This is a genomic window from Planctopirus sp. SH287, from assembly GCF_056500625.1.
Genome location: NZ_CM151403.1, coordinates 3,557,574 through 3,615,244, shown reverse-complemented (window position 1 = coordinate 3,615,244; position 57,671 = coordinate 3,557,574). Strand labels below are relative to the sequence as shown.

Here is a 57,671-nt window from a genome sequence, read left to right as displayed (position 1 = left end):
TTGAGATCCGTGCAGAATGGCTGACAGCTTTGCAGCGGGCCTTGTCTCTGTGGATTTGGTCGTAGCAAAAAGTTCTTACAATAAGGGTAGAGGTTATTAAATCATGAGCAATGTCTTGAGCGATGAGGGCCTGAATCTGGTCTTTCGTGATGCGAGAACACATTCAAATTGGCTGGATAAGCCAGTGGAAGACGCTTTGCTGAAAGAGGTCTATGATCTGGCTCGTCTGGGGCCGACTTCGGCCAACATGTGCCCGCTTCGCGTGGTGTTTGTGAAGTCAAAAGAGGCCAAGGAGAAGTTGAAGCCTGCTTTGGATGCGGGCAACGTGGAGAAAACCCTGGCGGCACCGGTTACTGCCATCATCGGTATGGATCTTCGCTTCTACGAATATCTGCCGAGGCTGTTCCCTCACACAGATGCCAAGGCCTGGTTCAAAGATCTGCCGGAAACTGTCCTGGAATACCTCGCCTTGCGGAATTCCTCATTGCAGGGTGCTTATTTCATGCTGGCGGCCCGTTCTCTCGGGTTGGATTGCGGCCCCATGTCGGGTTTCAACAATGGCAAAGTGGATGCCGCTTTCTTTGCAGGAACAGCGGTTAAGTCGAACTTCCTTTGCAATCTCGGTTATGGCGATGCCAGCCAACTGCGACCCCGTAATTCCCGGCTTAAATTTCACGAAGCCTGCCAAGTGGTTTAAAGGTTGTGTTGCGGCTTGATCTTGAAGGAGCATTCACCGTAAATCGTCGGCAGGCGTGGGCGCCCCTATTCATGCGGCGAAGAAAATCGGTTGCTTGCAGAACGGTGTTTTGGCAATGTTTTCTGTGACCGTGCCACCGAGATGTGCCAAGCCATGTCTCGGTCATCGTGCGAAGATGGGTTTACTGCGCTGCTCTGTTTTGCCATTGAGAATGAAAGTTGATTGAGATGAACACCTCTGCCGCCGAAGTCTTGCAGCTCAAATCGTTGTCACGTAAACAACGCCGCGTGCTGGGAACATTGGTGGAAAAAGGGATCACCACTCCCGATCAATACCCGCTGACGCTCAAGGGGACGACGACAGGGTGTAATCAGAAGAATAACCGGGAGCCGCTGGCGAATTACGACGAAGATGCCGTCTACCAGACGCTCGATGAATTGCGCGAAATGGGGCTTGTGGCCTTCGTGCAGACCGAGACGGGCCGGACAGAACGCTATCGCCATTACTGCCGTCAGAAGTTGGCCATGACGGAAGCACAATTGGCGATTCTCACCGAGTTGCTGCTGCGTGGCCGCCAGCAACTCGGTGAACTTCGCACACGAGCCGGGCGGATGTGCCCGATTGAATCGCAAGAAGAGTTGCGGCTGCAACTTCAGGGACTGATCGAACGGAATCTGGTTCGAGTCAATGGCGCGCTGGAACGTCGCGGTGTTGAAGTGGATCACAACCTCTATGCACCGGGCGAAAATCACGAATCGATGTCTCGTCTGCCCGACGAAGAGGCCGCACCACCTGTCACAGCTGCCTCTGTCACACCTGCAACAGTCCGCGATCATCGCCCCATGGCCTCACCGGCGATCACGAGTGGAACGATCACCCAAGCTTTTTCCCCGACCCAGGTGGAGCGGTTGGAGCAATCTCACGCAGAATTGCGAAACAGGATTGGTGAGCTGGAACAGCAGCTTTCTTCTTTGAAAGACCTCGTTGATGACCTGCGCCGGCAACTGGGCGTGTGAAGCTCGTTGAGTCGTTGAACATTCTCGGAGGCTATCCGAAATCGCTCAAATCCTTCTTCGGTTGAGGGATCGCTATATGTCCTTCTCCCTGAGGGATCTCTATAAATCCTTCTCCCTTGGGGAGAAGGTGGCCGCAGGCCGGATGAGGGGATTGGTATTGGCTTTGGAAACACGGATGGTTCATCGGCCCTCACCCCGGCCCTCTCCCGCAGGCGGGAGAGGGAGCCTTCACGGAGAGACAACTCAGCGTGAACGAGGTATTTCGGTCATCACCACAGGCTTGTGAACGGGGGGACGCTGGAATATCCACCATTCCCATAACAGGAAGGCCAAAGCGGCCCAGACAAACCATCGCCAGAGAGGCTGCTCCACAGGCAGTCTCTCCTCGGATGCTGAGACCTTGGCTTCGGCAAACTGCAAATCCTCCTGAACACCCAGTGAGGTTTCCAGCGGGCTTTGCATCGCCACACCCACCTGTTTGACCAGCGTGTTTTCTTCAAAGATCTGATAAATACCAGCGACAGGAACAGCGATACCAGAAAGCATCCCCAGGCTATCAGTCACAGCGTCCACTGTGCGGGTTGACAGAGAGCGACCTGCCCGAGGCTGAGCAATTGCCAGATCATTTCCAGCAGACGCCCGGAGATCTTTCGTCACCGGGCCGACCACGCGGTAAGAGGCCATGGGCTTCAGAGCGATAGGCGATAAAACCCCTGTCGGAAACGCTTGAGTTTCGTTGATTCCCGCCTGGGCCATCGCAATTTCAATGGCATTGGCCACCAAAATGGGAAAGCCGACCCGGTAAGGAAGCGTTGAGCGATCAGTGGAGAAAAGGATGTGGTATCGGATCTGACCGCCAGCCGCGCGGGAGAGAATCAATGGCCCATTGATCGCTGTGGCAATGACCTGGTAACCAATGGCCTCAAGACTCTGATCCGACTGACCTTCTGCCAATGTGGGGGCACCACCGATCTGGACATCCTGAAGCTGAACATGCCTCAGTAAGAGATCATTGCGTGACCAATCGGTCACTTCCGCCAGTTTGGCACCTTCCGCCTGACTGCCTTCCTGCAAAAGCGGTTGAAGATCCTCAGGGATCAACCCCACGGTGATCAGAACGCGTGCTTCTTTTTCCATATCAGACTGCTGGTCGGTAATCACCAGATCGATCAAAGGCGGTGTGGGAGTTCCTTCTGTGGGAAAGACAGCCACATGATTCATCGCTGAGAGAGCATGCCGGAACGTGGTCATGGCCAAAGGACAATACACAACCAGCGGGCGAACCTGCGGCGTTACCAGATAAGCGTCATTGTCACTGGAGAGAGCGTCGGTGCCATCCGGTGTCAGTCGCAACGTCACTTCACTGACTTCGGTTGAGGTCGTATGGAAAATCAGCCGCTCAGTAGTTCCTGGAGCAAGTGACAGCGATTCTGAACTGCGCAGTTCACCATTTTCAAAGAACTCGACCTGAGTTAAACCGGAAAAACCACGGGAGGCTTCGACACGGGCAAACACATCCCAGGCGGTGGAAGATCGGCGGGCGTTGAACTCGGTAATGCCGATATTGGCTGGGGCAATGGGAAGCTTCTGAAAGCTGACCCGAAAGGGAAGTTCAAGATCCAGACGTGGCGGAACATTGCCATCACTGAGCAGCACCGCGGTTTCTACGGGCAGAGTTCGCGCTAAGGCCATGGCCATGCGAAACGCGTCTTCCAGTTGACTGGTGGTCTCGGTCGCGGTCAGTTGATCGACTGCCGCACGCAGGACTCGCTGATCATTGGTGAAGTCGGTCAGCCTGCGAGCCGTGTCTGAGGCCGAGATCAGGCTGATCCGTTGATCGGGCATCAGGTTGTCGATCAGTTGCCGGGCTTCCCGCTTCGCCAGTTCAAGCCGCGTGACACCACCGGCCTGTTCAGTCCCTTCCATACTGGCAGAGACATCAATAATCACGGGAAGGTAACGGGCTGCTTGGGTCGATGACGGCAAGAACGGCTGCATTGCCGCAATAATCAGAGCGGCCAGCAACAGCATTTGTGCCAGCAGCAGCAGGTTTCTTTGAAACTTCTGGAAAGGGGAATTCACCCGCGAGTCTTTAATCACCTGTTGCCAAAGTGCCAATGACGACACTTCGACACGCGGCCGCTTCAACTTAAGAAAGTAGAAGATAATCAGAGGGATCAGCAACAGAAAGAACCATGCTGCCGAGATGGCGGCAAACCCTGGCCAGCTCATTGAATCCACCCTTTGCGCCGGAGGGATTCAAACATGATCTGTGAGGCTGAGAGGGCACAATTAAAGGAAAGTGCCCGCCCACCACGCTGCCGGCAAGCGGTTTCCAGATCGCGTTCAAGAGCAACGCGATATTGCTGATAGATCCCCAGCAGATCCCCGCCGGCTGTCACATCGAGTGTGTCGCCAGTTTCTGAATCCACGAAACGGGCATCCTGCTCGAGTGTTGGATCACATTCTTCCGCGGAAAGTAACTGGAGCGCCCAAGGCTCCAAGCCTGCACCATACAGGCGGCTCATCGCACGGTCGATCCGGCCCAAGGTGAGAAAATCAGACAGGCAGATCACCACGCCACGACCTGCATGCTGGCGAAGTGCCGCATCGATTGTGTAATCAATTTCGGCGTCGCCACCGGGAGTCAGATTTTCCAGGAACTCAAACAGTTTGCGAAAGGATGTTTTCCCCTTCATTCGTTTCATCTGGTGAGTGGCTTCATTGCGGCTCCCCAAGGCAAAAATGGAAACCGGCTCCATGTTCATCAGCCCCATGACGCCAAAGAGAGCTGCCAGTTGTCTGGCTCGTTCAAACTTCTCGCCAAATTTCATGGAAGCTGAAGCATCAATGATCAGCACAATGTGCATTTCTTCTTCATGGCGGTAGAGCTTCACATAAGGCCGGTGAAGTCGGGCAAAGATATTCCAGTCGACATAGCGGGTGTCGTCGCCGGGGCTGTAATCGCGAAAGTCCTCGAACTCGGTGCTGGCTCCTCCCCGCCCTGCGAGATGCTCACCTCGCATCCGGTTGGTTTTGCGAAAGCGGGGGGCCAACCGCAGCTTTTCGGCTTTTGACAGCACACTGTTTTCCAGCAGCAATGTCAGTTGTTTCGCGGTGGTCATCGGTCGTGAATTTCCGCGAGAAGTGAGTCAAATCGTTTGAGAAACCGGAGAACTCTGTGAGCACAGCATCCTGAAAAAAACGTCACGCCCCATCAGCGGGCATCAATGGCCTGTTGAATGGGTTTCAGAATCTGTTCCACAACACATCGCTCCATGAGTTCTTCGCTGACGCTTCTCAATTGTCGGAAGGTTTGCTCATAACTGGACGAGAGATCCAGGCTGCCGTATTGACGAATGGTGAAGTAGACACTGATGTTATCATCACCAAATTCCCCACGCCGCACCTGATGAGCACTGGTGCGGGTTTCGACGCTCAATCGGGCTTGCCGACGGCACGTTTCATCAAGTACCACGGTCATGCTGGGCTGGTAGCTCAGAGGCTGCGATCCGGGGATTGCCAACATTCCTTCAAATGCCGGGCCAGGACTGAGCACTTCCGCCAACAGGGCATCATGATTGCCGCGGTAAGCAAAATCGAAGCCCAGCGTATAATCAAGTGCTTCGCAATCGAGCGGTGAAACAGACAGCATGTAAGGAGCCAGTTGTAACATCAGTTCATGCTGGCTGGCGGCTTCATCCAGACTTTCCGGATTGATAAAACCACTGGAAATGCGCTTCGCCTCGACTGCAACCCATCGCTGATGGTTGTTGTCTTTTTCTTCTTCAAGGATGAAGTCTTTCCCCTCCCGCGAATGAAAGCTGCGCATGGACGGGAAGGCTTTTTGGATCCGTTCAAAAAAGCCCAATACGGTTTCGCGACCGGAAGGCAGCGGCATTTCCGTATGCAGATTCAGATTGGCGTAGAAGTCGTCCGCCAGATTGGCATACGCGTGCATGCGAACTCCTTCGATCAGGGGTGTCTGGGCCTCAGGAACACAGTCACAAAATTGACCTGCTGCCTTGAGGCATACCGGCGTCACTCACAAATTCAGCAAAATCATTCTATCGCTGAAGGAAGTGTGGGTCAAAGAGCGACCTGTCACAGGCCCGCTATGTTTTGCGAATGTATTGTCCCTCAGAAGTGTAGCGTTCTGGCGGAGTAAAAACCCATTCCTTTCAGGACAAATGGCGTACATACGGCGCCACACCGAACCGGAAACGGGTCTAATCAGCCGAGTTCTTTTCCTCCTCGCCATCATTGATTGACGAGCTTTTCTCTGTCAGACGTTGGCGAGCCTGACGAACCTGCGCCTCCAACTCCTGATTTCCCGAATAGAGAGTCAGGATACTGTTCCACAAGGTGCGAGCCTCGATCACTTTTCCTTTAGTCGCCAGATCGTCGGCTTTGGCCAGCGATTGCTCTATCATCTGCACGCGGTCGACCGGATCACCACCAGTGGCATTGATTTCCGCCACGCGTTGACGAGCCAGCATCACATAAGGCCTGTCCTGCACCCGATCGCTCAACAGGTTGATCATGCTTTCATATTTTTCCAGAGCCGTAATTCGATCACCGAATTTCTCATAACCATCCGCTTCGATGTAGAGTCGCTCAGCTTCCGAGCCGGGATCACGCCCTCTTTGCGCGTTGGTGCGTGCCCGCCGTTCGGCTTGGTGCATCTCCACTTTATCAACATATTCCTGCACGGCCTCTGCATGTTTCCCTTCAGGGAATTTTGCCTGGAGAGGTTTCAGATAGAGATCGTAGGCATCACCCCAATCGGTTGGCTTGTCACTCTTCATCATGGCTTCTGCCTTGGCGAAAAGTTGAGCTTCCGAAGCCGGCCAGAAAGGAATGGTGGCAAGAAACAAGAGACCGACCAATGCCGCTCCGAGAAACCAGGCCTGCTCATAAAACGGAGCACTGGCGCCGGCTTTCTTTTTCTTCTTTTTTTTCTTGGGTTCTACCGGTGTGGAAGCCACAACGGGCTGACTGACCGGACGGGTCAATTGCTCCAGAATCTGTTCAATAGAAACTTGCACCGCCAGCGCATCAAAGGGCCGTTCGTCCGGCTCTTTTTCAAGCAGACGCAAGATCAGATCTTCAACAGGCTGTGGGCAATCAGGTGCCAGCGATGTCGGACGTGGGGGTTCGTCCTGCAAGTGCATGATCAACATTTCACCGGCGTTATTCCCCTGAAAGGGAGTCTCTCCAGTGATCATCTCGAACATCACGCAGCCCAGGGCATACAGATCCGTTCGCCGATCAACGGGGGGCTTTCCACGAATCTGTTCGGGAGCCATGTAAGAATACGTTCCCACAGTGCGGCCAGCGGCCGTCAATGCGGTGGCAGTCGTATCCCGGGCAATCCCAAAGTCCGTGAGCTTCAGGACTCCCTCTTTATTACGGAGCAGATTCGCTGGCTTCAGATCCCGATGAATGACCCCCGCTTCATGAGAATGCTCCAGCGCCTTGGCAATTTGTAACGCAATCTGCAGGACTTCAACGGCAGGAAGTTTCCCCTTCTCCTTGAGATAGGTCTCCATCGACCCACCCTGGACAAGTTCCATGGCATAGAATCGCTGCGTCCCAAGTTTTCCACCGCCGTAATACCGGACGATATGGGGATGTTGCAGTTTTTTGAGAATCGCGACTTCTCGCTCAAACCGCTTCTGAAGTGACTCGGCCTGACTCAAATCTGGCGAAAGAATCTTAATAGCCACGGGGGCGCCGGTCTTCGTATAGGTGGCACGATAGACAATCCCCATGCCACCAACACCCAGGCGGTCTCCCAATTCAAATGGTCCAATCATCCGCCCGGCCATGAGACGCTTTCTGTCGACAGGTTTCGCCCAGAGAATCTTCGTTCAAATCAGCCGCAGCCCGGTGCAACAAGTCTGCCCGGTACACCACATGTGCCCGGTGCCCCAAGTGTTCAATGTGCCCCAACTGTAAGTGTGTCAGTGGAGATCATCGACTGAAAAACTTAGGGCTTGTAGGGGCCAACCAGTTCAACCAGATTGCCGTCTGGATCGCGAACATTGCAAAGGGCAATCCCTTCAGGAAAGCCAGCCGGCAAATGCTTGGGTGACTTGGCAATCGGCTTCACGTTGGCTTGTTTGAGTGTTTCCAGAGCAGCATTCACGTCATTGACATGAATCGTCAGATAGCGAATCCCATACGCCGACTGGATGTAAGACTGATCGACCCGCATCCCGGGAGCTTGTGGAACATGAATCAGTTTGAGCTTGGTGGCGTTTGGCCCTTCACCCAGCGTCAGCACGCGAACCGTCAGCGGATGCTTGTCTGAAAGTCCCACGTCAGCACTGTATTTGGCATCGACTGTGAAGCCGGGCAACTCTTTGAATCCAATCGCCTTCGTATAAAAATCGACGGACGCATCGATGTTACTGACACACAATCCGACATCAATCACCGGCGATGAGAACGCTGCTGGTTGAGCCACGCTTTTTTCTCCTTCAGGTGCAGCCAGTGCCAACGTCAGGAATGACGCCGTCACACTAAAAACAACACTACAACCACACCCGATCCAGAGCGTCGATCGATTCATGAATGTAAACCTTCATTGTCTATTCAGAACGTGATTGCGGGAAAATGGCTGCCTCTCATGAATGGCGCAGCAGTCACGGGCCATGATTACCCCATTGATCTTCATGCCCATGCCCCACATGATTGTGCCTTGTCAGTGGAGATGAAGCAATTCGCAGCCTGATCACATCGCTGCAAACCCGTGTTTTCTCTGGCAGGAATTCTCTTGGAAAAGCTGATTCTGAAAAGGCGAATTGACTTCGCGATTTTCAGGAATCTGATGGCTGTCATCCTTTCGCAAAGATCATTGTGCTGCTTTCCTTCCCTTCAAAAAACGAGCAAACGCCATGTACGCCAGAGAACTCCACCTGTACGGCAATAACTGGAAGTTCTTGCAGGAATTCGTGGTCGGCATATCGACAGAGCAATCGCAGGAACAGCCTTATTCCGGGATGAATACGGCCTATTGGATTGTCGGGCATCTGGCGATCTCGACCGACTATGCCCGCAGTTTGCTGGGAACTGACATGAAATGCCCGCAATCGTGGCATCAAAGTTTTGGCCCCGGCTCGAAACCCGGAGTGATGCACGGGCCTCCCGCTCCACTGGAAGAGTTATTGGCCGCCGTGGGTGAAGGGCATCGTGACGTGTCTGCTCTGCTTCCTACAACCAACGAGCATTGGGCCGCTCAACCTCACCCGGTTGAGTTCCTGATTGAAAACTATCCCACCACGGGCGATTTGATGGCGCACCTGCTCACCACTCACGAGGCGTTCCATCTGGGGCAATTGAGCGCCTGGCGACGCATCAAAGGATTCCCGCCGATCTCCATGGGTTAAGAGCCTGTTCGAGTAAGCTCCCTTTCCCGCTTGCGGGAGAGGGCTGGGGTGAGGGCCGATGAACCATCAGTGTTCCCAAAGCCTGTAGTGCCATGCTTGCGCCTCTGAACTGTCTTTTATACACAACTTTTTCGCCACCTGAACCGCACCACGAAATTGACATGGGTGGCCCAGGTTGCTTTGCAACCTGGGCGGCAGAGTCGTAGGAGGTTGTCTCCAGGAGGCGTTAATGAAACAGAGGGGTTCTGGCTGGCCCGCGACGCACGACCGATGACCAGTTCGGTGGTCATTTCGTGCCATTTCCCTGCCTGCGGTAAGAAATGTTCATTCACCACTTCTGTCTACGCGAGGCAGATCATCTTTTGTTTGACCGGGTATGGTCTCGTCGGATTGACTCAAGCTGCGACCTCTCACCGGCTTTGCCGGCCCAGGTTGCAAAGCAACCTGGGCTACCCTCGCTTGGCGAGCCTGCCAGCAAATGCTCAAGAAAACTTGTGTATAAAAGACAGATCAGAGCCGTGAGCATGGCACGCAGAGTCTTGAATTTCCCAATCAACAACCTGTCAGAACAGAGTGGTCGTACCACTTTCAGGGATGAAAAGAAAAGCATCACCAGCGGGCGGAAATCAGCGATAGAACTGTGTCCGCATCGTTGAAGTCGATGAGCTACCCGTCCGATTGCGCGACGAACTTCCCGTTGTGGCCAGCGTGGACGCCGATTCCGCAGGACGTGGTGGAAGATGGGCCAGCCGCGGGCGGAACATCACGATCAACATGACCGGCAGATACCACAGCACATAGATCCCTCCTTCGTGAGGATACCAGAACTGCGTGGCCACAATAATCGCGGCCGAGTGTGCCATGAGGTGTTCCAGATTTTTGCGAATCGGCCAGATGGTAATGACCGTGAGCATGATGACGAAGCCAGCAAAAACGGGAATGCGGTAAGACTGGTCGTATTGTCCCCAAAAGCCTTTGCCGGCTCCTGAATCAAACTTCAGAACGGCCCAGTCGATCGAACCGACAATCTGTCGCGTCAGCGAGTGAGAATCGGCTGCCGTCATCATCAGGCAAATAAGCATCACACAGGCAACAGCCCCCAAAGCCAGCGAGAACCGGGCGGCTCCCCGCTTCCAGTAGAACGCAATCCAGACTGGCAGCAGAAAGATCGCAAAGAACAACGATCCACACGCCAGCCCCAAAAGGACACCAGCAATACTGGGTTTTTTATAACAGGCAAAAGCCCAGACAATCAGAGCCGCAGGAAGCAGATGCGTCACTTTGTTCACATCGTAGGCCGTGACCGGTAGCAACAGGTAAAGCGTTGCCATCGCCAGCCCTAAGCGGGTGTCACTGAAGTGCCAGCGACCAACTGCGATCAATCCCAGGCAAGTCGCCAGATGAGCGAGAATCGCCAGCACACGTGTTGTCCATATTGTGACGCCACCTGTGATCCGCACGATCGGTGTGGCAAGTAGCATTCCCGCAGGGCCGGATTCAATCGGCTTGCTGGACTCGTCGGCTGCTTCCAGGCGATTTTCAACCTCACGAGATTCACCAGTTGTCGCCTGTGCCACCTCTTCATCAGAGGTTTTGGCGTCACTGGAAATACGTTCTGGTAAAATCGTTAACGTTGTTCCATCTTGCCTTCTCAATAAGTCATCGGCCCTGCGAGCCGTCTCAACGACTGCCGCATGAGGCTCCTGCGTCATTACTTTGGTGACCTGAAAAGCCAAAGCGGACACGCAGAGAAAGGCCATTCCCGAAGCGTTCAGGTTCTGCTCCAGCCTCGGACGCCGCGTGAAAAAACCATCGGCCAGTAATCGGACAAGAATGGCGCCCGTGACGACAAACAGCCAGGCGTATCCAAAGGCAGACGACGTTTCCGAATATCTGACCAGCAAAAGCCCTGGCGAAAGCGCAAGGAGCAACGCCAGATCGAGATTGCGCAGTGACCAGACCCGATTAAATTTGAAAAAGACAGCAAGAATCAACAGCAACGACAGGTAAAACCATGTCGGCGCGTTGACCTCGTAGCCTTTAAGAATCGCTTCCATCCCAATTCTCCTCGTGGACTCATCGTCCGCGCGTGAGACAAGGGTTGCATAAAACATCTTGAGGGCCTATTTCCTCACCATGTTCCAATAACGGCAAGTCTGCCTGAAGGAATCGAATGATCCCCTGTCGGCAACTTGCGTGACCGAAAACATCTGGCCAAGGCCCACTCAATAATGCCTTACTCATATGGCCGCCCGAAGACGAACATGCTGACCCATTAGCCTGATGAAAATTGACTCCCCAGCCGAATTTCATCAAGCAACCTACTCAGTAGGATACGGTTTTAAAGACAAACCGCAACTCCTGTTCAAAAAACCACAGCAAACGAAATGCCAGTTTGTGTCATTTTTTGTCGTTTTTACCATTGATCCCATGCCGCGCTATGATCGGCAAATGGTGAACTCGTGTTAGCCCTTCAATGACATGGAAACAACAAGCACTGGAGATTCCTCTGGCCATCATGTCCGACACTTCCACGAAACAGTCACGTTTTCTTCCTCATTCCGCAGCATCGGCGAACTGGACGGGAAGCCGTAATTCCAGCCGGGAATTGTGGTCAGATGCTGCGATTGCCCTCTATTTCCCCGACCCCTGGCTGCAAGTCCTTGCACAATGTGGGAATTGGAAATCGACGGAATTCGGCTTTGAAGTTCCTCCTTCGGCCTGGGCAGCGGTTCATCCCGGCACAGCGTGCGCGATGGAGTATGGCGTCTCTCTGACGCCGACTTTCTCAGCCATTAACCCGAAAAACAAGGCCGCAGATTCCACAGTCTCCCCAGATTTGCCCTCTTGGGAATCCTGGAGTCGCTGGCTGCTGGAGATCATGCAATTGGCACAGATTGCCCGAAACTCGGGCGAAACCAGTCAGCCGCAGATCTTTGCCGTCCCATTACCTCTTGAAAACGACTTACAAAAAGTCGCGTCCCCAGAAGATTTCTGGGGCGTTCCCACTCTGGTCAGCCCCGCCGATTGGCCTGCTCTCTGTCACGCAGGAGTTGTGTCGCCGCAGTGTGGGGGGTCGCAAAATGTTTCAACTGATCAACAAATGGCATTCCAATCAACAAACGGAGCGATCCAGCGGATCAAAGAACACATTGACAGCACTTCCGTCAAAACAAAACAGCATTTCATAACACTGACAGCCATAAAAGCGGGCTGGCTGGAGATGCTTGGCTTTCCCGAGGAGAGTCACCAGATGAGTCAGTCAATTGAAGGGGAAGGAAACCCCAGAAGTGGAGACTACTGGCATGCGATTCATCATCGTCGAGAACCAGACGCCAGCAATGCCATGTACTGGTTTCGGCGTGTGGGGCAACATCCTGTCTTGAATCGGATGGATTTGCTTCTCAAAACGTTACGACACACCCGCTCCGCAGCCGAGATCGCTTCCTTACCAGAACAATGGACACCTCAGGAGATGATTCGCTATCTGGAACGCTGCTCTGGTTCCTCTGGTCAAATCTCCGGACATCCAGCCGGTGAGGCCATCGGAAAGTTTCTGCAATGGCAGGAAATGGCCCTGCTGCTCTCCACGTCGGCTGCCAACCCCTGATCGTGGTACGCCACCTGCCCCAAAAGTTGACTCATACGCATTTCAATTGGAAATAGCGCTCTCTGTGTCATACTTGCGGCTTTGAGGCAAGCATGCTTTTGAGATCATCAACACGCCATTTCAAGTTGCGATTCGTATTAACGCTCAGTTTCAGAGCTTCAAGGCATTCAACAAAAGAAACTCGCGTGCTCCGACAAAAGCCAGAGCACGCGAGTGAATGTCTTACATTTTTTGAGGATACAGAGAGCCTGGCACGGCGCTCGGCGGAAAAAACCTTGGAATTAAGGGCGACTATTCGTCGTCGTCCTCTTCCTCCTCTTCTTCTTCCTCGTCTTCTTCCTCTTCCTCAATCTCTTCTTCGAGTTCTTCTTCGTCCTCGAGTTCGAGTTCTTCCAGAGCAGCAGCCTGTTCGGGATCTTCCGAAACGGCCAAAGCTCCCGAAGCCACTGGGGCACCATCACCAATCAGCTCTTTAACAGGCTGAAGGAAATAGAGCTTTTTCGACTTCTGACGAAGGGCTTCCAGTCGCTCTTCGGCTTCTGTCAGTTGATCGTAAGGGAACCGGGCTTCTTCTTTCATGCTGCCATTGAAAACAACCCAGATAAGCCGCTTACGGGCCTGAACTTTTTCCTTAACCTTACGGGCACGTGGCGTAGCGGCCTTCTTTGTAGCACGCTTCTTGGGGGTGGCGGAGGTTTCATCAATACCTCGAGCTTCGGCAGCTTCCGCCATCCGACGCTGATCCAAACGACGACCGGCCATTGAGATAAACTCCAAGATTGCAAGACGTTACGTGCCGTGACCGGAAAGGATTACCCCACGATTCAGTCACTCTGAATTTGCCAGTGTAACGCGTCGCCACTTCTGATTCCATCGTTCACGAACGAACTCACAACGAAATGCTACCCGGATGACACGTCCCCGCTGGATAAATGGGTGGTTTGCGATAAATGAACCCGGGCTGACGAATGGTCACGAAATTCCAATAGGATGGCGCGCCTCTTTGACTCAACTGCTTAACCATCTCGGCTCGATTTCACGAGTGGACGAGTTACGCGAAGGAGTCGCAAGATGTATTCCACACCCCATTATCACAATGTCTCCGGGAAGTTTCCCGCACCTGCGACACAGCAGGAGAATCGCCCTTCCTGGTTTGTCAAATTTTTGGCTGGCACATTGGTGCTGACTGGCCTTTTCATGCCAGTCCCCGGTCTGTCCGTTCTCGGCATGGCAGTTCCCACTGCAGAAGCCGGGATCTGGCCGTGGGGGAAAAAGAAAGAACCGTCAGCCCTTAAAGACAAACCTCAAACGCCCCCTCCCAGCACTGATCACTTAACAAACGGCATTCGGAACCTGCTCCTCGATGCCCATGCGGCTTACCAGAAAGGGGATCTCGAAACAGCCCTGAGGTTGGCCCAAAGAGCCGAGAAACTGGCGACCGCATCATCACAAGTGAACGGCAAAGAGCTGGAAATTCAGGGCATCGCCTCTCGATTTGTGGCAGAGATCAGCCAGCAACTGGAAGCGAAACAAGCCAGCACCGCAAAGGCCGCAACATCCAAACCGGTGACGGCCAATACCGCGAATGCCAAATCCGAAGCCGACGGTTCAAAAACGGCAGCGGTAACACCAAAGCCTCCCGTCGTTGCCAAGAAAGATCCTGTAAAGCCAGAACCTCCTGAAGCCAGCCCGGCTGCTCAGTCGGCACCGGTCGTTGCCAAGGTTCAACCAGAAACTCCCGAGTGGTATCAACAGTCTCCACCGAACGAAAAGAAGTCTCTCACTCCCGCAATGGATAGCGACCAGGGACTGCGTGAAGGAAGCCTTCTCCTTCAATCAACCGACCCGATATTAACATCGCCCCAGACAAAAACGTCTCCGACAACAACCGCCTTCCAATCAACCGCCCTCCAATCAACCGGCAAGCAAACAGTCTCAGCGTCACCCTCAACCACCGAGAAAGCCGCACCGACGTCGATTGCCGCTTCTATAAGGTCACCGGCTGACATTCAAAACTCGCAGCCACCGAAAGAATTCTCCGCAGATCTTCTCCATGGGGCCACTGAAGAGGATCTGACAGATGCTCCCCTGTTTGAAGCCGCCCCTGTCGTTCAACGTTCGATGGCTTCAGCCTCTGCTGGCGTCGCTGACCGGCGTTCAAGCCAGATCAGTCCAGCGAACGATCAACAAGAACAGCACCTGGCAGAACGTCAATCAACAGCCACGACGCACCAGAAGAAAAGTCACCAGCAAAGTGACCTCTCCTCACCAGAAACCGATTGGTCAACATGGGCGAGAGAGCCTCATCCGCTCGCCGCCGTTGAATCGGCCCAGCATAAACCAGAGGGTCGCGTTCAGATTGCCGACACCTTCTCCCGGGACGAATTTGACTCAGGTAAAGCACAAAAACAGACACCAGCGTTAACCGGTGAAGCTTCAAAATTATCTGAAGCGCCTGCCAGCCAGGTTCCCACACTGGCGCAGGTCGTGGGAGAACCCCAACTTCTGGGTTGGCGGGAAATTGCTCCGGTCGACATCAATCAGCCAGCACGCATGACACCCCTGCTGCGCATGCAGGTCGAGCAGGCAGCGGCAGCCACACGGGATTTGCGTTCTCGCATTCTCTCTGAGCACAAAGAGACTCAGTCACAAGTGCCATCCGAAGGTTCTTCCCCAGAGGGAAAAATTGAACTCGCATCACGCACACTCGTAACCCTCGAAGCAACAACCGCAAACATTCCACCGGAAAATGATGCATATTCCCTGTTGCGGACACTTGAAGGAGCCTCACCAGTCCCGGCAACAGCACCTCAGATTATGCCGCCAGGATCCACTGCTCAGCAGATCACTGCCCAACAGCTTCCTGTTCCGCAACCTGCCGAGCCTCAGCAGCTGAAGGTGACATCTTCAACTTCTCTCTCTGAAACACTTCCCTCAACCGGTTGGGTTTCCGTGATTCAGACGGAAACCACCATGAAGCGCAGCCCGACTGAAAACCAGGAATTGGCGAAGGCTGAGAAAACGGCTCCCCTCAGCGACATGAGCTTCACGGAATGGTTCCGCAGCCTTGCCGTCCGGATTCGATGGGGATTGTGCGCCGCGGCGGTTTTTGTCTTCTCAAGCTTGTGGTGGTACAGCGGCACGACCGCGCGAGCGAGCCGCAAGCTGAGCCTCAGCGAAACCCGTTGAAGAGGATACTCGCCGGGCATCTTCCAGCGATCGGGCAAATCGGTCGCACCAGGGGATGCCCGAAAGCCGCAAGGTCTTTGGTTCGGTATTGGTCTCAATCACCAGATCGGCTGCACGAAAGTAAGGCGAGTAGGTCTCTGCATCAATCCGGATCTCGCGAATCTGCTCCCAACACAATTCCGTCAGGCAAGCTTGGGTTAACGCATTTTCGACCCGGATCCCCCCCGTGGTGAGGGTGTATCTCTCACCACGAACTTTCACCCAGAAATATAACCCCACAGCCAGGGGTGCTGTCGGAAGCGAAAAAATCAGGTACGACAACCTGATCCGGGGGGCAACATAAGGGAGCGATTCATACAGCGTTCCCAGAATTCGCCCCAACCCCGTGGTAGCAATGGAAGGATAAACCGTTTCCAGTGCCATGTTCTCTCCCTTGATAGAATCACTGAGGGAACCGACCTTGGGAGGGATAGTCAATGCGGCGTTCATGAGAACTCGTTTCGAGACCCGGTTAAGAGAGGCTTCAAACGCGATACTGAATCGCTCCACAGACCGGATAACAAATGGGCTGGAAAATCGATCGTTCCCAGTGTGGATCGTTTCTAGTGTCGGTCATTCCCTCAGCGCCGGCAAGGGTGAATCACTCTGAACCAATGTGATGCCCCGTCAGTTACTGTGAATCCAGGCAATTATCGCTTTCCGACAGGGGGAGGAGCCAGCCTTAAAGGGGCGGAAACGATCCTCTCCAGTCGCTGAATCAATGACTCTGGAGTCTTGGGAACGTCTGATTCAGGTGTGCTCCACCGGTCAAGTCGCCAACGTCCTGCCACCAACTGCTCCAGAATCTCATTCAGCCAGCCCTGCGTCTGCTGGAGCCATGCTTGAAGCTCAAGGGCATTGAGATCATGCCGCAGAAGCACCGTCGCCTCAGCTTCGCGCCGCCGCTGAAGTCGGGCGAGTGTCCCCCCTTGAGAGCGGTAAAGATCCGGCTCGTCATAGGCCCGGCGAACAGCATTCGTTTCATCAAACTGAACCATTCGTGACTGATCGCCATAAACGGACAACCAACCATTTGAGCGTTCACCCAGTATGATTTCCCGGCAGAAACGCTCTACATACGGCAAAGCCTTGTTTTCTGAAAAAAACTCAGGGGGTGGATCAACACGAACCCAATGCCCACGCGTGACCAGCGAGACAGCTTCGGCAAACAGATCCTCGCGATCATGTTCTTGCTTAGCCATTCTCCATCACCCACTCGATCCTTGTGTGCCGTGTCTTTTGTAAACCAGCGCCAGCCAATCCACTTGCTTACCAATAGCTGAAAACCAAACGAACGAGCAACACATCCTCGTCGCCCCAAGTCCCGATAGGGGCTTTTTAGAGACGGCCAAACAAGTACGAACGAGACTGGTGCTAGTTGAAAGCCTTCACCTCAGTTCGTTTCCGGACTCCCCATTATCTTTCCGCCCGCTTCAGCATTTCCGTTCTGGCCGGCCCTTCTTTCGCGAGGCTGGCCAGGTGAAGCAGTGCGTCTTTTTGGGAGCCTTTGGCAAGTTCCCAAAGAGGTTTCATCCGAGATTGGCTTTCATCGTCGGCATTCTCCCGAGAGAAAACATCCTTGAGCGAAGCAATGATCTCATCCGCTTTCTGATCGGCTCCATCAGCCCGATAACAGATGGCGGCGTTGAGCTTGTTCGTCAGAATATCTGCTTCTTTTTTCTCAAATGATGCGACCTTCAACAGCAGTTGCGCCCGCTGATCAAGGTTTCCTCCCGAGCGGGCAGAGGCCAGATTGCCAAAATATGCCGCCTTGTGGACAAACAAAGAATCTGGAGCCGCACTCTGGAAAACCAGTTCGGCATATTCGATGACGGCCTGATCCTGACCCGCGTAGAAAAGCTCCATCACCGCAATGGTGCGAAAATCGCTCACAGGGTCGGGCGAATTGATCTGATCCTTCACCGCTTCATAAAAAGCCTGCAAAACAGGTATCCCCTCATCGACTCGCCCCAGTCGAAAGAGTTGCTTGGCCTGGAAATCCAATGACATCGACTTCTCCAGCGAAGTGGCCCAGGGGGCATCGTGAAATTCACGGGCCACTTTAAGAGACTCTTCATATCGTCCCGCATGCGATAAATACGCGCTATACATCGGCACAAGAAACTGCAGATGCGAGGGATGAGTTTCGGCCGCCGGCAATTGGGATTCCAGATATGCCACAGCAGCCGCAGCGCCTCCCTTCTTAGCACGGAGAGCTTTGTTAAACCCCTCTTTGAGAAGATTGAGATCCCTGAGTTCAACCATATTTTTCTGTATGGCCAGCCATTTGTCATGACGCTCTTGATCGTCCTGACTGATCACCAGCAGACGATCCAGATGCGGCTGCCAGTAATCGCCCAGCAAAGAAAGTGGCAGCTTCGAGAGGAACTCTTCCAGAAGCAATGAATCCATGATCTGGTCGGTTTTTCCCAGCTTTTGAATCCTGGTATAGCACTCCCCCGCAGCAATCATCTGTTGCAAATTGCGAGTCGCTTTCGGCTTATCTCCGCCGTAACCTTCGATCTTGCCATACGGAAATTCATTCCACGAACAGGCGACTAACGTCGGATAAGACGACGCATTGAATCGATCGCAGAGCTGTTCGTTCTGTTCTATTAACTCGGCCGGCAAGCTCGTTTTTCGCGGCATATCAACAAGAATGGGGATGAAGTGCTCCTCAATGGTCTTCACCGTCTCAGGGTCATGCAGAACCTGCGCTTCAAGTTTTTTACAGTAAACGCACCAGTCTGAACCGGTAAAAAACAGCAACAGTCCCCGCCCGGATTTTTCACTTTCCACCTGGGCAGTTTTGTAATCGGTTCGCCACCGGATTGTGGCTGGATTTTCCTTTTCAACCGCAGCCTTCTCATTGGCAAAACTGAGATAGGGAAGCACGATCAAGGCGGCAAAACTGACGATCTGAACAAATCGCATCATGTTCGTGGCAAGCCTGTCATATCAGGGGAATGGAGGTGGTCGATAACCTGGGAAAAGTGATCTCGCCGATCATTCTGAGGAATGGCTGAGTTGAAATGCCGGAAACCGAATGAGTGCCTGTCCGGAAATACTCCCTCTTCCGCCTGCGGGAGAAGCCAAGGTTGAGAAAGCTGGGGTGAGGGCCGATGAACCTTCCATGTTTCCAAAGCCAATACCAATCCCCTCATCCGGCCTGCGGCCACCTTCTCCCTCAGGGAGAAGGGTTTGAGCGTTTCCGGATAGCCTCTTACTTGGGCAACTGATCCTTGGTGAGTTCAAAATGAAATTCGTTCTCACCCCGCTCCACCATCTTCACGGGATCTTTAACTCGCATGGGGGGAATGCGAGTCTCCAGCCAGTGCTGCTTCACATCGCTGGAGTCTTCAGAGTAAGTCAGCATGGCCGAGTGCTTGCCCAATTCGGCGCCTTTATAGCCATTGGTGTGATAGAGCACATAACTGCCATCACTGCTGGTGACCGCCAGTGAAGGACGACCACCGCTGGCCGGAGCGAAGACCACCATGACATCCTGGAGCGGTTCGCCATCGACAGTGACCTTGCCGAAAACGGTTCCCAACTCGGGGCCGTCATAGCGGGAACAACCCGAGAGGCTCACCATGAGCAACAGGCCCTGCATGATGGCCACTCTGCGCCAGGATCTTGTCAGGAAATTTGAAGGAAGACACATACTCTCATGTCTTTCGGGGAGTTTGGAGAAATAGAATCAACACCAATTTCTAACCAGCATTTTTTCTTGAGAGGATCAAAACTCTCCCACCGCTCGGCCATCATCAATCGACACGAGGTACTCAAAAACGCTGTCAGAGATCAGCATTTCAGCCGGTGGCTTGCTGAAGTCGTAAGGGATCCATTGAATGTTCTCGCTGAGAAACCGCACCGAGCCATCACCCATGCAGACATGGACGCCCCCCACATGCCGGCTGCTGATCGCTAATGAGCCACCAACCGGATAGTTGATTCCGCCGGCTGCGTTAAACGCGATGTCTTCCAGTTTATTCCGCGTGGCGTACATGGAAGTCGCCGTCGCCTGGCCAAACACGAGCGCCGCTTTAGACGTCTGAACCACGCTCAATCCCAGCTTTTGTTGATAAGCCCGCTCGCTCACCATGATCGTGTTCGACAGCCCATCGGTGACGTGTGAAAACTTGGCTCCCCCACCCACCATAAACATGCCATCCGCCATGAGATGAAACTGGCCTGTCCCTGTCTGCCCATTGGTGGCGACATTCCCGCGATTCTGGCTGAATTCCTGCGTCCCGTTGGCAACAACATAATTGGACAAAGACGTCTGCACGTCTGCTCCCGCTGCCGTTTTCAGCATCCGCTGATCATTGACCTTGGGCGCGGGATCGGAGGGGCAAAGGTAGACCGGATAAACCGCCGTGAGAGCCTGCAGCGCCGCCGCATTCGTGAGTTGGTTTTTCAACCGCTTGTTGCCAACTTCCAGCGCATTGAAAGTGACGGCTTGCTCCATGAAAGGCATCAGGAACGCTCCCCAACCCCATTGCGAGGTCGCAACCAGAGTCCCGCCGGGAACAACCGTCCCATTGGAAAGTTGATTCCCTTCCTCACCCGTGGTGATCATGGGAAGCTGGCGATAGGTCTCATGATAGTTGTGGATCGCCAGACCGATCTGCTTCAGGTTGTTTTTGCACTGAGAACGACGTGCCGCCTCTCGGGCCTGCTGAACAGCTGGCAACAGCAAGGCAATCAGGACCGCAATGATGGCAATGACCACCAACAGCTCAATGAGCGTAAATCCGCGCCGCGACATTCTGTGACCCCTTAAATAAATCCGGAAAAATGGTGGGAGCAACTGAACCCGCCTGCCCATTGGCAACTGACATGCCAGCACTCTTTCAGCGACATCAGGACTACGCCCCACGTATTGGCGCAAGATGTTCAAGAGAAAGAGGTTGCGTCTCCTGAACACCATTGGGGGAACCCCCCGTATTGAAGGGGCCGATTTTTCACGCTTGCATCAAAGCTGCGCAACGGCCTTCAAAGGCGATTTTCGCCAGTTTTATATGCGGCTTTTACAAGCACGAATGCTGCGCAGCCCGCCATGACGACAGATGCTCAGGTGGCATCTGCTCGGAATTGCGAAGGAGTCATCCCGAACGTCTCACTGAAACGGGTGCTGAGATGGGCGCTATGACAGAAACCACAGCGCGTGGCGATCTCTGACAATGGCAACTCCTGGGCGCGGGGATCACTCAGCAATTCCACAGCACGCTCCATACGAACTTGCATCAGGTACTGGGAAGGAGACTTCCCCACAGCGGACTTAAACATCCGGGAAAAATGTCCGCGATTGAGTTCAGCTGCCTGCGACATTTCCTCCAGTCCGATCACCTCTCCATAAGACTGATGGATAAACTCCATGGCTCGCCGAATCCCCGGCGACTTGGAATCCGCGGTGAAAAGTTCCGCCGAACTCGTATGCCCTGCCAGCGCCAGGAGGCGTCTGATCATTCCATCGAAGAGTCCATCAATCGCGGTCATTTCGCTGGCGGCATCCGGCTGGCGACATCTCATCTGCAATTGCATGAGAATCCGCTGGAGGGCCTCGTCTCTTAACACTTTGCTGTGCAAGACACTCAGATGAGGTAAGTCCTTTCCCAAAATCTGCCTTATCCGCTCATGCACGAGCGCATAAGGGAAATAGATCACAATGGAATAAAACGGCCCTTTTCCACACAACCGCTCAACGCCAAAAGGATTGCTCAACACCATGTCGCCGGGTCGGTTATGACGAAAAAAACGCCCTTCGCTGAAGTCGACTTCCAGAGGTGAACTGGCATCGCTTTGCAGCAACAAGGAAAGAAAGTACTCGTCAGTCTTTGTCGGGTTGGTGCTGACCAGGGCTTCAGAAATCAGCGAACGGCCAATCTCAAAATGATGCCGTGGCGAACTGTGGAACTCCGTGCGAATAAAACGATCGCGAATCCACCCCGGATCGGCGGCATAACGCCACCAATCATCAATATTTTGCCCAGCCAGTGAAGGGAAGGTCATCAATCATCAACCGGTGATAAAACTGACTGACAGAATCACTCACTCATTCTCACTCAACACATTTTCAAATTGCAAGAACTTTTCCCTCGTGCATTGTCAAAGTCTAGAATTCGGGTCTCTTCTGTTGTTAAGTCCGACAACGGAGGACGTTGCGGCAACATCACCCGAAGACAAAGCCGTGACACGGCACTGGGAAAATAAAGCAGCGTGCCCACACTTTCCAAGTTCGTGCGAACCCTGAAACAAGGTTGAGGGGTTCCAAGTGGGAAGCGATCGGGTATCGTGAAGGCATTAAAATTTACAGAGGGTGGCTTTTGGCTGCCAACTCTGACGGGGATTTACTGCTCACAGACGGTTACAATGGCAATGCGATCACATTTAGCGACAGCAATGAGGCCATGAAGTGACGCCACGCAAGGCATAACACCTTTTTTCTGAATTTTCAGGATGCGATGCTGCTGAATCGGCCTCGCAACAGGCAGATATCGCTGTGATGTGTCGCTGTGGTACATCCACAGTGAAGGTTTTACAGGTGAAGGTTTGATGGGGCACGATGAATCGACAGACGCGATTAACCTCTGAAGTTCGTGAAGATCTTGTCGCTTATCTTGATGGCGAACTGGAGGAAGACCGCGCACAGAATGTTGATTCGTTGCTCACCAGCAACGAAATTGCCCGGCATGAAGTCGAGGTTCTGGCCCGAACCTGGGAACTGCTGGATCTTCTCCCCGCAACCAAAGCCTCGTCCGATTTTGCTGAAAAAACGATTACCAACATCCGGATCGATGCCCAGCCCAAATTGACCCCCTGGCTGACTCTGATTCAGTCGAAGCTTCGAGAAGCCGTTCCCTGGGCCATCAGTGGGGGATTAATTCTGGCTGCAGCTTTGCTTGGATATCAGACGACCAACGCCTTAATCACGAATCCCTCTGATCGCTTGCTGGAAGAATTGCCACTGGTCAAAGATTATGACCAGTATATCGACGTGGAATCGATTCAATTTCTCAAAGAGCTACGTGCCAGCGGTTTGTTTGATGACACCCCACCGCCGCTTCTGAATCGCTCACCAGTTCAAAACGGCTTGCAAACCCCTTCCGCAGGTGGATCTGTGACATCGCCAGGAGGTTCACGTGGAAACTGAATGGCAACGTGGTCTCAACAGATGTTCGGGCGGTAGTGATCAAGAAATCTCCAGACGATCCTTGAGCAGAGGACGGGGCATCGCAGGTTATGTCCTCACTCTGCTGAGCATGTTCGTGGTCTCTTCATTCACGGCTCAGGCCGCTGAGTCGACCCACGAAAAAGTGGAAAAAGGGTTTCGGGAAATTTCCTCAATGACGGCGATTGAACGAGATCGCATTCAGCGGAACTTTGATAACTTCGAGGCCCTGCCAGACGAACGAAAAAGCCACTACCGGACGTTGCATGCAGAACTGGAGGCCGACACAAAAACCGGGGGGGAACTGCATGCCGTCATGCAGACTTACAGCATGTGGCTGAAAACCCTGACTCCCGGCCAACGCGATGATTTACGGCGGGAAGCCGATCCTCTCAAACGCATGCAACTCGTGCGGAAGTTCAAAGAAGAACAAGACGCTCGCACAGAAGCACAAGCGATGTATGTCGGTTCCTGGAGTGAGCGACGCAATCGAATGATGCGTGGCTCAGCATTAAGCGTCAATGACGTGCAGGCCATTCTGAAGATGGCTCTGAATGATCTTCCGGTTGAACTTCAGCGGGAAGCTCAGGCACTCTCTGGTCTGGCTCAGTCTCGCCGCGTGCTGGACTTGTCATTCCGTCAGGCAGGCGGACGGTTACGATGGCCCTTGGATGCCCAGTTGGAACGATTCGTGGCCACGCTCAGTGACACTGACCTGAAGCAACAATTGAACGCCAAAAAAGGGGGCGAAAAGCGACTCGCCTTCCTGGGAATGTTCTACCGTGGCCTGGGAGTGATGGTTAGCTCAGAAATTGAAAACAAGCTCCCGGATGAAGCCGTATTAAAGACGTATTTTGGTGAACTCGACAGCACCCGGCGGGATGAACTGATGCGGCTTCCGCCCGATGATGCACGCAAGCGATTGATTTTCATCTATGTGCAGGAAAAGTCTCCCGAACTGAAAGCTCTCTTTGAGATGCGCCGGGACTTCAGCCAGTTTCCTCCCATGTTTGGTGGCGGTAATGGCCCCGGTGGATCTGGCGGCCCGGGAGCACCGGGTGAACGAGGCCCCCGAAACGACGGAAACCGTGATGGCCCAGGTCGCAGTGAAGGTGGCCGCGGCGAGGGAAGACGCGGGGACAGTGGTCGTGGGGAGAGTGGCCAGAGCGACAGCAGCCGCAGCGAATCAAGCCGATGAGCAGGGTTCGCCGATCAGAACCGTTAAGCATCCGATCCCAGGCTCTTCTCCCGCTCCTCACGCTGGTACTTCGCTGGCCAATTTCTGATTAACGAGGGCTGCGTGGTTGATGATGTGGTCGATCTGCTGATTATCGGGCAGGGAGTCGCCGGTTCGGTGCTGGCCTGGCAGGCTCAATGGCAAGGTCTGCGTGTGCATGTCGCTGATCACGCGGCGGCTGACCCTGCGATTGTCACCGCGTCATCCATCGGAGCCGGCTTAATCACTCCCATTACCGGAGCAAGGCTGGCTCTGGCCTGGAGATATCACGAGTTTTTTTCTGAAGCAGAAACGTTCTACCGTCACGTGGAATCCGTCACGGGTGCTCAATTCTGGAAGCCGCTTCCCGCCATACGCTGGTTGACTCAAGAAGAGGTCATATTCTGGGAAGCCCGCACAGCGCGGCAGCCTGATTTGAATCATGTCATGCACCCATGGGTTCACCAGGGGATTCCCGGCGGCACAACGCCTTCAACAGATACCCCACCCATAATGACAGGGATGTGTCCCTATGAAATGCCTTTGGCGGCCCGTGTTCTGCTGCCCGAGTTCCTCAATGTCACCCGATTATGGCTGGAAAACCAGCAGGCGATCACGCCCGGCCGCGTCTCACCAGATGACTTGATCAAGGAGAAGGATCACTGGATCTGGTCGAAAAAATCGCTGGCTTTCCGGAAGTTAGTCCTCTGCACAGGCTATTCCCCCGAGTTGATCAGACTCCCCTTCCTGGCGGCCAAAGGCGAGATTCTGAAAATTGCCGGATGCTCATTGCCGAGAACTCACACCTGGCATCATCGCCTCTGGGCCACTCCAGAAAAGGCCGATCATTGGCTCATCGGAGCGACCTATGACCCCAAGCACCTTGACTCACTTCCCACAGGGGCCGGCCGGGAAGAAATTCTGGAGAAGTTGAGTGACTGGCCGGTCATGCCCCCAGAAGTTCTGACCCACCGCGCTGCCGTTCGTCCAGCAGTGGCTGGTCAAATGCCAGTCGTCGGCTGGGCACCACCAGCGAAGATATTGAACCCTGAATGGAGAGGGACATTTACGGTTAATGCCATGCAGGAGCCGCCAGCCTGGGGGATTCTCAATGGTTTAGGGTCACGTGGCAGCTTGTGGGCGCCCCTGCTGTCACAATGGCTTTTGAACGCGATGGAAGGGAAGGTGATTCCATCAACCATTCCGCGAGAAGTCGATTTTCAGCGATTTGTCAAAAAAATGAAGCCATGAAAAAGAAGGCCACCTGACGTAGTAGAAATCAATATGCTTTAACTGCAACGGTTCACTCGTTTGGCATCCCATGGGAATTTTGGTGGAGATGATACCGATGTGAAAGCAGCCAACAAGCCGCAAAACGTGCCCATCAACGCGAAGAGGAAGGTGTGACAGGCACTGGATTTCACTCAGTGCGTCGGTTTGAATATCTCAAGGTCGTACAGAACTCTCGGCAGGCTGAGGTGTTTCTGTAAAGACCAGAGGTCTTCGTGGACTTATTTTTTTCATAGGAACCCGCTTTTGAAGTCGACGCATCACGATATCCGTCGCAGGGGACGCTCTCTGAGCCTGTCCGAAAAAACTCCCTCTCCCCTCGTGGAAGAGGATTGGGGTGAGGGGGCCGATGAATCTCCAGTGTTTCCAAAGCCAATAGCAACCCCCTCCTCCGGCTTTCGGCCACCTTCTCCCACAAAGGGAGCAGGGTTTGGGCGCTGTCGGACAGTCACTCAGCCTCTTTTCCTGAAAGATGGGGACCAGCCTGTCTGTGGCCAGACCGTCTTTGGCCAGAGGAACTCTTCAAACAAGCTGCGTCGGGTGATGGGGTTTTCGTTGATTGAAGTGATGCTGGTGCTGGCTGTGCTGGCCATTTTAGCGGCAGTCGTCACTCCAGCGGCTATGCGTCGGCTCGGAGATGCCCGCATGCAGTCTTCTGCGGGGGAAGTGATCCGTCTGCTGACCGAAACCCGGATGATGGCGATGGAGTCCGGGGATTCCGCCGAATTCCGCTTTGAGCCTCTGGGCAGCCATTGCCTGGCCAATACACGGACAGATCTGGAGAATCAGCAGGTCGGTGCGGGCAGCAGTTATTCCTTAAGCGATGCCCTGGGGAAATCGGCTCCACCTCCACCAACCACGACGAATGTTTTCACACGTTCACTCTCGGTGAGCGGGCAACTGGCCACAGGAGTCGCGTTTGTTGATAAGAACAACATCCACCAGGATCAACCCCATTCGGAAAGAGTCGAACAGACCTGGATTTCTAACCTGACAAACGCACAAGAACTTTCAGAACTGAACTGGTCGCGTCCAATTCTGTTCCGGGCAGATGGCACCACCAGCGATACCGAGGTCGAGATCAGCGACACAGCCGGACGCACCATTGTCATTAAGGTTCGTGGTTTAACAGGAAGTGCCACAGCCCTTCCCATGACCGTGGGGGCCATCACAACAAATTCATCTCCGGGAGCGTTGCGAGAGCCGTAATCTGTGTTTTTCCCTCTGTGGAAAGCCACTATTACAATCGCCGATATTGCCCTCTCATGGCCCTGTCACGGAAATCCTGATGATGTTCAAAAAAACGGAAAGCACCATCGGCATGTGGCTTAGGCAAACGTGTCAACGAACCATAAATCCATGCCCACTGGCCAAAATTGATCAGGAGGATCAACGACTCTCTCAGAGTCTATCCGGGAAAACTCCCTCTCCCTTCGTGGGAGAGGGTTGGGGTGAGGGGGCCGATGAACCAGTCGTGTTTCCAGAGCCAATACCAATCCCCTCATCCGGCCTGCGGCCACCTTCTCCCTCAGGGAGAAGGACTGATAGAGATCCCTCAACCGAAGAAGAATTTGAGCGATTTCGGATAGTCTCTCATCCCCTTTTTAATCCCCTGTCGGCGTTGCAGCGATCTTCTGCAAATCGTTCGCAAGGCAAGCAATCAGTGAAAGCCTTCTCCAGAAAAGGATTTTCGCTGTTAGAAGTGATCTTGGCTGGCACCATCTTTCTGGGCGCCACAGTGGCGCTGTCACAACTGATCTGGAACGGCAGCCGGGCGGCGATACAGTCCCGCTTGCTGGCAGAAGCCACCTGGCGCTGCGAATCCAAAATGCAGGAAGTCATGGCCGGAGCTATCCCGATCTCCAGCGGGCAAAACGGAACCTTTACCGATGACACCAACTGGGCCTGGAACATGACGGTCGGGGAAGGGCCATACCCAGAACTTCTCGTCGTGGAGATGGATGTTTCTCGCGAAGGAAGCACTCCGCTGGCCAGCGCGGGTTTTCGCTTGAAACGCTGGATTCGGGATCCTCAATGGTTCATTGATGCCGCCGCAGAAGAAGCCGCCATTGCCGCCGCTGCGACCTCCTCCAGTTCATCCTCTTCAAGTTCATCAACATCGGGATCTTCTTCCAGTTCCGGAGGCAGCCGATGATTTCCCCATCCCGACATCACTCCCGCCGGGCCGGTTTCAATCTGCTGGAAGTGCTTCTGGCAGCCGCGTTGACAGCGATTTTAGTCGCCGGAATTACAGCCTCCCTCAACACGTTTTACCGCAGTACCGTCGCCAGTCGTGTGGAATTGGAGCGATCTCGGTTACTGCGTGCGATCCAGAGGCAAATCGCTGCCGATCTGCGGAATGTCACCTTCAGCCTTCAGGAAGCAGCGTCTGCAACGAGCACCGTTGAGTCCACAACCACCACGGGATCAACAACCGATTCCGGTCAAACAGGAACAGGTTCCGACACAGAAACCGGTAGTTCCTCCACAACCGATCAAACCACAACCGTGATTTCCATTGTGGGAACAGGAGATGAACTGGCGGCAGGCAGCATGGGAGTGGTTGGCGACAGTCTGAATCTCAAATTGCACATCAGCCTCCCCCGCCAGGAAATTCCTGTCAATCGGGCATACGACGACAACTATGTGTCGGTCTCGACCAGCGACCTGAAGCAAGTCAGCTATTTCTGGATGGCCGGTGGTTCAGTCGATTCGTTGACAGGGGAAGCCACCACCAGTGGTTTGGCCCGTTATGAAGCCGACCGCATGGAAGCCACATTTGCAGAAACCTCAGGAAAGCCTTTGGCAACTCCCGCCATTCTCGCCCCCGAAATCGCAGCCATCAGTTTTCGTTATTTTGATGGCACAGCCTGGGTTGAAAGCTGGGACAGCCCCAGCATGCAGGCTTTGCCACGGGCGATTGAAGTCACACTTCAATTCGTCGCCGCTGAAAACCGTTTAGGAAGCATCTTCAACACAGGCGTGGCGCCATTATCGGGACAGGCGACATTTGTCATCGCGGTTCCCCTCGCTGATCCGAAGCCGCCGGAGGAAACACTATGAAGCCGCCACGTTTTTCAAAATCGTCACAACGTCCATCCCAGAAGCTCTGCCATCCAGCCACAACCACTCCCGCCAGAAGGCGCGGCATGGTGCTGGTGCTGGTGCTCGTCGTGACCACATTTCTCACCTATGGAGTCGCCAATTTTTCCCGGCAGATGACCTCGGAACTGGAAGCCACCCGTTTTGATCAAACCAATGTCAGAGTCATGGCTGCGGTTGAATCGGGCGTGGAATTTCTGGCGACCATCGTGGCAGTGCAAGGAGAGACAGCCGCTGAAAGTCTGTGGCATGCTCCAGCAGTCTTTCAAGGTGTCCTTGTCCAGGATGCGGAAGCCTCGCGAGGGCGTGTTCGCTTTTCCGTCGTTTCTCCGCTTCCGCAAGACGTGGTTTTTTACGGCGTCAGGTATGGTCTGCTGGATGAGTCAGGAAAACTCAATCTCAACCGCTTGCCAGCCTTAAAGCTGACCGACGAAGAATTAACCTTCCTGCTTATGGGGATCCCCAACATGACGGAAGAAATCGCAGCAGCCATCCGTGACTGGATTGATACCGATGATGAAACGCTCCCCAACGGTGCCGAGTCCGATTACTACGAAACGCTGTCCCCTCCTTATGCGGCAAAAAATGGCCCGCTGGAATCGCTCGATGAACTGCTGATGGTCAAGGGGGTCACGCCTCAACTGCTCTATGGCGAAGATGCCAATCGCAATGGGCTGCTTGATAAAAATGAATCCGATGGGGAAATGTCACTTCCTCTGGATAACAGTGATTCCAGCCTCGATCAGGGCTGGAGCGCTTACTTCACCGTCTTCAGTCGCGAGAAGAACAAACGCCCCGATGGCACTGCAAAAATCTATCTCAATAACGACTTTCTCACAGATCTTTATGACGAACTCGAAGCCGAATATGGAGAGGATATTGCCAAGTTCGTCGTTGCTTACCGGGTGAGCGGGCCAGTTACAGAAACCACCACAGAACCTGCAACCGGAGCATCGAACTCAGCCACAATTCGCAACATTGGTGCCTCTCCTTCAGGTTCCAGTTCTCAACGTGGCCAGCAGCAGCGAGATTCTCAGGCGGCTCAATCCCTCGTCAAAGGTTTAAGTGAATTAGCCAGCAGTGAAACAGGGACTGTGACTCGTGGCGGGATTGATATCACCAAGGGAGGATCATTTAAGGTCAATTCCATCTTTGATCTCATCGGTGCCAAAGTCGCAACTACAGTCGATGGAGCGAAAACCACGCTGGAGAGCCCCTGGAAGGACGAACCCGAACAACTGGCGGCCACACTCCCCCTCCTGACAGAAGTCCTCAGCACCATTGAAGACGATTTCATTGAAGGCCGGATTAACATCAACGAAGCCCGCCCCGAAGTGCTGTCAGGGATTCCAGGGATGACAGCCGAGCTGCTGGATGGAATTATCGCGTCACAACCGGTCGACTCCTCAGGTCAGCCAAACACCAGCATGATGGCACAGCGAAAGAGCATCGCCTGGCTTTATTCAGAAGGTCTGACAGATCTGGCCATGCTCCGACAGCTTGATCCCTACATCACGTGTGGAGGAAACGTCTACCGTGCCCAGGTCTTGGGTTATACGGATGGTGGTGGCCCCATCAATCGAACTGAAGTGATCATCGATGCCACCGTCAATCCGCCACAGGTCGTTTACCGCCGTGACTTGACCTCATTAGGCCGCGGCTACCCCAGAGAATTCATCGCCCCGGCTGTAGTGGAATAGCACCAATCATCCCTTGGTTGGCACGAAGAGTCTTGAATTCCCAACTCGGAACTCCGTACACGTGTCAAATTGATCTGAAAAAAGTTGTATGTAAAAGACAGCAGTTTTGGGCAAGCATGCTTTTGAGATCATCAACGCGCTATTTCAAGTTGCGATTCGTATGACCACGAGAAATGTCAGTAAAAAAAATCCTCTCATCGCCATTCACCGGCCATGAGAGGATTGATTAATGTCTTTGAGTCTCAGCAGAATGCCCACGTCCCAGAAAAGCACGGCTCAGAAAAGCACGGCTCAGAAAAGCACCACCCAGAGGACATCCTTTCTCGGGGCCTCGACACTTTAAGGTTGGCTGCTGCTACCGCCACCACCGAACGCCCGGCTGGTTGTTCCGGTTGACGTTCTTTGAGGAAGCCGGCGAGTCCCTTCCTGGAACAGGCCCGAGGTATTACCGGTCGAAGTTCGATCACCCAGAGGTCCGCCAGAAGATCCGCTGGCAGCACCAGCTTTAAGTGTGTAAGGACGGTCATCGCCAGGGGTAAAGAGCCGTCGCTTGGGCTTGTAACCGACATAGGCAATGAAATCGCTCAACGAGATGATTCGCACCCCATAAGTTCGTGCTTCGTCCCGCATATCCTTCAGGTGTTCCGCGATTTTCTCAAAACGGGCACGTTCATCATCGGCTGAAGCATTGGCCACTTCAGGGATATCGCCAATCACAAGGAACTTGATCTTCTCAGTGATCGGGCCACCGGTTCGCTCACCCAAATCATCCACTTCAATAGCCATGTTCGCACCGACCGCAGACAGAACTTCTCTCAGGAGATCCCGGTCACTGCGTTTATCGTTATCGATGTCAATGCCACCGACAAACGCGAAGCTTTCAGGACGTCCAGGACTCCAGAGTGGCGTATAGATCAAATCACCAGGGGCAATGGGGCGGTAAAGGTCTTCATCAATGATACGGGCTTCCGACAAGTGAGGGCCGACAATCCGGGTCACTTCAATCTTGCCCTTCACGTCTTCTTTACCGCGGCCAACACCGTAATTATCTTTTTCATAAACACTGAATGTCGTGCGGACTTTCAGCAGATCCGTCTCACCCAGATTGATCCAGACCAGACGGGTGTTGTTGTCGACCCGGGCAATCTTGCCATCAGGAATTTCAAAGCTGACCTGAGTGACTTTGTCGACTTCGTCCGCCAGATTGCGATTGATCAGATTCAAGTTACGAATCTGGGTGTCTCGCTTGGCAAGATCGCGAGCGCCCTGATCTCGCAAGGCATCCATTTCGACCTGAATCTGGTTGTAGTCATTCCGCAGGCGGTTAATCTCATTGTTCTTGGCATTCACTGTCTCAGCGACTTCAGCAATTTTGTTACGAAGGTCGACTTCAGCTTGCAATCGCTTCTGGTCATGCTGATCGGAACGATCACGGTAGGATTTTTCCAGTGCCAGCAAATCGCCTTGCACCTTATTCAGATTGGCGGTGGTCTGGTCACGATCAGCAGCGGTTGAGTCGAGTTCTTGCCGCAGCTTCTGGAGCGTTGCGAGGAATGTCGGTTGAGCCTGTGGCCCACCCAGATTCCGAATTTCTTCTCGCATCTTGCCAGTGACAGTCTGCGGGTTGTTGGGATTCGCCGGATCAGTCACTTCAGCCAGATCCAGACCCACCAGCTTTTTCAGCTCCACCAGATCGTTATCGACCTTCTTGTAAGCGGTATCCGAACCACGGGCTTTGGTGTCGGCAGCCAGGGCTTTCACCTGCTCCTCCGACATCCCGCGATGGAACATGTACGTGGTCACGCCCAGAATGATGCTCAGCATCACAAAGAATATGAGCGAACCCACGACGGCTGGGGACTGCTTTTCGGCCATGCTGTTCTCCACCTCAAAATCGACGCCATTCCATGGCGGACACGCGACTGAGCCTCCGGCAACAGCAGGCGAGCCAAACACCTCAATCACCATCAGACTGCCTGAAGCAGCCGGCTAGTTCGCGAAATGTCGGCAGGATTTGCCCAACAGGTCTAGTCTAATGTGCCACTGAGTCGAGTCAAGGCGTTACTGCAAAAACGGTTATAACAATTCCGCCGACCTCATGGCCTGCGGGAGGAAGGGAATCCCCCTATCCTCAAAGGGATGTGTCGAGACGACTATCGGTCATCGCCAGCCTCAAGTCTTCCCGGATCCTGTCCGGGAATATGGGTTTCTGCGAACAACTGTGGACATTGTCGGTTGTATCGCCGGCGAGAAGGGGAGAGCATGTCAAATTCATCCTTTTTAACGTCTCTCGATGGAATCGATTCTCCATGCCCCGTGATCGCTCGCCTCGCCATCTTTTCTCGGAACTCGATCAGGATGCCGAGTCGGTTCCCCCCGAAACAGAAACGCCCCCATCTCCAGAACAGCAAGTCACGCCAGCAATCACCATCGACGCCACAACACCCCCGTTTATGCCACCCTCAGAAGAATCGTTGGTTCTTCCAAACGCAATGATTCCCAATACTGCTGTGACTCCAGATGTCGCAGTGATGGGAGATGTCACAGTGACGGGAGATGTCACAGTGACGAAAGATGTCGCAGCCAGCACCCCTCTCCCAGCCAGCATGCTGGGGGAACGCGCCTGGCTGATCGATGTCTTCGGCGTCATGTTTCAGGTCTTTCATGCCATCCCCCCCATGACCAGCCCCGCCGGCCAGCCGACCAACGCGGTGTTTGGATTTTGCCGCGATCTGCTCTGGCTGATTGAATCACAAAATCCCACCTGGCTGATCTGCGCCATGGATAGCCCCGGCCCCGGCCAGCGAGAAGGATGGTATCCCGAGTACAAAGCCAACCGCGCAGAAATGCCCGAAGACCTGAGGCCGCAAATCCCGTTGCTGCGCGAGGTCTTTGAAGGCTTCGGGCTTCCCATCGTTCAATGTGAAGGCTGGGAAGCTGACGACGTTCTGGCCACCTTGGCAACACAGTTTGCCAGCCAGGGAACCAACGTGGCCATTGTCACCAACGACAAGGATGCCCGCCAGCTTCTGGCACCCAATATTCAGCTTTACAACCTCCGCAAGATGACCTGGTTCAATGAAGTCTCCCTGATGGATGATTGGGGCATTCGTCCAGATCAGGTGGTCGATTTCCAGGGACTGGTCGGTGACGCCGTCGATAACGTACCGGGTGTTCCACTGGTTGGCCCCAAGAAGGCCGCCGCGCTCTTACAACAGTTTGAAACTCTCGAAGGGGTGCTCGCCAATGCTGATAAAGCTCCGGGAGCCAAGCTGAAAGAAAATCTCAAAAACTTTGCGGATCAAGCCCGTCTCAGTCAGAAGCTGGTCAGGCTGAATACGGCGCTCCCCTTGAACTTTGTGTGCGAAACCTCTCGTCGTATCACCCCCGATATTGAAAAGCTTCAGGCACTCTTCCGCCGGTTGGGCTTCCGTAAGCTGGTGGATGATGCAGCCCGGATTTTACAGCCAGGCAAAGCGTCTGTCGTCACCGCCAATCCCAAGGGGGAAACACGATCCCGCGCCGACTCTGATACAAATGACGCCGGGACTTTGTTTGAGCAACTCGCAGCAGATACCGAACCGCCCGCATCGTCGTTTCAGCGACTGGTTCGTCGTTGGAAAACAGTGGATTCTCCCGAAGCATTAGAGGAATTGGCGAAGGTTCTGGCGGCCCAGTCAACACTTTGCATCGATCTGGAAACCACAGGCGTCGATCCACTCCGTGCCGATATCGTCGGCTGGGCCATCGCCTGGCCAGCAGAAGACCAGCAGGGCAATGAAGCCTGCTATCTTCCAGTCATGGGGCCGCCCGGATCAAAGCTGCTGAACGCACAACAGGTCATCCAGACGCTTAAACCTATTCTGGAAAATCCCCAGTGCCAGTTCATCAATCAGAACGTGAAGTTTGATCTCCTGGCGATGAGACGCGTGGGAATCAATCCCGCCAATATCGGCATGGACACCATGGTGGGCGATTATCTGCTCGATTCCGGGGCCAGATCACATAACCTGGAGGTTCTTTCGCAGAAGTATCTTCGGGCACTCACCATTCCCATCTCCGATCTCATTGGCACCGGGAAAAATCAGAAGACGATGGACGTCGTTCCTGTCGAACGAGTCGCAGAATACGCGACGGAAGATGCCGAGTTGGTTGTCCGCATGGCGCCGATCATTGAGTCACAACTCAAGGAAGCCGAACTTTGGACGCTCTATAACGAACTGGAACGCCCACTGATCCCCGTGCTGGCCGACATGGAGTTCGCCGGCATCACGGTCGATGTGGCCGAGTTAAACCGGCAGAGCGCCGATGTCACGCAAACTCTGGCTCACTTGATGACCGAGATCCATGAGTTAGCCGGCCGCGAGTTCAACATCGATTCACCGCTGCAATTGCGGAAAATCCTCTTTGAAGAACTCAAACTGCCCGTGCAGAAGAAAACAAAAACCGGCCCCAGCACCGACCAGGAAGTGCTGGAATTGCTGGCTCCTCTCCATCCCCTGCCAGCCAAAATCACAGAACACCGGCATCTCTCGAAGCTCAAGGGGACGTACCTTGACACCCTTCCTTTGCTGGTCAATCCTCACTCACAACGGATTCACACCTCGTTCAATCAGGTGGTGGCTGCCACAGGCAGGCTCAGTTCCAGCGACCCCAATCTTCAGAACATCCCCATTCGGACGCCCGAAGGAAGTCGCATTCGCAAAGCGTTTATTTCCAAGGCAGAAGACTGGCGACTCATTTGTGCGGATTACTCCCAGATCGAGCTTCGCATGCTGGCCCACTTCAGCCAGGATCCCGCCCTGGTTGCCGCATTTTCTCAGGGAGACGACATTCACCGGATTGTGGCTGCCCAAGTGCATCATGTCGCCCCCGAAGACGTCACGGCTGAGATGCGGCGGATTGCCAAAGCGGTCAACTTTGGTGTGATGTATGGACAAAGTCCCTATGGCCTCAGCACCGCTCTGGGCATTTCTCGGGAAGAAGCCACCACCTTCATTGACGAGTATTTTACGCGGTACGCCGGTGTGACCAGCTTTATGGATCAGGTTCTTGATGAATGCCTGGCGACGGGTTACGCAAAAACCATCCTTGGCCGGCGAAGACCCATTGAAGGCGTGCGCGGGCCAAGAGAACGCAACCGCAATCGGAACATGGCCGAACGTACTGGCATCAACACCGTCATTCAGGGATCAGCCGCCGACTTAATCAAAATGGCCATGATCCGGGTTCACAACCGATTAAAACGAGACCAGCATCCGGGACAGATGTTGTTACAGATCCATGATGAACTCGTTCTGGAGGCACCAGCACCTCTGGCTGAAGAGTTGGGGGCGATTGTCCGTGAAGAGATGATCAACGCTTTGCCACTCGATGTTCCTCTGGAAGTCGACGTGGCGATTGGCCTCAACTGGTTAGATGCCAAGTAGAAAATTCACTCCAGAATCAGTTTTCTCAGTTTCCGCAGGATGATTCCTCTCATATCGAGCGACGACATGTCGTGAGAAGACGTGTCTTCGCCCGATTCCCGGGAATCTTGGAACACGTGCTTTTCGAGGCTTGGTCAATCCGGTAGGTTTCTGGAATGCTCTGTGTGAAAGATCAAGAGATCGTCCACGGACTCATTGCCCGATAGTTCTGAATGGAAACGGGGTTTTCTCCATGTATCGCCTGCCGTCGAGTCGACCGTGGTGCTTCAGTCACACACTTCATTGTCGAGTCGTCGGCGCTCTGCTCTCCCTCGTTTTATTCACGGTCTATGCAAATGTGGCTGAAGCGGTGGAAGTCGTTTCAACCCGTTGGGGCATGACGGGAAACGTACGGATGAGGCACTTCAACCTGCTCTCCGTGATTCTGAAAAACAACCAGTCCGAGCCGTATGAAGGGGCGGTGCGCATTCGGAAATTTACCGGCACAAACCCCGTCGATGCCATGTATGTGGAACCGGTGTTCCTTGGCCCGAACTCCGAGCGGATTGTTCAGTTCAATGTGTTTGTCACAGATCCCTATGAAAACTGGCAGTTGTCGCTGACCAATCAGCCAGGCTGGGTGACAATCAATCCCCCCGGAACCGACGAATCACCCGTGTTCCAGATTGTGAAGAGCAGTGCTCTCAGCCAGGGACTTCCAGGCATCGCGAAGATTGAAGAATCCTTTTTTCCGGTGACAACCGCGGGAATTTCTCAAATCTCACACATCGTGCTGGATCACCAGCCTGAATGGGAAGAAGCCCGCTCCCGCGCCTTATTGGACTGGATCGCCAAAGGTGGCCAATTGCATGTGGCTCCGGGAATCTCAGGAACTCTCCCCACATTCAAAGGGGCTTTGGCAGCCTTGAACTCCCCCTTGAATCATCTGGCGTATTATGACGGCAGCGTTGTCAGGCACGATCAAAACCTCTCCAAACTCTCAGCAAGCGAAATCCATGAAATGCTGGGACTGGCCTTTGCCGAGAAAGAGAAGGGCCAGAATTGGCAGCAATACAATGTCATGAACTATGAGGGCGGCGACTATTGGGGCCAGGGTTTTTTCAACTCACTTCAAGACCTGACCAGTCCCGATCATGCCTGGGTTTTCATTCATGTCTTATCGTGGATCTATATCGCGTTAATCTTTCCCGGAGCCTGGTTGGCCGGTCAGTATTGGAAAAGTTACCGCATCACTTTTGCCGTCACATTGGGCGGGGTTCTCGTCTTTGCCTTGATCTTTCAGGTGCTGGGACAGCGAGGTTATGGCGAGCAGACGCAATTGAACACCATCGCCATTCTTCGGCCTGTGGCTGCCAATGCCTGGGATGTCGAAGGCTGGGCCAGTGCCTTTGTCACTTCGAGCGGCCAGAAAAGTCTGCAACACAAAGGAACCGGACTGCTCTATTCCACCTGTCAAACGCAAGAGTCCGTTCAGGGAGCCATTCGTGGAGGAACGGACGGCATGTTCAATCTCAACTTCCCCCCCTTTTCTCACCGTGAGTTTACGTTTCGTGAACGACTGGAGATGCCTGTTCCTCGTGTGACCCTGGTTCCTCGCGGTTCTGTCTCAGGGCACCCCATGCCCCCCGCAGTGAACTCCGTCACCACGGAATCTGACAATCTCGACACCAGCGATGATCCCGCCAGCAATGAAACCATCGACCTGGCAGCCAGTCGATTCACTCTCTTGCGAATTGAAGGAACCTTTCCCACAGAACCTCAGTCAGGATTCTTCATCAGCGGCAATCAGGTCGTCACCTTGCGTCAAACTCGAAAAGCTGCCGACTCTGATCTCGCGAATGAATCATTGCCAGAGGGTATTCCAGACAACCCAGGTAGAAAAACTCTCACGGGCAGCGACTCATCCTCGAAGAAAATCACAACCTGGGATCTTCGTCAAAGCCGTACCAAACTGGGTGATTTTATCAATGCGGGTCAACAGATGGTGGCTTTGCCGCTGCACATGCGAAAAGATCAAATGTCGCAAGAACAGTTTCTTGCCAAGGTGACTCCGCTGGTGATCGCCCGTGTGGCCGGTGTTGCGATGCGAGATTCTTCAAAAGAAGTCATGCTTCCCCCGGGGAAGGCTTACGCCGTCATGTTCGCTCCACTTCCGGAACAAGTCATGATTCGTAAAGACGATTTTCTTCAGCAAGGCTGGGTGGCCTATGTGCTTCCCGTGGCAGACAACTTAGCGATCCCATAAGCCTGATTTTTCAGTCTTTGACAGGTGCCGTTTCTGGAAGAAGACCGGGTAATGAATTGAACCTCGAGTGATCTTGTTTCTCAATTTTTACGGCCAAGAATTCTCAGAAAAACTCCCTCTCCCGCCTGCGGGAGAGGGTTGGGGTGAGGGTTGATTAACCACCATTATTTCTGACAAAAAACACCACACGCCACATCATCACCACAACGATCCATTGACGAACGTAGGAACGTTATGACAGAGGCCACCTCTCATCCAGCGGCTGATAACCATCCCCCAGAGCACCCCTCCAAGGCCACGGAGTCCGGAACTTCTGCTCAACCTGAATCTCCAGTGGATTGGGCCAGCAATAACTTTGCCATTTCACTACACAATGTGACCCATCGTTTTCAGGGAAAAAAAGCTCTCGACCGGGTCTCATTTGCCGTAGAACGAGGCTCACTGCACGGATTTGTCGGGCCTAACGGGGCCGGTAAAACGACCTCGCTCAAGTTGATCTGTACGCTGCTGCAACCGCAGACAGGACGGGTGAGAGTCTTTGGGAAAGATGTGGTTGATCACATTCGCGAAGTTCGGACTCAGATCGGCTTCATGCCGGATCATTTTAGTACCTACCGACAGATGACGGTCAATGAGTATCTCGACTTCTTTGCCGCCGCTTACGGCCTCGCTCCCAAGCGTCGTCTGGAAGTCATTGAGCAGGTTCTCACCCTGGTTGATATGCAGCATCGGGAAGGAGACTTAATTTCCGGTTTGTCGCGGGGCATGCAGCAGCGAGTCGGGTTGGCGCGTGTTCTGGTCAATGACCCAGACCTCCTGTTATTGGACGAACCGGCTTCAGGGCTGGATCCTCGGGCACGAATCGAATTGATGGAAATTCTCCGTGCCTTAAAGGGGATGGGGAAGACCATCTTCATCAGTTCGCACATCCTGTCAGAGCTTGCAGAACTCTGCGATGCCGTCACGATTATCGATCGGGGAGAGATTCGTTTTTCTGGTCGCATCAATGAACTGCTGGTTCGCCCACAAGGAAGAAATGGATTGCGGTTTGAATTCGCCCCCGGATCTCCCGAAATGACCGAATTGCTCTCGCAAGTCGAAGGAGTCATGTCCTCAGAGAAAGCGGGCGAAGGAGCGGGCTATCGCATTGAGTTCGATCCTTTGCGAACTGATGCCAACCAGTTAGTCATTAAAGTGGCATCGCTGGGAGTCCCCCTGCTCAGCTTCAGTGAAGACCGCCGACATCTCAACGAAGCCTTCATGGATCTGACCACAGCCGGGGTTCGCTGATCAAGAACTGATGAGACACAGCTTCTCTTTATTTGTCTGACACTTCGCCTTGAGCCTGTTGCGGTAAATATCTATGTACCACGGAATCGCGGCACTACTGGGCCGGTCATTACGGCTGGATGCTCGGCAACTCGGGCCGAATATCTTTCGTTTAGGCTTCGTGCTGGCGTTATATGTTTCACTACTGATTGCCCAGGCGGGAGCTGCCAGCTTCGGTGCCCCTGGCCTGCGTTTTTTTCAGATGATTGCCTGGCTCAACTTCATGGCCATTTTCTTCTCGGGGATCACCTATTTTTCGACCGTCATCACTGAAGAAAAAGAAGAATCCACGCTCGGACTCCTGCGCATGGCCGGCATTAGCCCACTGGCCATTCTGCTGGGAAAATCGACCAGCCGGATGTTGAGTGCCCTGATTTTGCTGGCGATTCAAATTCCCTTCACGCTGCTGGCCATTACGCTGGGAGGAGCCACACTGGAGCAGATCCTGGCAGCTTATGTTGCGCTGGGGGCTTTCATTGTGATGCTGGCCAATGCGGGGCTGGTTTCCTCGGTGATTTGTGCACGCGGAGGCACAGCCGCCGCGATGACAGTCTGTCTGGTGATTGCCTACTTTTTCACTCCCGTCATTGCCGGTGCCATCAATACCGAGATCCAGAATTCAGGCAGCGCTAACTCGCTATTTCTGGGAACTATCGCTTCCCTCTGCCAATTTCTCGAGCAAATCTCGATTATGAATCAGCTTTCAGTCATCGTCAGTTCCGGCTACGGAGATTTGAGTGATCTGATCGTGCTTGATGATGACGGGAATCCGATCTCTCAGTGGAGTTGGGCCATCTGGCAAAGTCGTCTCAACCTGTTGGCCACCACCCAGGTGATTTCCAACCTTGTCATCGGTTTTTTCATGTTCGGGTTCGCCTGGTTGCTATTCGACAGACTGACCCGTTACGAACGGCCGAATTTTGTGGCAGAACGAAACCTCTTCATGCCACTCGCTGTAGGAAAAAAACGACGTTCTCCATTAGGACAAGCCTGGGGAAATCCTTTTATCTGGAAAGATTTTTACTTCCTGACAGGTGGCCCACGCTGGCTAGTCCTGCGGCAGTTTCTGATCTGGGGTGTGGTGCTGCTGATCCATGTCTGGATTGTCATCATCGATAGAAATCATCAGTTGACGGATTACTTCAATCTCGAGCAGTTTTTCGTCACGGCTTTGTCGGCCTTCACCTTTGTTATGGTTCTTGAAGGAGCAATCTACAGTTCGAGAGTCTTTCAGACGGAAATCCAGTCGCAGACGCTCTCGGCCCTGCTGATGCTGCCACGATCTGTCGCGTACATCGCTTATTCTAAAGCGGCGGGATGTCTGCTGGGGGTCATCCCCACCCTGGTTTCGCTAGCCATCGCCTGGGTCGGCCTGACGATGGTCAGCGCTTCCCCTGACCGGATGTGGGATTCTTTGGCAAGAGTCCTGACAGAACCCGGATTCTGGGGAATGGCCAGCGTGGTGGTCATTTTTTACCACCTGGTTGCCACATTATCGCTGTTTCTCAAATGGGGAGCGTTGCCGCTCAGTTTTGTGATCATGATTTTCAGTAGCAGTTGCTGCCCGTTTATTTATCTGCTGATGGCTCTGAGCAACATGAATCGCGACCCTTTTTCCACGTTTGCAGGCATTTGTATTAACCTGATGGCCATTTCACTGGTCAGCCTGATCTTTCACGCCGTCATTGCGGCCAGGCTGCAAGTTCTGGGAAGCAAACTCTAGTTCCCAGACTGTTCCTCTTTTGCCAGGCAGTATGGCCCGTGGCCATGAGATGAGTTTGCCAGACTTAATCGCAATCGCGGCTAGATTTCATCAGTATGTTCCATTCGGGACAACTCGCGAGACAAGAACGTCTCACAATGCCCGCAAGATCTTTAACCCATCGTTTGCCGCTGGAAAATGACTTTTTCATGTCGCGTTTTCTGCACGTTGCCGACTTGCACCTTGACAGCCCCCGGAGTGGCCTTTCGCGCGATGCCAGCGCACCGGCGAGCGAGATTCAGCAAGCACCCAGGCGAGCTTTTGAATCACTGGTTGATGCCGCCATTCGTGAGCAGGTGACCGCCGTCGTCATTGCCGGTGATCTCTACGATGGGGACTGGAAGGATCATCAGACGGGGCTGTTTTTTGTCAGGCAGGCACAGAAACTGGCCGATGCAAAGATTCCCATTGTGCTCATTGCAGGGAACCACGATGCACAATCGGTCATGACGCGCGAACTGCGATTGCCTGCCAACGTCCGGGCACTCAGCGTCAACGAAGCGGAAACCGTCACTCTCGATCATGCCGGTCTGGCATTGCACGGGCAGGGGTTTGCGAATCGGGAAGTCTTTACCAATCTGGCCGCTCAATATCCCGACCGCATTGGCGGCCTCATTAATGTCGGCATTCTGCATACCGCTCTCACAGGACTGGAAGGGCACGCCAACTACGCCCCGTGTAATCTCGATGATCTGGCCCGCAAAAGTTACGACTATTGGGCACTCGGCCATATCCACAAACGACAGGAATTTGCACTGGCGAATGGAAGCGTCGCCGTCTTCCCCGGCAACCTTCAGGGACGACATATCCGCGAAACCGGCCCCAAAGGTTGCGAGATCGTCGACTACGACGCGACCGGGATTGTGAGCCGCAGGTCATTAGTGCTGGATGTCTTTCGGTGGGAACTCTTACCCGTCAATGTGAGTGGCGCAACAACCTGGAATGGCGTGTTAACCCTCGTCGATGAACGCTTGCGGGCATTCGGGCAAACGTGCGATCCCAGGCCTCACGCCCTGCGTGTCGAGCTATCGGGTGAGACGCCATTACATGGCCAACTGCTTGACCGCGAGCGAGATCTTCAAGCCGAAGTACAAAGCCTGGTGATGCAGCAGGGAAGTGGCCATTGGTGGCTGGAAGAGACCTCTCTTCGCACGCACCATCGTCAGCGCAATCACGCATTGTTGGGGGAATCAGACAGCATTCATCAAGAACTGCTCACACTGGCAGGGTCTCCCCGGTCTGCAGAGTCTCCTCTGTCAAACGCCACAGACTCAGGCATGGAAACCAGCACAAGGGGATTACCGGAAGCTGTGGATCAGCGACTCAAAGAAACCTGGGATGAGCTGCGGAAAAAGTTACCCCCGGAAATCTCTCTCACGGAAATTTTGCCTTCATCGGACTCAGGCTCCACCCACCAGGTTGCCTGGGAAGGGTTGCAAAATGAAGCATTGGCGATCCTGGCATCGCGGTTGACAGGACTTCACGAATCACGTTCTCAAGGAGCGCAGTCATGAAGATCACCGCGATTCATCTGGAAAACATCGGGCCATTCAAAAAAACAACCTGGCCGCTCGATCCCACCCGCGGGCTGCACCTAATTTCCGGGCCAAACGAAGCGGGCAAAAGTACCGTACTCAGAGCTTTGGGTGACGCCTTTTACGGTTACCCCAGAACCCCGGTTGATGGCGAGTTTTTTCAGTCATATCGTGACCGGCGAGTCGGGCTTTCCCTGTTGCTGGATGATGGCGAAGAACTCTCCTTCCTCCGCCGCAAAACGGCCACTCAATCACTGCGAACGCTGGACGATTCCACCGTCATCCCGGAGGCCTTGTTGCAAAACCGATTGGGCGCTGTGGATCGGCCGCGCTTCGAGCGTTTCTTCGGACTGGATCATGCCAGTCTGGTTCGCGGAGGATTGGAACTGCTCTCTTCCGAAGGGGATGTCGGAGCCATCCTGTTTGCCGGATCACAGTTGAGCGGGGTTCCGCAAGTGCTGGCGCAATTGGAGAAAGAGGCCGCTGAGCTATTTTCTCCCCGCGCCCGAAATCCTCGCTTGAATAGTCACCTCCAAGAACATGCCACCTTGACGACATCCATCAATCAGGTGGCGGTGAAGCCCCAGGCCTGGCGAGTCATTCAGCAGGAGTTTGAGTCATCACAGACCGAGCTTGAAAACCTGCGTCAGCAACGCAGCCTTGCTGAAATCCAGTGCAACCAGCTTTTGCGATTGCATGCGGCTTGCGCACCAGCCCGTGCCTGGAAACGGATTCAACAACAACTGGCCACCTTTGAAGCCTTGCCGTGGCTTGACGAAGAATTCTTTGCCAATGTTGCTCGCGTCAGTGAACAACATCGCAAAGCGAGCGAACAACGAGCCTATCTCTCAGCAGAAAAAGAACAACGAGAAACCCAGGCCAGCCAACAGACAGCCGTTGATCCCGTCTGGCTGGAGATTGAACAGCTTTTGGCCGACCTGATCGAATCACGCGGCTTCATTCGGAAGGCTCGCCAGGATTCATTGGGCATACAGGAAGAGCTGCAAAAGCAAAAGCAATCCTACGCCACAGCTTCACAACGGCTCTATGGAGTCAGTGAGGGAGCCTTTGCTCCGTTGTCTCGAAAGGTGCGTAAACAGTTTGAAACTCTTCGCTCGGAAAAAGCCGTTCTCGATGAACGGCAAAGCGCGTTGGCCCGGCAAAACCAGGCCTTGATCGACGACAAGGCCCGATTGGCCACAGGGGCGTCAGTCGATAAGGACTCGTTGAACAAGCAACAGATTGACGGCCAGACATGGCACGCCGAAGTCACTTCGTTGTTGTCGCAGGAATTGGAGGCTAACAACTGGCGAACAGAGCAACTGACCATCGAATCGGGGATTCTTCAACTGGCAAACTCTTTGAACGCGATGCACCAGCATAAGAATTCAAAGACTTTGCCCAAGTTGGCTTCGATGAATGACGCCAGTGAATTACTGGAGTTAATCTGTGGCCAGGCATGGCCAACGCTGGAGACGATCGATGCCTGTAAAGACGCAGGGGACGCAAAGCGAAGCTCGGTTCAACAGCACGAACAGTTACTGACAGATCTTCAAGCCAAATTGGATCGTCTGATCAACGAACAGCAGACGTTCCGAAATCTTGTCCTGCATGTCCATGTGGAAGATCTGACAGCAGCCCGTCAATCACGTGATGAACTGTGGAATCGCTATCAACAAAGTGAAGAACCACTGGCCACTCTGGCAGCTGAAGTGACGCAGGCCATGGAGAAAGCGGATCAATTAGCTGACGCGCTCTTCACCCATGCCGCCAACGTGAACCGTGACCTCGAATTGAAGTTGCAGATTGAACAAACCCAGTTTGCTCAGCAGCAACAGAACGAACTTTGCCAACAGGCCAAAGCAGCCGAAGCTCAAACCCTCATGCTCTGGCAGGCCGAGTGGAAAAACCTGCCTGTACCAGCCAGGTCACCTCGCGAAATGCTGGGCTGGAGAAGAACAGGAACCGAACTGACAGAGAAATATCAACAGTGGAAAGAACTCCGTCACAAGCTGGAGAGTTTCACAACGGTTGTGGATGAGTTCACACGAAGGTGGTCTCTGGACTTCCCTGATCAGTCGATTGTCTCCTTGAAAGCAAGTGAAGCTTTCCTCTCTCATCACCTTCAGCAACTCTCCGAACAGCTTCGAGCGTCAGAAATTCGCACTGTCGAGTTGCAGAGGCTCAGTACCGATCAGGAGCGAATTCATCGGACAAAGCAGGAACTGGAGACCGCGCTGTCGGCCTGGAATCTGGCCTGGGAAACCGCCTGTCAGCAAGCCGGATGGAACGAGATCCCCCCTTCCGATGAACTGGCCGAGTTGCTCGAACAGTACCGGATGATCGAGCAGGCTCGACCGGCTATCGAAGGTTTAGAACAGCGATTAGCTGGCATGCAACAGGACGAAGAAACCTTCAGGCAACGGGTACAGGCGTTGGCAATTCAATGTTGGGGTGATTCGTTCTCACCCGCTCCCGCCATGGAATTGTTGATTCAACTGGAACAACAAGCCAAGGTCGCTCGCAAGCAATTTGACCAGCAGGCCGATCATCGTTCACGAATGGAAACGATGACACATAACCTTGAGGCATTACGGCAGGAAATCGATTCCACACAAACACAACTCACGGAATTCTGCTCGCAGGCAGCTATCAATTCTCCCAGTGAGTTTCCCGAGCAACGAGAGAAGTGCCGCCAGCGCCGTGAGCTGTTGGCTAACTTACAAGTTCAGGAAGCCGAGTTATCCCGGCAATCGGGCAATCGCTCTTTAGAGACTCTTGTCGATGAAGCACTGGCCGTTGATCCTGACACTCTTCCTCCAGCGATTGCCCAGTGGCAACAAACGATTACCGAACTTCAAGCCAAAGAACGGGATGCCATCGCCCGATTTGAAAGAGCCAAGCTTGACTTGGCACAAATGAGTGGTGTCTCTCAGGCGGCGGCTCTCGCCGAGCAAGCCAGCGACTTGAGGCACGACATCATTCAGGAAAGTCGTGAATACCTGCGATTAAAAATGGCGGCAGAATTATTAAGGACTGCGATCAAGTCGTATCGCGATCAACACCAGGGGCCAGTTCTGACGCGGGCATCCGACTTGTTCACACGTTTGACCGGAGGCGTTTTCGCCGGAGTGAAGACCGACATTGATGAAGACAAACCCCGATTGGTCGTCTGCCTGCATGACGGAAGTACGCTGGAAGTGGGAGCCTTGTCGACGGGAACGGCAGATCAACTCTTTCTGGCGATCCGGCTGGCATGGATTGAAGAATATCTGACGCAGCATCCCCCCTTTCCTCTGATCCTCGATGATGTGCTGGTTCAATTTGATGACGAGCGAGCCTGTCACACACTGGCCGTCCTGGGAGAACTTGCACGAAAAACGCAGGTGATCTGCTTCACACATCACGATCATCTGAAAGAATTGGTCGTGAAGACCCTTGAACCGGATCAATACCAGATTCACCCGCTTGAGCGTTTAAGAACCATCGCTCTCTGAAAACCCCGCAAGAGTTTCATCCCTTCGCCCTCTCTTTGAGGGATATGGACTGACACCAGTTTTTTGCCAGACCTGTACAAAATGCCAGCCTCTGTGTAAAATGAGAATCAAATGGTGTGATTGATGCCACGAGGTGAGTGGGAGTCTTCACAAAGTGGCGGGTTCCTTGCAATCCAACGGTATGGCCGATTACAACTATTGCTGAATGTGGGGGGCGAAAAGCTGCCTCCGACTGCGGTGAGGCCGTGTGAACCGGGTCAGGTCCGAAAGGAAGCAGCCCTAAACATCAGGTTTTCAGGTGCAGAAGGGGGCAGCTTTCCGCCTCCCTTTTTCGTTTGATGGCGCCTTTCGTTTGATAACTGCAGTTCGTCAGGCAGAGGCTGGCGCCTGTTCAGTTGCTCTGGCCGTCGTTTCGCCCGCTCTGTGATGGCTATCTCAGGCAGAGTGGCTGAGTTTGATCTGCTGCAATTGGCGTCATTCTCCTGCGGATTGTTGCCATGTTGTCGGCGATGTCCGATGATCTGTGTCAAAACCTGATCTCGGGGTCTTCCCGACAGGTTCAAGAGATCTCAGATCGACAGGCGTGCTCAACGCAGAGGCGAAATGAACACCGAAAATTACACGGTTCTGGCCCGTCGTTTCCGGCCACAAACCTTCAGTGAAGTGGTGGGACAGGATCGCATCGCGCAAACACTTCGCAATGCCATCCTTGAAGGACGGGTGGCGCACGCCTATCTCTTCACTGGTGCCCGTGGTGTGGGCAAGACGTCGATGGCCCGTATTTTTGCCAAGGCCCTCAATTGTCCTCAAGCCGTTGATGCTGTCCCCTGCAATGAATGCGAAATCTGTACTGCTGTTTCTGCGGGGCAGGATGTCGATGTTTCCGAGATCGACGGTGCGTCAAATCGCGGGATCGACGACATTCGATCCCTGCGCGCTAACGTGAACGTCAAGTCGATGAGAACCAGGTACAAGGTTTACATCATCGACGAAGTTCACATGCTCACGAAAGAAGCGTTCAACGCCCTGCTCAAGACGCTTGAAGAGCCTCCCGCTGGTGTCAAGTTTATCTTCTGCACCACTGAACCCAACAAGCTGCCCGATACGATTCTCTCACGTTGCCAGCGATTTGATTTCGGCACCGTGAATATCGAGAGCATCGGCGAACGTTTACGACAGATTGCCTCGACCGAAGGTTTTACGGTCGATGACGCTGCCATTGAACTGGTTTCCCGTCGGGCCAATGGCTCGATGCGAGACAGCCAGTCGTTGTTCGATCAAGTGCTGGCGTTCGGCAGTCAGCATGTGACAGTCAACGATGTCCACCGACTTCTGGGCACCGCCAGCGATGACCGGGTGATTCAACTCGTTCAAGCCATGATTGACCGTAATCAGGCCCTGAGTCTGGAACTGCTGGATGCGTCATTGAATGACGGTGTTCAACTGGATGCGTTCACTGATCAACTGGTTTCCTACTTGCGCGACCTGATGCTGTCGGCTTGTGGGGCACGAGGAATTTCCTTGTTGGGAGTGAGTGAATCATCCCGTGCAACGGTTGAAGCCCAGTCGACAGCCTGGGGATTAAAGACCGCGTCAGCGGCCCTTCAGATTCTGGCTGAGGCCAAGATCAAAATGGCCCGCGCGACCTGGGGACGAGCGATTACCGAATTGGCGATTGTTCGTATCACCTTGCTGGAAGATCTGAGCCGGCTGGACGACCTGATTCTTCGCTTTCAGGGGAAGCCCGCCAGCGACACCAGTTCTTCAGGCCGGCCATTGCCTGCCCCCTCTGCTTCAAGATCACTCCCTGCTCCCGCAATCACCAAAAGTACACAGGTTGCCGCTCCTTCGACGATAATCTTGCAAGAGTCGCCACGTCTTCCGTCAGTGGCAATCATTGACGAATCAGCAGCAGCTCCCATTGAAACTCAGGCAATCAGTGATGGGCCAGAGCCAACAGCTGAGAACGCTTTGAATTCGCAGGAGGCGGATGGCTCGACCACCGCATCCTCGACCGCTGTATCCTCAACCGCTGGATTAGAGGGGTCAGAGCCACTATCAGAATCGCCGGTGAGCGAATCACCAGAAGTGACTGATGCAAAGGAGATTACGTCCGTTGATGCGCCCGTATCTTCCGATGGTTCCGAACCGACATCACAAAGCGAAGAATTGCCACAACAACCGACTGTAAAAGAAGTTGAGTTTGTTTCAGGTCAGGAATCTGCGATTCTCCAGTACCTGTTAAGGCGAAACAGAGATTTGAAGGGGATGTGGCTTCAAAGAGTCTCGAAATGTGCAATTCTTGGGCCGAAACAACTGGAAATTCATATTCCAGCCAACTATGATTTTGAGTTACAGGGTCTTGATCAGCCCCCAATTATCAGTCAACTGGAACAGCAGTTGCTGGAAGCAACCGGAGTACCCGTTGGCCTGAGATTTGTTGCTGTCGAGCCATTAGAAGTGAAACACACGCTGCCCGTTGAGGAAAAGTCTCCTGCTCAAACGCTGGGGACGGGACGGGTCGCAGAAGGAGCGAACTCATCTGAAGGAACGACAGCGGCGGTTATCAGAAGAGACTCCAGCGATGCCTCAAGCCAGGAGAATCGAACCAGCGGCACCGTCAGCGGAGCACAAGTTCCTAAGGCACCGGCTGCCAAAGGTGTGACCCGCACTGTTGAAGATCCGGCGGATCAGTTTGTCAGAACCATTTCGGAAGTGTTTGGAATCAATGCCTGGCGTGTCCAGGAGCGGGAACGTATCGCTGTCGTTGTTGATCCGAGCTTGTCGCCCTCCAGCGATGACGGCCAGGATTCCGACGACTGAGGATGATTCATCACAGGAAACAGATTACAGGGAGCAGACAAATGTTTGGGCAACTGGCAGGACTCGCAGGCAATCTCTGGGCCATGCGCAATCAGGCTGGTGAACTGATGGGAAAATTCCAGAAGCTGCAGGCAGAGCTTGAAGCCCAGCGGTTCAGTGCCCTCTCCGGCCCGGTGCGTGTCGAAGTGAATGGCCTGCTCCAGATGACGGCTTGTGAAATTCGTGCTGGCTATTCCGAAGACGATATCTCTCGGTGTGTGGTCACTGCCACGAACGAGGCGTTGCGCGAAGCTCAGGCAGCGGCAGGCCGGGCAACACAGTCAGTGATGGGCGATCTATCGGCACTTCAGGGGCTACCGGGCGGAAAAGCGGGTTCGGTGTGACCCGTTCTGATGGAAATTCAATTCACAAAACAAGATAAGTCGGAACCGTAACCAAAGGATTGTTGATGCCGCGTATGATGGAACCTGCTCGACACGCCTACGGACAGCATGTGGGGATGCTTGTTCAACAACTGGCATCGTTGCCAGGCATCGGAGCAAAGTCAGCCGAGCGACTGGCGCAGCATCTGTTAGATTGCCCTGAAGAAGAGGCGTTGGAACTGGCGACCGCCATTCGCGATGTCCGCCGCGCCATTCGCCGGTGTTCGGTCTGCCATAACCTGACGGAACAGGAAGTCTGTGATATTTGTCAGGATAGCCGGCGTGATCAGGGTTTGGTCTGCATCGTGGAGCAGCCGCGTGACCTTCTGGCGCTGGAAGCCACGGGGACATTTGGTGGGGTTTATCATGTGCTGGGAGGCCGGATTGCTCCGCTGAGTGGGGTTGGCCCCGACGATTTGAATCTGGCAACGCTTGTTAAACGGGTTAAGTCTGGCCAGATTCGAGAACTGGTGATGGCGACTAATCCCACGTTGGAAGGGGACGGAACAGCCCTTTACATCGTGAATCTTCTCGCCGATGAGCCTGTCAAAGTGACCCGGCTGGCCCGAGGCATTGCCACCGGAAGCGTGCTGGAGTTTGCCAACCGGGAAATGCTTTCAGACGCCTTGCGAGGTCGCCAGAGCTTTTAAGTGGGAAAAGACCAACTCAGTTGAGATTTTTTTGTTTTGGAGAATTTATCAAAGATTCACGCCTGCCGCAGTTCACGACATGGGCTATGCGGCAAACAAGGAAGCCACTCAACTCGATAAAATTGGTGAAGATCGATCACAGTTTGTAAGAAAATGCCAGTAAAGAACGGTAATTCCTAAGAGAACAGGATCGTGGCTTTGAATTTCTCACCTTGGGGATGATTTCAAGAGCAAATCGTACGCCAATGTCGTTTTACAAGTTACATTTGGTCGTATCAACAGGTCGCTTCCCTTTAATCACCCCTTGGGAAACAGGGGTTGAGACGTCTTTCGTTCTGAGTTTATAGAAGTCGCGGAAAGGCTGCCGATCAGTGTTTGATCGTCGTCAGCATGCCGCATAAATGCCGTCTGATCGTCCGCCGGGATCCGCTCGATGCAACTTAATCTCGGTCAACATATGAAAATGAGCCAGCAAATGAGGCTGGCTCCTCGCATGATCCAATCGATGGAGATTCTGCAACTGCCCGTGATGGCATTGCAGGAACGCATCGAACAGGAGTTGTCGGAGAACGTCTGTCTGGAGATGCGTCTGGATGAACCCGACGCGCCCGGCAAGCAGGCCGAGCTGGATCACGCCCGCGAAGAAGCTTTTGATATCCCCACCAGCGCCAAGGAAATGTCTGTTGAAGGAGACGCCAACGGCGAAGCGGCCTTTGAGCGACTACTGGAAATGTCGCAGGACTGGCCTGAAGACAACTACACTTCTGGCAGCAAACCTTCTTCAAATCGTGTCGATGAAGCGGGTGACCGCGCTCACGACATGATCGCCAATATCACGCAGAAGCCGCAGTCCCTTCACGATCATCTGCTGGAGCAGTTTGGCTATTTCTCGATCGCTCGGGAGATTCGGGATTTTGGCGAGTTCCTGATCCAGAATCTTGATCATCACGGACGCCTGCAAAGCCCGCTGAATGACCTCATGCAGCTTTATGGTCGCCATATCCGGGTCGAAGATGCCCAGCAAGCTTTGTCATTGATCCAGAAGCTGGAACCGGCGGGTGTGGGGGCACGTGACGCGAAAGAATGCCTGCTCCTTCAACTGAATGACGACACCCCTTTTCGCGATGTTCTGGCCGTATTGATTGGCCAGCATCTGGAGGATCTTGCTCAGAACCGCCTTCCGTTGATCGAACGAAAAACAGGGTATTCAATCGCTTTGATCAAGGAAGCTTTCAAAGAACTTCAGAAGCTGAATCCTTATCCCGGTGCCGAGTTTGAAGAACGGCCTTCGCAAACGGTCTCGCCGGATTTGTTCCTTGAACAGGACGAAAACGGGAAGTATGTCGTTCGATTGGAAGACGAATACACCCCCAGGCTGAGAATCAGCAAGCGTTATCAGGAACTGATGCGGCAAGGGGCCTCAGATCCCACAACGCGCGAATATATCAAACGAAAAGTCGAATCTGCCAAGTGGTTAATTGAGTCCATTGAGCAGCGGCATAACACGCTCAAACGCGTGGCTCAGGCAATTGTTGATCATCAGATTGATTTTCTGGAGCAAGGCCCCGAATTCATCTGTCCGCTCAAGATGCAGCAGATCGCAGATATTGTGAAAGTTCACGTGACAACCGTGTCCCGCGCGGTCGATGACAAGTGGATTCAGACGCCTCGTGGCCTGTTTCCCCTGAAGCGATTCTTTGGTGGTGGCACGACGACATCCGACGGCGAAGAAGTCGCCTGGCATATCATCCGGCTGAAGCTGAAAGAAATTGTCGACAACGAAGATAAAGACGATCCTCTCAGTGATGACGCACTGGTTGATGAACTGGCGAAGCACGGGTTCAACCTGGCCCGCCGCACTGTGACTAAGTACCGCAAAGCGTTGGATATTCCCTCCAGCCGGCAGCGCCGTTCTTATTAAGCGGCAGGGTGAAATACTCGCGATTCAAACTCCTCGTGCCATGCTTGCCGCTTTGCGTAAGCAGGCCGAACTTGCGTTTGATACTGATTGACATTCGTAATCAGATGCTCACGTCGAGGCATTTCTCTTGAGTGAGGTAAAAACCTCTTACAGTGGACTTGTTCCTATTTTTCTCAAAAAATTTATGGACAAGTAGACAGAAAATGCACAATCTCGACTCTTGGTTGTTGTGGCGACCTTTTTCGCCCTCCCTTCTTGTTCTTTGTTAGTGGAGCTTCCCTTCTGATTTGACAGGTTCAGCAAAGAGTTGCCAGCAGGCCAACGAGCCTGCGGACAAGCTCAACAGCCGGTCAGGAGAGAGTGTTCGTACCACAGGCTCTGTCTTCGAAGGATCCCATCATGTCTCAATTGGTGGCACGTCGACATCGGAAATCGCTTGTTAAAGCGAATGCTCCCCAAGTGACAGCCGATTGGCTGAGTGACGTCTCTTCCTTTGGCTTGCAAGGATTCTTGCGGCAGCCGCTGGAGATTCTCAAAGCGGAATCCATCCAGAACTTAGCCGTATCGCTCGCACTCCGAGGCAACCGGCGGCAGATTCGCGACCCGGAATTTGTTCAGCATGTGATCTCACGGACTCCCGGGATCATGCAGGAATACCGCATCGTCCACCTGATTGAAAAGTCGTTGTGGATTCAGGGGCAGAGTGATCTGGTGATGACACTCACTAAAAACCCCAGTCAGATTCCTGACAACCCACCTCCAGAAGTGATGAATGCAGTCACTAAAGCTTATGGCCAGCATCCGGATGCCACCGTCTGGTTCGGTGTCCCACTCTTCAGTGATCAGGTCAACGGGGCCGGTTTACCAATCCCTGTGACCGCGGAAGAAGTGCGAAATGAGGCCAGAAAGCGGATTGAGACCGCACAACAGCAGGCTCTCCGCTGGGGTTGGCTCTACCGGGCTGTGGCTGGTGTGGCTTCGGTTCCCATGCTGATGCGTGGTCTATTCGCTGCCATCATGGGCCGTATCCGCCATGCTTGCTATGAATTCCAGAAAAACTGGAAACAAGCCCGTCAGGATGCCAAGCTCCGCGCCCGAGCCATGGTCCGGGCTGAGATGGAACATTGCCGGTATGGCTGTTCTTTCACCGAAATTCCGGAGCATTCAACGACGATCGGAAAAATGGGAGAGATGGGTTCAGAAACACTCTTCACCATTGATGGCCTACTGAAGCGATACGCTCCAACATTGGCCGCTGGCTTGGCACCAGGGGGCTTGATTATGCCCGCCATGTTCATCGCCAAGTTAATCCCTCTGCTCACGACGCCAGCGGTCATTATCACGGCTGATCCGTTTCTGTTTATCGAGCTCCCCGAAGAACCTGACAAGCTTCGGCATCTGGCTCATTGGTACTGGCAAGGAGAAACCTACGGCCAGCAGAAGCTTCACCTGCATGTCTAATACGAATCAGAAGGATTGATGCGGCGCAGCAGCAACTTCAGCACGATGAGTCTGTGAGGAATCTTTCAAATCCTTCTCCCTGAGAGAGAAGGTGGCCGCCGGCCGGATGAGGAGCGAGCACGTTTTCATTGGCCTGCGTAGCCATTGATCACACGCTTTCCAGAAAACAACGCGCTATTTCAAGTTGCGATTCAAGATAAGTCTGGTCTTCGCTCAAATTATTCGGTCGTAACGGCTACACTCCGAAGAATTCTGGTTCAGCAAGCAACCAGAAGGATAATCAACATGACGGACAATCAACCCAGACAATGTCCAAGTCCAAAGGGCGTCTTACTTGGATCATTCTCTCAAAGAGACGCTCAACCGCAGCTCGCCAGTGGTCGCCAATAACCCAGTGATCACCAATAACGAGGTTCAGTCAGTCTACGTCCATGTTCCGTTTTGCCGGCATCGTTGTGGCTACTGTGATTTTACACTGATTGCTGGTCGAGATGATCTGATTCCCCGGTATATCCGCGCCATTGAGTTAGAATTACGGGCATGGAGCACGCCTCATCCCGTAGACACCCTCTTCTTTGGCGGCGGTACTCCCACGCATCTTCCAGACGAAGCATTGTCTGAGTTCCTCAAAATTGTGACCACGACCTTTCCCCTGAAGTCATCAGCCGAATTTTCCGTTGAAGCGAACCCGCTTGATCTGACGGAAAACGTCGTGGAAACATTGGCCACTGCTGGCTGCAATCGCATCAGCCTGGGCGTGCAGTCATTCAGCGATCGGCATCTGGCTCTGCTGGAACGTGACCACAAAGGAATCGAAATCCTCCCCATCATTGAGCGGGTGAGGCAGTCGATCCCGAACCTTTCCCTGGATCTGATTTTCGGAGTGCCGGGACAGTCACTGAAAGATTGGGAAAACGATTTGCAAGCCGCCATGGCCTGTGAACCACAGCATATCTCAACCTATGGGCTGACTTTTGAAGAGGGAACAGCGTTCAATACCCGTCGGCAGCGTGGCCAACTGGCTCCGATCGATGAAGGTCTGGAACGTGAGATGTACGCCCTCGGGATACAATTCCTGACCAGACATGGCTACCGCCATTATGAGTTGTCAAACTTTGCCAGGCCCGGTCAGGAGTGTCGACACAATCAGGCTTACTGGAACGGTTCGTCTTATGCAGCGTTCGGGCCGGGGGCTTCCAGCTACTTAAATGGGACTCGCCAGACGAATGTCCGCAGTGTGCTGGGTTACCTCTCCAAAGTTGAGGCGAACGAATCTCTCGTTGTTGATGAAGAAACGCTGGAGCCAGACCACGCCATGCGGGAAGCTATTTACATTGGCTTGCGACGCATTGACGGAATCACGTTCACGGAATTTCATCAGCGATTTGGCGTCTCGTTGAAAGACTTTGCCGCTTCCGCGATTGCCAAGCTTACTGAGCAGGGATTACTTGAAACTGATGAGCGAGGCATTCGTTTGTCACGAGAGGGGATTTTCCTGGCAAATCGGGTGATGGAAGAGTTTCTCTAACTCCAACTGGCTCCACCTCTTGCTTTTCTGCTGCTACAAGCCACCACGAGAACTGTCTCTGTCTCGCAATTTCTTTCCGCTGGGAATTCAGGCAGATTTGCCGGATCAGATAAGCCGGAACGCTGTTCATTCGCGATGACTTTTCTGTGTGAGTCGTGGTTGTCGACAGGGCACCACAAAAAGGCCAGATCTCGACCAGTGGCGGAAGTTTCTATTAGACACACTGATCTTCGCATGGAAGAGTTCCTTGCCTCGGCGACGCAAGACGTTGAGACCGCGGCGGATGCTCTCTCCCCTATTTCACGAGGCTCTCATGGTTCGTCGTTGTCGCGTACTGGCGGCCTTTGCCGCGACACTTTCTCTCATGCTGAGTCCCCTCGCGATGACCTCACAGGCGAAAGCCTGCACGGGTATCACGATCCGGCCCAAAGATGGCTCCATCATCTATGGACGCACGCTGGAATTTGCCTTCGATTTGCAGTCCAAAGTCATCGTGGTTCCCCGCGAGATGGACTATGTGGGAACCACCCCCAGCGGGCAGCCGGGCAAGAAATGGAAAAGTCGTTACGCCGTCACGGGTGCCAACGGGCTTGACCTGCCGATGATCGTTGATGGTTTTAATGAAAAAGGCTTATCCGCAGGACTGTTTTACTTCCCGGGCTTCGCTGGCTATCAAGCCGTGACACCAGAGCAGATGGCCAACTCCATCGCTCCCTGGGAATTGGGCATTTATGTCCTGGGGACATGCGGCACCATTGACGAAGCCAGCGAGGCGATCAAGAACGTCAAGGTCACCAGCGTCGTTCAACCACTGATGGGATTCGTACCGCCGGTTCACTATATCTTTACCGACGCTACTGGCCGCAGCATTGTGGTGGAATATATCGGCGGGGAACTGAAGATTCACGAAAATCTGCTGGGGACGGTCACCAATGCGCCATCCTTTGACTGGCATCTGACCAACCTTGGAAACTACATCAACCTGACTCCACTGGGGAAGTCCTCGATTGAAGTCGGTGAACAGAAAATCAATGCCCTGGGACAGGGAAGTGGCATGCTGGGGCTTCCCGGCGATTTCACCCCGCCCTCACGTTTTGTGCGAGCCGTCGCGTTCTCCAAAAGTGCTCTCCCTGTTGATACGGCTCACGAAGGTGTCCTGCAACTCTTTCATATCCTGAATCAATTCGACATCCCCAAGGGATCTGCCCGTTCGATGGAAGGAGGAAAGGAAGTTTCCGACTACACCCTCTGGACGAGTGCTAACGATCTGAAAAACCTCCGATTCTACTTTCGCACCAATGAGAACAGCCAGATTCGTATGGTGGATCTGAAAAAGATGCCTCTCGATGGAAAGAAAGTCATTTCCTTCTCGATGGAGGGAGAAGAAGAAATTGCCGACCTCACCGCAGCCAGAGGCGTGCCAATGCAGTCATCAGTTCATGGCCAACAGCCAGCAATTTCGACCTCGGGAGTTCTCACACCTCTTAAGTCACCAGAGACCGTGGTCAGCCCTGCGACACCACGGGGAACAGTTGCCGTCCCAGGCACAGCCGTCCCAGGCACAGCCACGCCAGCGACAGCAACATCAGGAACAATGACATTGGCTCCGTCACCACGGCTGCGGCTATTGCCCTGGCCAAGAACCGCGATGCCGGGCGAATCACGCCGCAATCGATAATCCCGTCCCACCGGTCAGGTTTCCAGAAGCCGCTGGCTCACAGAAACCTGACCGTTTTTTGCTATTCCCGTTGACCTTTCGCTGCCTCGTCACGTTTCTGATCTTTTGAGTCTGGTCTGTTGAAAGAGTGCGAAACTCAGGGAAGTTGAGGTTTGATCGTCTGCCCAGAGTCAACCGGGTATTGGGCGCCGCATGCTTCCAGGCGGGAGATCAGCTTTTGCATCATGAGCCGCAGTTCGGCTGGATGAGACTCTGCCAGGTCGTGCTGCTCAGCAGGGTCTTGCTGAAGGTTGAACAACTGATACCGTTTTCCCTCTGAAGCGACGGAAGGCAGATAGTTGTAAATGACCTTCCACTCACCATCCCGATAAGTCGAGAAGTACGAGGAGTTGTGCTGGTGGGGATAATGCATCAGAAACGTTGATGGCCGGGCAGGATCAGCAACACCCGTCAGAAGTCGCTTTAATGAAGTTCCATCCTGCACATGATGTTCTGGACTGGAAACGTCTGTCACGTCCAGAATCGTGGAGAAGAGATCACAGATCGAGGCCACCTGAGGTTGAACAGCACCGGCAGCAATGGGAAGTCGCTGCTGCTGAGGATTTTTCTGATCAGGGCGGCCCCAGGAAGCGATGAAGGGAACTCGCATTCCTCCTTCGTAGCTTGTCCCCTTCTTGCCTCGTAAAGGTGACGAGCTGGAATAGCCATGCTTGTCGCCGCGTGGGGCATCGCTGCCGTTATCACCCAGAAAAATCACCAAGGTGTTTTCAGCCACACCCAGCTTTTCAAGATGATCAAGTACATCCCCCAGCGACCGATCCATTCCTTCGATCAACGTGGCGAACTTATGACTGTTGGGAAATTTGGCATCAGGGGGATAGTGATCGGCAAACCGGGGATCCAGCTGAAAAGGGCTATGAACCGCATAATGTGCCAAGTGCAGAAAAAACGGCTTTTGTTCCTG

General features: G+C 53.7%; 40 protein-coding genes and 1 other RNA gene (1 of these 41 only partly in view). 26 read left to right on the top strand and 15 right to left on the bottom strand.

Features of this window, described 5'->3' with window-relative positions:
- The first annotated feature begins 103 nt into the window (after window positions 1–103).
- Together SH287x_RS13420 and SH287x_RS13415 are read left to right on the top strand one after the other, a co-directional pair.
- Window positions 104–697, top strand: a complete 594-nt coding sequence (locus tag SH287x_RS13420; protein WP_479514825.1) for a malonic semialdehyde reductase — start codon at window positions 104–106, stop codon at window positions 695–697.
- A gap of 227 nt (window positions 698–924) precedes the next feature.
- On the top strand, window positions 925–1,713 hold the full coding sequence (locus SH287x_RS13415; protein WP_479514824.1) for a DUF480 domain-containing protein: 789 nt from the start codon (window positions 925–927) through the stop codon (window positions 1,711–1,713).
- A gap of 243 nt (window positions 1,714–1,956) precedes the next feature.
- Here the strand turns inward: SH287x_RS13415 and SH287x_RS13410 are convergent, their stop codons facing one another.
- From SH287x_RS13410 to SH287x_RS13390, 5 genes are all read right to left on the bottom strand, one after another.
- Entirely contained in the window at window positions 1,957–3,945 is a 1,989-nt protein-coding gene (locus SH287x_RS13410) for a VWA domain-containing protein (RefSeq protein ID WP_479514823.1), read from the bottom strand.
- The gene (locus SH287x_RS13405) at window positions 3,942–4,838 is read right to left on the bottom strand and encodes a DUF58 domain-containing protein (protein ID WP_479514822.1); all 897 of its coding nucleotides are present in this window, start codon (window positions 4,836–4,838) and stop codon (window positions 3,942–3,944) included. The genes SH287x_RS13410 and SH287x_RS13405 overlap by 4 nt, the downstream gene beginning before the upstream one ends.
- A 92-nt stretch (window positions 4,839–4,930) precedes the next feature.
- The gene (locus tag SH287x_RS13400) at window positions 4,931–5,674 is read right to left on the bottom strand and encodes a hypothetical protein (RefSeq protein WP_479514821.1); all 744 of its coding nucleotides are present in this window, start codon (window positions 5,672–5,674) and stop codon (window positions 4,931–4,933) included.
- 268 nt (window positions 5,675–5,942) lie between these two features.
- The gene (locus tag SH287x_RS13395; protein WP_479514820.1) at window positions 5,943–7,544 is read right to left on the bottom strand and encodes a serine/threonine protein kinase; all 1,602 of its coding nucleotides are present in this window, start codon (window positions 7,542–7,544) and stop codon (window positions 5,943–5,945) included.
- Window positions 7,545–7,705: 161 nt separating this feature from the next.
- Window positions 7,706–8,290, bottom strand: a complete 585-nt coding sequence (locus SH287x_RS13390) for a VOC family protein (RefSeq protein ID WP_479514819.1) — start codon at window positions 8,288–8,290, stop codon at window positions 7,706–7,708.
- Between the two features lie 325 nt (window positions 8,291–8,615).
- Here SH287x_RS13390 and SH287x_RS13385 point away from each other — a divergent pair, with 325 nt between their 5' ends.
- Window positions 8,616–9,107: a DinB family protein gene (locus tag SH287x_RS13385; RefSeq protein ID WP_479514818.1), complete on the top strand. Its 492-nt coding sequence runs from the start codon at window positions 8,616–8,618 to the stop codon at window positions 9,105–9,107.
- A gap of 626 nt (window positions 9,108–9,733) precedes the next feature.
- Here SH287x_RS13385 and SH287x_RS13380 read toward each other — a convergent pair.
- A complete protein-coding gene (locus tag SH287x_RS13380) occupies window positions 9,734–11,164 on the bottom strand; it encodes a hypothetical protein (RefSeq protein WP_479514817.1) in 1,431 nt (476 codons plus the stop codon).
- Between the two features lie 419 nt (window positions 11,165–11,583).
- On the opposite strand from SH287x_RS13380, the gene SH287x_RS13375 reads away from it, so the two are divergent.
- On the top strand, window positions 11,584–12,717 hold the full coding sequence (locus SH287x_RS13375) for a hypothetical protein (RefSeq protein WP_479514816.1): 1,134 nt from the start codon (window positions 11,584–11,586) through the stop codon (window positions 12,715–12,717).
- 291 nt (window positions 12,718–13,008) lie between these two features.
- Here SH287x_RS13375 and SH287x_RS13370 read toward each other — a convergent pair whose 3' ends face one another.
- Entirely contained in the window at window positions 13,009–13,479 is a 471-nt protein-coding gene (locus tag SH287x_RS13370; protein WP_479514814.1) for a hypothetical protein, read from the bottom strand.
- Window positions 13,480–13,788: 309 nt separating this feature from the next.
- Between SH287x_RS13370 and SH287x_RS13365 the strand changes: the two genes are divergently transcribed.
- Window positions 13,789–15,906: a hypothetical protein gene (locus tag SH287x_RS13365; protein WP_479514813.1), complete on the top strand. Its 2,118-nt coding sequence runs from the start codon at window positions 13,789–13,791 to the stop codon at window positions 15,904–15,906.
- Here the strand turns inward: SH287x_RS13365 and SH287x_RS13360 are convergent.
- The 6 genes from SH287x_RS13360 to SH287x_RS13335 form a co-directional block, all read right to left on the bottom strand.
- Window positions 15,835–16,395, bottom strand: coding sequence for a hypothetical protein (locus SH287x_RS13360; RefSeq protein WP_479514812.1), 561 nt, complete (start codon window positions 16,393–16,395; stop codon window positions 15,835–15,837). The two genes, SH287x_RS13365 and SH287x_RS13360, sit on opposite strands and share 72 nt — an antisense overlap.
- A gap of 200 nt (window positions 16,396–16,595) precedes the next feature.
- Window positions 16,596–17,147 carry a hypothetical protein gene (locus SH287x_RS13355; protein WP_479514811.1) on the bottom strand — a complete coding sequence of 184 codons (552 nt, stop codon included), beginning with the start codon at window positions 17,145–17,147 and terminating at the stop codon, window positions 16,596–16,598.
- A gap of 214 nt (window positions 17,148–17,361) precedes the next feature.
- Window positions 17,362–18,882 carry a thioredoxin family protein gene (locus SH287x_RS13350; RefSeq protein WP_479514810.1) on the bottom strand — a complete coding sequence of 507 codons (1,521 nt, stop codon included), beginning with the start codon at window positions 18,880–18,882 and terminating at the stop codon, window positions 17,362–17,364.
- A 286-nt stretch (window positions 18,883–19,168) separates the two neighbouring features.
- Entirely contained in the window at window positions 19,169–19,558 is a 390-nt protein-coding gene (locus tag SH287x_RS13345; protein WP_479514809.1) for a hypothetical protein, read from the bottom strand.
- Window positions 19,559–19,684: 126 nt separating this feature from the next.
- A complete protein-coding gene (locus tag SH287x_RS13340) occupies window positions 19,685–20,716 on the bottom strand; it encodes a DUF1559 family PulG-like putative transporter (RefSeq protein ID WP_479514808.1) in 1,032 nt (343 codons plus the stop codon).
- A gap of 305 nt (window positions 20,717–21,021) precedes the next feature.
- Window positions 21,022–21,960, bottom strand: coding sequence for a helix-turn-helix transcriptional regulator (locus tag SH287x_RS13335; protein ID WP_479514806.1), 939 nt, complete (start codon window positions 21,958–21,960; stop codon window positions 21,022–21,024).
- A gap of 553 nt (window positions 21,961–22,513) precedes the next feature.
- On the opposite strand from SH287x_RS13335, the gene SH287x_RS13330 reads away from it, so the two are divergent.
- The 7 genes from SH287x_RS13330 to SH287x_RS13300 all read left to right on the top strand — a co-directional run bounded on the left by SH287x_RS13330 (window position 22,514) and on the right by SH287x_RS13300 (window position 30,427).
- A complete protein-coding gene (locus SH287x_RS13330; protein WP_479514805.1) occupies window positions 22,514–23,101 on the top strand; it encodes an anti-sigma factor family protein in 588 nt (195 codons plus the stop codon).
- Between the two features lie 61 nt (window positions 23,102–23,162).
- Window positions 23,163–24,317, top strand: a complete 1,155-nt coding sequence (locus SH287x_RS13325; protein WP_479514804.1) for a hypothetical protein — start codon at window positions 23,163–23,165, stop codon at window positions 24,315–24,317.
- Between the two features lie 102 nt (window positions 24,318–24,419).
- Window positions 24,420–25,586, top strand: a complete 1,167-nt coding sequence (locus tag SH287x_RS13320) for an NAD(P)/FAD-dependent oxidoreductase (protein ID WP_479514803.1) — start codon at window positions 24,420–24,422, stop codon at window positions 25,584–25,586.
- 285 nt (window positions 25,587–25,871) lie between these two features.
- Complete coding sequence (locus SH287x_RS13315) at window positions 25,872–26,834, top strand: pilus assembly FimT family protein (RefSeq protein ID WP_479514802.1); 963 nt, start codon at window positions 25,872–25,874, stop codon at window positions 26,832–26,834.
- A gap of 79 nt (window positions 26,835–26,913) precedes the next feature.
- Window positions 26,914–27,780 (top strand): type IV pilus modification PilV family protein, encoded by an 867-nt coding sequence (locus SH287x_RS13310; RefSeq protein ID WP_479514801.1) that lies wholly within the window; start codon window positions 26,914–26,916, stop codon window positions 27,778–27,780.
- The gene (locus tag SH287x_RS13305; protein ID WP_479514800.1) at window positions 27,777–28,688 is read left to right on the top strand and encodes a type II secretion system protein GspJ; all 912 of its coding nucleotides are present in this window, start codon (window positions 27,777–27,779) and stop codon (window positions 28,686–28,688) included. The genes SH287x_RS13310 and SH287x_RS13305 overlap by 4 nt, the downstream gene beginning before the upstream one ends.
- The gene (locus SH287x_RS13300) at window positions 28,685–30,427 is read left to right on the top strand and encodes a type II secretion system minor pseudopilin (protein WP_479514799.1); all 1,743 of its coding nucleotides are present in this window, start codon (window positions 28,685–28,687) and stop codon (window positions 30,425–30,427) included. The genes SH287x_RS13305 and SH287x_RS13300 overlap by 4 nt, the downstream gene beginning before the upstream one ends.
- A gap of 339 nt (window positions 30,428–30,766) precedes the next feature.
- Here the strand turns inward: SH287x_RS13300 and SH287x_RS13295 are convergent, their stop codons facing one another.
- Entirely contained in the window at window positions 30,767–32,395 is a 1,629-nt protein-coding gene (locus tag SH287x_RS13295) for a hypothetical protein (RefSeq protein WP_479514798.1), read from the bottom strand.
- A 341-nt stretch (window positions 32,396–32,736) separates the two neighbouring features.
- On the opposite strand from SH287x_RS13295, the gene polA reads away from it, so the two are divergent.
- From polA to SH287x_RS13225, 14 genes are all read left to right on the top strand, one after another.
- Entirely contained in the window at window positions 32,737–35,856 is a 3,120-nt protein-coding gene (gene polA / locus SH287x_RS13290; protein ID WP_479514797.1) for a DNA polymerase I, read from the top strand.
- 232 nt (window positions 35,857–36,088) lie between these two features.
- Window positions 36,089–38,101 carry a hypothetical protein gene (locus tag SH287x_RS13285; RefSeq protein ID WP_479514796.1) on the top strand — a complete coding sequence of 671 codons (2,013 nt, stop codon included), beginning with the start codon at window positions 36,089–36,091 and terminating at the stop codon, window positions 38,099–38,101.
- 234 nt (window positions 38,102–38,335) lie between these two features.
- Window positions 38,336–39,391 carry an ABC transporter ATP-binding protein gene (locus SH287x_RS13280; protein WP_479514795.1) on the top strand — a complete coding sequence of 352 codons (1,056 nt, stop codon included), beginning with the start codon at window positions 38,336–38,338 and terminating at the stop codon, window positions 39,389–39,391.
- A 73-nt stretch (window positions 39,392–39,464) separates the two neighbouring features.
- Window positions 39,465–41,153: a hypothetical protein gene (locus SH287x_RS13275; protein ID WP_479514794.1), complete on the top strand. Its 1,689-nt coding sequence runs from the start codon at window positions 39,465–39,467 to the stop codon at window positions 41,151–41,153.
- Between the two features lie 188 nt (window positions 41,154–41,341).
- Window positions 41,342–42,706: a metallophosphoesterase family protein gene (locus SH287x_RS13270; RefSeq protein ID WP_479514793.1), complete on the top strand. Its 1,365-nt coding sequence runs from the start codon at window positions 41,342–41,344 to the stop codon at window positions 42,704–42,706.
- A complete protein-coding gene (locus SH287x_RS13265; protein ID WP_479514792.1) occupies window positions 42,703–46,224 on the top strand; it encodes an AAA family ATPase in 3,522 nt (1,173 codons plus the stop codon). Before SH287x_RS13270 ends, SH287x_RS13265 begins: the two co-directional genes overlap by 4 nt.
- A 221-nt stretch (window positions 46,225–46,445) precedes the next feature.
- An RNA gene (ffs, locus tag SH287x_RS13260) (signal recognition particle sRNA small type) lies at window positions 46,446–46,542 on the top strand.
- A 285-nt stretch (window positions 46,543–46,827) separates the two neighbouring features.
- Window positions 46,828–49,047, top strand: a complete 2,220-nt coding sequence (gene dnaX, locus SH287x_RS13255) for a DNA polymerase III subunit gamma/tau (RefSeq protein WP_479514791.1) — start codon at window positions 46,828–46,830, stop codon at window positions 49,045–49,047.
- Between the two features lie 41 nt (window positions 49,048–49,088).
- The gene (locus SH287x_RS13250) at window positions 49,089–49,430 is read left to right on the top strand and encodes a YbaB/EbfC family nucleoid-associated protein (RefSeq protein ID WP_479514790.1); all 342 of its coding nucleotides are present in this window, start codon (window positions 49,089–49,091) and stop codon (window positions 49,428–49,430) included.
- A 65-nt stretch (window positions 49,431–49,495) separates the two neighbouring features.
- On the top strand, window positions 49,496–50,119 hold the full coding sequence (gene recR / locus SH287x_RS13245; protein WP_479514789.1) for a recombination mediator RecR: 624 nt from the start codon (window positions 49,496–49,498) through the stop codon (window positions 50,117–50,119).
- 433 nt (window positions 50,120–50,552) lie between these two features.
- The gene (rpoN, locus tag SH287x_RS13240) at window positions 50,553–52,040 is read left to right on the top strand and encodes an RNA polymerase factor sigma-54 (RefSeq protein ID WP_479514788.1); all 1,488 of its coding nucleotides are present in this window, start codon (window positions 50,553–50,555) and stop codon (window positions 52,038–52,040) included.
- 399 nt (window positions 52,041–52,439) lie between these two features.
- Window positions 52,440–53,501, top strand: coding sequence for a hypothetical protein (locus SH287x_RS13235; protein ID WP_479514787.1), 1,062 nt, complete (start codon window positions 52,440–52,442; stop codon window positions 53,499–53,501).
- 334 nt (window positions 53,502–53,835) lie between these two features.
- Window positions 53,836–55,029: a radical SAM family heme chaperone HemW gene (gene hemW / locus SH287x_RS13230; RefSeq protein WP_479514786.1), complete on the top strand. Its 1,194-nt coding sequence runs from the start codon at window positions 53,836–53,838 to the stop codon at window positions 55,027–55,029.
- Window positions 55,030–55,342: 313 nt separating this feature from the next.
- Window positions 55,343–56,707, top strand: a complete 1,365-nt coding sequence (locus tag SH287x_RS13225) for a linear amide C-N hydrolase (protein ID WP_479514785.1) — start codon at window positions 55,343–55,345, stop codon at window positions 56,705–56,707.
- Window positions 56,708–56,843: 136 nt separating this feature from the next.
- On the opposite strand, the gene SH287x_RS13220 is transcribed toward SH287x_RS13225, so the two are convergent.
- Window positions 56,844–57,671, bottom strand: the 3' portion of a protein-coding gene (locus tag SH287x_RS13220; protein ID WP_479514784.1) for a sulfatase. The gene runs 726 nt beyond the window's last position; 828 of the gene's 1,554 nt are visible here — the last part of the coding sequence; its start codon lies beyond the right edge, outside the window; its stop codon occupies window positions 56,844–56,846.

Coding starts and splice junctions, on each gene's coding strand:
- SH287x_RS13420 (WP_479514825.1), top strand. CDS start 104: ATGAGCAATGTCTTGAGCGATGAGGGCCTGAATCTGGTCTTTCGTGAT.
- SH287x_RS13415 (WP_479514824.1), top strand. CDS start 925: ATGAACACCTCTGCCGCCGAAGTCTTGCAGCTCAAATCGTTGTCACGT.
- SH287x_RS13410 (WP_479514823.1), bottom strand. CDS start 3,945: ATGAGCTGGCCAGGGTTTGCCGCCATCTCGGCAGCATGGTTCTTTCTG.
- SH287x_RS13405 (WP_479514822.1), bottom strand. CDS start 4,838: ATGACCACCGCGAAACAACTGACATTGCTGCTGGAAAACAGTGTGCTG.
- SH287x_RS13400 (WP_479514821.1), bottom strand. CDS start 5,674: ATGCACGCGTATGCCAATCTGGCGGACGACTTCTACGCCAATCTGAAT.
- SH287x_RS13395 (WP_479514820.1), bottom strand. CDS start 7,544: ATGGCCGGGCGGATGATTGGACCATTTGAATTGGGAGACCGCCTGGGT.
- SH287x_RS13390 (WP_479514819.1), bottom strand. CDS start 8,290: ATGAATCGATCGACGCTCTGGATCGGGTGTGGTTGTAGTGTTGTTTTT.
- SH287x_RS13385 (WP_479514818.1), top strand. CDS start 8,616: ATGTACGCCAGAGAACTCCACCTGTACGGCAATAACTGGAAGTTCTTG.
- SH287x_RS13380 (WP_479514817.1), bottom strand. CDS start 11,164: ATGGAAGCGATTCTTAAAGGCTACGAGGTCAACGCGCCGACATGGTTT.
- SH287x_RS13375 (WP_479514816.1), top strand. CDS start 11,584: ATGACATGGAAACAACAAGCACTGGAGATTCCTCTGGCCATCATGTCC.
- SH287x_RS13370 (WP_479514814.1), bottom strand. CDS start 13,479: ATGGCCGGTCGTCGTTTGGATCAGCGTCGGATGGCGGAAGCTGCCGAA.
- SH287x_RS13365 (WP_479514813.1), top strand. CDS start 13,789: ATGTATTCCACACCCCATTATCACAATGTCTCCGGGAAGTTTCCCGCA.
- SH287x_RS13360 (WP_479514812.1), bottom strand. CDS start 16,395: ATGAACGCCGCATTGACTATCCCTCCCAAGGTCGGTTCCCTCAGTGAT.
- SH287x_RS13355 (WP_479514811.1), bottom strand. CDS start 17,147: ATGGCTAAGCAAGAACATGATCGCGAGGATCTGTTTGCCGAAGCTGTC.
- SH287x_RS13350 (WP_479514810.1), bottom strand. CDS start 18,882: ATGATGCGATTTGTTCAGATCGTCAGTTTTGCCGCCTTGATCGTGCTT.
- SH287x_RS13345 (WP_479514809.1), bottom strand. CDS start 19,558: ATGCAGGGCCTGTTGCTCATGGTGAGCCTCTCGGGTTGTTCCCGCTAT.
- SH287x_RS13340 (WP_479514808.1), bottom strand. CDS start 20,716: ATGTCGCGGCGCGGATTTACGCTCATTGAGCTGTTGGTGGTCATTGCC.
- SH287x_RS13335 (WP_479514806.1), bottom strand. CDS start 21,960: ATGACCTTCCCTTCACTGGCTGGGCAAAATATTGATGATTGGTGGCGT.
- SH287x_RS13330 (WP_479514805.1), top strand. CDS start 22,514: ATGAATCGACAGACGCGATTAACCTCTGAAGTTCGTGAAGATCTTGTC.
- SH287x_RS13310 (WP_479514801.1), top strand. CDS start 26,914: ATGATGTTCAAAAAAACGGAAAGCACCATCGGCATGTGGCTTAGGCAA.
- SH287x_RS13305 (WP_479514800.1), top strand. CDS start 27,777: ATGATTTCCCCATCCCGACATCACTCCCGCCGGGCCGGTTTCAATCTG.
- SH287x_RS13300 (WP_479514799.1), top strand. CDS start 28,685: ATGAAGCCGCCACGTTTTTCAAAATCGTCACAACGTCCATCCCAGAAG.
- SH287x_RS13295 (WP_479514798.1), bottom strand. CDS start 32,395: ATGGTGATTGAGGTGTTTGGCTCGCCTGCTGTTGCCGGAGGCTCAGTC.
- polA (WP_479514797.1), top strand. CDS start 32,737: ATGCCCCGTGATCGCTCGCCTCGCCATCTTTTCTCGGAACTCGATCAG.
- SH287x_RS13285 (WP_479514796.1), top strand. CDS start 36,089: ATGTATCGCCTGCCGTCGAGTCGACCGTGGTGCTTCAGTCACACACTT.
- SH287x_RS13280 (WP_479514795.1), top strand. CDS start 38,336: ATGACAGAGGCCACCTCTCATCCAGCGGCTGATAACCATCCCCCAGAG.
- SH287x_RS13275 (WP_479514794.1), top strand. CDS start 39,465: ATGTACCACGGAATCGCGGCACTACTGGGCCGGTCATTACGGCTGGAT.
- SH287x_RS13270 (WP_479514793.1), top strand. CDS start 41,342: ATGTCGCGTTTTCTGCACGTTGCCGACTTGCACCTTGACAGCCCCCGG.
- SH287x_RS13265 (WP_479514792.1), top strand. CDS start 42,703: ATGAAGATCACCGCGATTCATCTGGAAAACATCGGGCCATTCAAAAAA.
- dnaX (WP_479514791.1), top strand. CDS start 46,828: ATGAACACCGAAAATTACACGGTTCTGGCCCGTCGTTTCCGGCCACAA.
- SH287x_RS13250 (WP_479514790.1), top strand. CDS start 49,089: ATGTTTGGGCAACTGGCAGGACTCGCAGGCAATCTCTGGGCCATGCGC.
- recR (WP_479514789.1), top strand. CDS start 49,496: ATGCCGCGTATGATGGAACCTGCTCGACACGCCTACGGACAGCATGTG.
- rpoN (WP_479514788.1), top strand. CDS start 50,553: ATGCAACTTAATCTCGGTCAACATATGAAAATGAGCCAGCAAATGAGG.
- SH287x_RS13235 (WP_479514787.1), top strand. CDS start 52,440: ATGTCTCAATTGGTGGCACGTCGACATCGGAAATCGCTTGTTAAAGCG.
- SH287x_RS13225 (WP_479514785.1), top strand. CDS start 55,343: ATGGTTCGTCGTTGTCGCGTACTGGCGGCCTTTGCCGCGACACTTTCT.